The 56,564-nt window shown below is 55.8% G+C and carries 56 protein-coding genes, 1 tRNA gene and 1 pseudogene (1 of these 58 running past the window's edge); 42 read left to right on the forward strand and 16 right to left on the reverse strand.

What is annotated here, in order from left to right:
• Positions 1–124 precede the first annotated feature (124 nt).
• The 3 genes and pseudogenes from ACMWLG_RS03205 to ACMWLG_RS03215 all read right to left on the reverse strand — a co-directional run.
• Positions 125–217 (reverse strand): annotated as a pseudogene (locus ACMWLG_RS03205) (integrase); the annotation flags it as partial.
• Positions 218–392: 175 nt separating this feature from the next.
• Positions 393–467 (reverse strand) — tRNA-Arg (locus ACMWLG_RS03210).
• A 75-nt stretch (positions 468–542) separates the two neighbouring features.
• Positions 543–1,472: a formate/nitrite transporter family protein gene (locus tag ACMWLG_RS03215; protein ID WP_045402636.1), complete on the reverse strand. Its 930-nt coding sequence runs from the start codon at positions 1,470–1,472 to the stop codon at positions 543–545.
• Positions 1,473–1,787: 315 nt separating this feature from the next.
• Here ACMWLG_RS03215 and mlaA point away from each other — a divergent pair, with 315 nt between their 5' ends.
• Positions 1,788–2,540: a phospholipid-binding lipoprotein MlaA gene (gene mlaA, locus ACMWLG_RS03220; RefSeq protein WP_023312585.1), complete on the forward strand. Its 753-nt coding sequence runs from the start codon at positions 1,788–1,790 to the stop codon at positions 2,538–2,540.
• 44 nt (positions 2,541–2,584) lie between these two features.
• Here the strand turns inward: mlaA and fadL are convergent, their stop codons facing one another.
• Positions 2,585–3,907, reverse strand: coding sequence for a long-chain fatty acid transporter FadL (gene fadL / locus ACMWLG_RS03225; protein WP_023312584.1), 1,323 nt, complete (start codon positions 3,905–3,907; stop codon positions 2,585–2,587).
• Between the two features lie 372 nt (positions 3,908–4,279).
• Here fadL and ACMWLG_RS03230 point away from each other — a divergent pair, with 372 nt between their 5' ends.
• The 4 genes from ACMWLG_RS03230 (at position 4,280) to sixA (ending at position 8,953) form a co-directional block, all read left to right on the forward strand.
• On the forward strand, positions 4,280–4,564 hold the full coding sequence (locus ACMWLG_RS03230; RefSeq protein ID WP_023312583.1) for a YfcZ/YiiS family protein: 285 nt from the start codon (positions 4,280–4,282) through the stop codon (positions 4,562–4,564).
• A gap of 236 nt (positions 4,565–4,800) precedes the next feature.
• Positions 4,801–6,111 carry an acetyl-CoA C-acyltransferase FadI gene (gene fadI, locus ACMWLG_RS03235; protein ID WP_045402641.1) on the forward strand — a complete coding sequence of 437 codons (1,311 nt, stop codon included), beginning with the start codon at positions 4,801–4,803 and terminating at the stop codon, positions 6,109–6,111.
• Positions 6,111–8,258, forward strand: a complete 2,148-nt coding sequence (fadJ, locus tag ACMWLG_RS03240; protein WP_045402644.1) for a fatty acid oxidation complex subunit alpha FadJ — start codon at positions 6,111–6,113, stop codon at positions 8,256–8,258. The genes fadI and fadJ overlap by 1 nt, the downstream gene beginning before the upstream one ends.
• Before the next feature lie 209 nt (positions 8,259–8,467).
• Complete coding sequence (sixA, locus tag ACMWLG_RS03245) at positions 8,468–8,953, forward strand: phosphohistidine phosphatase SixA (RefSeq protein ID WP_023312580.1); 486 nt, start codon at positions 8,468–8,470, stop codon at positions 8,951–8,953.
• Positions 8,954–8,998: 45 nt separating this feature from the next.
• Here sixA and smrB read toward each other — a convergent pair whose 3' ends face one another.
• Positions 8,999–9,550 carry an endonuclease SmrB gene (smrB, locus tag ACMWLG_RS03250; RefSeq protein ID WP_023312579.1) on the reverse strand — a complete coding sequence of 184 codons (552 nt, stop codon included), beginning with the start codon at positions 9,548–9,550 and terminating at the stop codon, positions 8,999–9,001.
• 145 nt (positions 9,551–9,695) lie between these two features.
• On the opposite strand from smrB, the gene prmB reads away from it, so the two are divergent.
• The 6 genes from prmB to ACMWLG_RS03280 are packed head-to-tail and all read left to right on the forward strand — an operon-like array spanning position 9,696 to position 14,247.
• Positions 9,696–10,628 carry a 50S ribosomal protein L3 N(5)-glutamine methyltransferase gene (prmB, locus tag ACMWLG_RS03255; RefSeq protein WP_023312578.1) on the forward strand — a complete coding sequence of 311 codons (933 nt, stop codon included), beginning with the start codon at positions 9,696–9,698 and terminating at the stop codon, positions 10,626–10,628.
• A gap of 60 nt (positions 10,629–10,688) precedes the next feature.
• Positions 10,689–11,774, forward strand: coding sequence for a chorismate synthase (gene aroC, locus ACMWLG_RS03260; protein WP_045402646.1), 1,086 nt, complete (start codon positions 10,689–10,691; stop codon positions 11,772–11,774).
• A 2-nt stretch (positions 11,775–11,776) separates the two neighbouring features.
• A complete protein-coding gene (gene mepA / locus ACMWLG_RS03265; protein WP_045402648.1) occupies positions 11,777–12,601 on the forward strand; it encodes a penicillin-insensitive murein endopeptidase in 825 nt (274 codons plus the stop codon).
• Positions 12,601–13,410 (forward strand): sulfite exporter TauE/SafE family protein, encoded by an 810-nt coding sequence (locus ACMWLG_RS03270; RefSeq protein ID WP_045402650.1) that lies wholly within the window; start codon positions 12,601–12,603, stop codon positions 13,408–13,410. The genes mepA and ACMWLG_RS03270 overlap by 1 nt, the downstream gene beginning before the upstream one ends.
• Positions 13,410–13,955 carry an elongation factor P hydroxylase gene (locus ACMWLG_RS03275; RefSeq protein WP_045402651.1) on the forward strand — a complete coding sequence of 182 codons (546 nt, stop codon included), beginning with the start codon at positions 13,410–13,412 and terminating at the stop codon, positions 13,953–13,955. The genes ACMWLG_RS03270 and ACMWLG_RS03275 overlap by 1 nt, the downstream gene beginning before the upstream one ends.
• Positions 13,956–13,968: 13 nt before the next feature.
• Complete coding sequence (locus ACMWLG_RS03280) at positions 13,969–14,247, forward strand: YfcL family protein (protein WP_045402655.1); 279 nt, start codon at positions 13,969–13,971, stop codon at positions 14,245–14,247.
• Between the two features lie 56 nt (positions 14,248–14,303).
• Here the strand turns inward: ACMWLG_RS03280 and mnmC are convergent, their stop codons facing one another.
• Positions 14,304–16,301, reverse strand: coding sequence for a bifunctional tRNA (5-methylaminomethyl-2-thiouridine)(34)-methyltransferase MnmD/FAD-dependent 5-carboxymethylaminomethyl-2-thiouridine(34) oxidoreductase MnmC (mnmC, locus tag ACMWLG_RS03285; RefSeq protein WP_045402657.1), 1,998 nt, complete (start codon positions 16,299–16,301; stop codon positions 14,304–14,306).
• Between the two features lie 158 nt (positions 16,302–16,459).
• On the opposite strand from mnmC, the gene fabB reads away from it, so the two are divergent.
• Together fabB and ACMWLG_RS03295 are read left to right on the forward strand one after the other, a co-directional pair.
• Positions 16,460–17,677 carry a beta-ketoacyl-ACP synthase I gene (fabB, locus tag ACMWLG_RS03290; protein WP_045402666.1) on the forward strand — a complete coding sequence of 406 codons (1,218 nt, stop codon included), beginning with the start codon at positions 16,460–16,462 and terminating at the stop codon, positions 17,675–17,677.
• Between the two features lie 207 nt (positions 17,678–17,884).
• Complete coding sequence (locus ACMWLG_RS03295; protein WP_045402669.1) at positions 17,885–19,063, forward strand: MFS transporter; 1,179 nt, start codon at positions 17,885–17,887, stop codon at positions 19,061–19,063.
• 42 nt (positions 19,064–19,105) lie between these two features.
• Here the strand turns inward: ACMWLG_RS03295 and flk are convergent, their stop codons facing one another.
• A complete protein-coding gene (gene flk / locus ACMWLG_RS03300) occupies positions 19,106–20,110 on the reverse strand; it encodes a flagella biosynthesis regulator Flk (RefSeq protein WP_045402671.1) in 1,005 nt (334 codons plus the stop codon).
• A 113-nt stretch (positions 20,111–20,223) separates the two neighbouring features.
• Between flk and pdxB the strand changes: the two genes are divergently transcribed.
• From pdxB to hisP, 15 genes are all read left to right on the forward strand, one after another.
• A complete protein-coding gene (gene pdxB / locus ACMWLG_RS03305) occupies positions 20,224–21,360 on the forward strand; it encodes a 4-phosphoerythronate dehydrogenase PdxB (RefSeq protein WP_045402673.1) in 1,137 nt (378 codons plus the stop codon).
• A gap of 67 nt (positions 21,361–21,427) precedes the next feature.
• Positions 21,428–22,441: an aspartate-semialdehyde dehydrogenase gene (locus ACMWLG_RS03310; protein ID WP_039263237.1), complete on the forward strand. Its 1,014-nt coding sequence runs from the start codon at positions 21,428–21,430 to the stop codon at positions 22,439–22,441.
• A complete protein-coding gene (truA, locus tag ACMWLG_RS03315; RefSeq protein ID WP_023312566.1) occupies positions 22,441–23,253 on the forward strand; it encodes a tRNA pseudouridine(38-40) synthase TruA in 813 nt (270 codons plus the stop codon). The genes ACMWLG_RS03310 and truA overlap by 1 nt, the downstream gene beginning before the upstream one ends.
• Before the next feature lie 28 nt (positions 23,254–23,281).
• On the forward strand, positions 23,282–23,941 hold the full coding sequence (locus ACMWLG_RS03320; RefSeq protein WP_045402676.1) for a DedA family protein: 660 nt from the start codon (positions 23,282–23,284) through the stop codon (positions 23,939–23,941).
• Between the two features lie 154 nt (positions 23,942–24,095).
• The gene (accD, locus tag ACMWLG_RS03325) at positions 24,096–25,001 is read left to right on the forward strand and encodes an acetyl-CoA carboxylase, carboxyltransferase subunit beta (protein WP_023312564.1); all 906 of its coding nucleotides are present in this window, start codon (positions 24,096–24,098) and stop codon (positions 24,999–25,001) included.
• Positions 25,002–25,071: 70 nt separating this feature from the next.
• Positions 25,072–26,340, forward strand: a complete 1,269-nt coding sequence (folC, locus tag ACMWLG_RS03330) for a bifunctional tetrahydrofolate synthase/dihydrofolate synthase (protein WP_023312563.1) — start codon at positions 25,072–25,074, stop codon at positions 26,338–26,340.
• On the forward strand, positions 26,330–27,028 hold the full coding sequence (gene dedD, locus ACMWLG_RS03335; RefSeq protein ID WP_045402682.1) for a cell division protein DedD: 699 nt from the start codon (positions 26,330–26,332) through the stop codon (positions 27,026–27,028). Before folC ends, dedD begins: the two co-directional genes overlap by 11 nt.
• A gap of 165 nt (positions 27,029–27,193) precedes the next feature.
• On the forward strand, positions 27,194–27,682 hold the full coding sequence (gene cvpA, locus ACMWLG_RS03340; RefSeq protein ID WP_000262116.1) for a colicin V production protein: 489 nt from the start codon (positions 27,194–27,196) through the stop codon (positions 27,680–27,682).
• A 33-nt stretch (positions 27,683–27,715) separates the two neighbouring features.
• Positions 27,716–29,233, forward strand: coding sequence for an amidophosphoribosyltransferase (gene purF / locus ACMWLG_RS03345; RefSeq protein WP_021241570.1), 1,518 nt, complete (start codon positions 27,716–27,718; stop codon positions 29,231–29,233).
• A gap of 89 nt (positions 29,234–29,322) precedes the next feature.
• Complete coding sequence (locus tag ACMWLG_RS03350) at positions 29,323–29,892, forward strand: UbiX family flavin prenyltransferase (RefSeq protein ID WP_045402683.1); 570 nt, start codon at positions 29,323–29,325, stop codon at positions 29,890–29,892.
• A 291-nt stretch (positions 29,893–30,183) separates the two neighbouring features.
• A complete protein-coding gene (gene argT / locus ACMWLG_RS03355; protein ID WP_023616063.1) occupies positions 30,184–30,966 on the forward strand; it encodes a lysine/arginine/ornithine ABC transporter substrate-binding protein ArgT in 783 nt (260 codons plus the stop codon).
• A 226-nt stretch (positions 30,967–31,192) separates the two neighbouring features.
• The gene (gene hisJ, locus ACMWLG_RS03360) at positions 31,193–31,975 is read left to right on the forward strand and encodes a histidine ABC transporter substrate-binding protein HisJ (protein WP_008502592.1); all 783 of its coding nucleotides are present in this window, start codon (positions 31,193–31,195) and stop codon (positions 31,973–31,975) included.
• An 88-nt stretch (positions 31,976–32,063) separates the two neighbouring features.
• Positions 32,064–32,750 (forward strand): histidine ABC transporter permease HisQ, encoded by a 687-nt coding sequence (locus ACMWLG_RS03365; protein WP_014832782.1) that lies wholly within the window; start codon positions 32,064–32,066, stop codon positions 32,748–32,750.
• Positions 32,747–33,463 carry an ABC transporter permease gene (locus ACMWLG_RS03370; RefSeq protein ID WP_008502590.1) on the forward strand — a complete coding sequence of 239 codons (717 nt, stop codon included), beginning with the start codon at positions 32,747–32,749 and terminating at the stop codon, positions 33,461–33,463. Before ACMWLG_RS03365 ends, ACMWLG_RS03370 begins: the two co-directional genes overlap by 4 nt.
• Positions 33,464–33,471: 8 nt before the next feature.
• Positions 33,472–34,245 carry a histidine ABC transporter ATP-binding protein HisP gene (gene hisP, locus ACMWLG_RS03375; protein ID WP_045354320.1) on the forward strand — a complete coding sequence of 258 codons (774 nt, stop codon included), beginning with the start codon at positions 33,472–33,474 and terminating at the stop codon, positions 34,243–34,245.
• A gap of 162 nt (positions 34,246–34,407) precedes the next feature.
• On the opposite strand, the gene ACMWLG_RS03380 is transcribed toward hisP, so the two are convergent.
• From ACMWLG_RS03380 to yfcG, 4 genes are all read right to left on the reverse strand, one after another.
• Complete coding sequence (locus ACMWLG_RS03380) at positions 34,408–34,926, reverse strand: GNAT family N-acetyltransferase (protein WP_045402687.1); 519 nt, start codon at positions 34,924–34,926, stop codon at positions 34,408–34,410.
• 44 nt (positions 34,927–34,970) lie between these two features.
• Complete coding sequence (locus ACMWLG_RS03385) at positions 34,971–35,864, reverse strand: TIGR01777 family oxidoreductase (RefSeq protein WP_045402689.1); 894 nt, start codon at positions 35,862–35,864, stop codon at positions 34,971–34,973.
• Between the two features lie 13 nt (positions 35,865–35,877).
• Positions 35,878–36,246, reverse strand: a complete 369-nt coding sequence (gene folX / locus ACMWLG_RS03390; RefSeq protein ID WP_023312555.1) for a dihydroneopterin triphosphate 2'-epimerase — start codon at positions 36,244–36,246, stop codon at positions 35,878–35,880.
• A gap of 75 nt (positions 36,247–36,321) precedes the next feature.
• Positions 36,322–36,951 (reverse strand): GSH-dependent disulfide bond oxidoreductase, encoded by a 630-nt coding sequence (gene yfcG / locus ACMWLG_RS03395; protein WP_023312554.1) that lies wholly within the window; start codon positions 36,949–36,951, stop codon positions 36,322–36,324.
• A 141-nt stretch (positions 36,952–37,092) separates the two neighbouring features.
• On the opposite strand from yfcG, the gene yfcF reads away from it, so the two are divergent.
• Genes yfcF through yfcD form a run of 3 tightly spaced genes read left to right on the forward strand, consistent with a single transcriptional unit; the run spans position 37,093 to position 38,955 of the window.
• On the forward strand, positions 37,093–37,737 hold the full coding sequence (gene yfcF, locus ACMWLG_RS03400) for a glutathione transferase (RefSeq protein WP_045402694.1): 645 nt from the start codon (positions 37,093–37,095) through the stop codon (positions 37,735–37,737).
• 56 nt (positions 37,738–37,793) lie between these two features.
• A complete protein-coding gene (gene yfcE / locus ACMWLG_RS03405; protein WP_045402695.1) occupies positions 37,794–38,345 on the forward strand; it encodes a phosphodiesterase in 552 nt (183 codons plus the stop codon).
• Between the two features lie 55 nt (positions 38,346–38,400).
• Positions 38,401–38,955: an NUDIX hydrolase YfcD gene (gene yfcD / locus ACMWLG_RS03410; RefSeq protein ID WP_023312551.1), complete on the forward strand. Its 555-nt coding sequence runs from the start codon at positions 38,401–38,403 to the stop codon at positions 38,953–38,955.
• Positions 38,956–38,958: 3 nt separating this feature from the next.
• On the opposite strand, the gene ACMWLG_RS03415 is transcribed toward yfcD, so the two are convergent.
• Positions 38,959–39,978, reverse strand: a complete 1,020-nt coding sequence (locus ACMWLG_RS03415; RefSeq protein WP_023312550.1) for a LacI family DNA-binding transcriptional regulator — start codon at positions 39,976–39,978, stop codon at positions 38,959–38,961.
• A gap of 234 nt (positions 39,979–40,212) precedes the next feature.
• On the opposite strand from ACMWLG_RS03415, the gene ACMWLG_RS03420 reads away from it, so the two are divergent.
• From ACMWLG_RS03420 to ACMWLG_RS03440, 5 genes are all read left to right on the forward strand, one after another.
• A complete protein-coding gene (locus tag ACMWLG_RS03420; RefSeq protein WP_045402696.1) occupies positions 40,213–40,656 on the forward strand; it encodes a PTS sugar transporter subunit IIA in 444 nt (147 codons plus the stop codon).
• A gap of 80 nt (positions 40,657–40,736) precedes the next feature.
• Complete coding sequence (locus ACMWLG_RS03425; protein ID WP_003861447.1) at positions 40,737–41,009, forward strand: PTS sugar transporter subunit IIB; 273 nt, start codon at positions 40,737–40,739, stop codon at positions 41,007–41,009.
• 21 nt (positions 41,010–41,030) lie between these two features.
• On the forward strand, positions 41,031–42,422 hold the full coding sequence (locus ACMWLG_RS03430) for a PTS ascorbate transporter subunit IIC (protein WP_023312548.1): 1,392 nt from the start codon (positions 41,031–41,033) through the stop codon (positions 42,420–42,422).
• The gene (locus tag ACMWLG_RS03435) at positions 42,419–43,249 is read left to right on the forward strand and encodes a transketolase (protein ID WP_045354309.1); all 831 of its coding nucleotides are present in this window, start codon (positions 42,419–42,421) and stop codon (positions 43,247–43,249) included. Before ACMWLG_RS03430 ends, ACMWLG_RS03435 begins: the two co-directional genes overlap by 4 nt.
• The gene (locus tag ACMWLG_RS03440; RefSeq protein WP_045402697.1) at positions 43,242–44,195 is read left to right on the forward strand and encodes a transketolase family protein; all 954 of its coding nucleotides are present in this window, start codon (positions 43,242–43,244) and stop codon (positions 44,193–44,195) included. Before ACMWLG_RS03435 ends, ACMWLG_RS03440 begins: the two co-directional genes overlap by 8 nt.
• A 74-nt stretch (positions 44,196–44,269) precedes the next feature.
• Here ACMWLG_RS03440 and pta read toward each other — a convergent pair whose 3' ends face one another.
• Together pta and ackA are read right to left on the reverse strand one after the other, a co-directional pair.
• A complete protein-coding gene (pta, locus tag ACMWLG_RS03445) occupies positions 44,270–46,411 on the reverse strand; it encodes a phosphate acetyltransferase (protein WP_023312545.1) in 2,142 nt (713 codons plus the stop codon).
• A gap of 76 nt (positions 46,412–46,487) precedes the next feature.
• Positions 46,488–47,690: an acetate kinase gene (gene ackA, locus ACMWLG_RS03450; protein WP_023312544.1), complete on the reverse strand. Its 1,203-nt coding sequence runs from the start codon at positions 47,688–47,690 to the stop codon at positions 46,488–46,490.
• 337 nt (positions 47,691–48,027) lie between these two features.
• Between ackA and yfbV the strand changes: the two genes are divergently transcribed.
• The 4 genes from yfbV to ACMWLG_RS03470 all read left to right on the forward strand — a co-directional run bounded on the left by yfbV (position 48,028) and on the right by ACMWLG_RS03470 (position 51,649).
• Positions 48,028–48,483 (forward strand): terminus macrodomain insulation protein YfbV, encoded by a 456-nt coding sequence (gene yfbV, locus ACMWLG_RS03455; protein WP_045402698.1) that lies wholly within the window; start codon positions 48,028–48,030, stop codon positions 48,481–48,483.
• A 92-nt stretch (positions 48,484–48,575) separates the two neighbouring features.
• Positions 48,576–49,070, forward strand: a complete 495-nt coding sequence (locus tag ACMWLG_RS03460; protein WP_045402706.1) for a YfbU family protein — start codon at positions 48,576–48,578, stop codon at positions 49,068–49,070.
• An 11-nt stretch (positions 49,071–49,081) separates the two neighbouring features.
• Entirely contained in the window at positions 49,082–49,741 is a 660-nt protein-coding gene (locus ACMWLG_RS03465; protein WP_045402709.1) for a sugar phosphatase, read from the forward strand.
• A 75-nt stretch (positions 49,742–49,816) separates the two neighbouring features.
• On the forward strand, positions 49,817–51,649 hold the full coding sequence (locus ACMWLG_RS03470) for an SLC13 family permease (RefSeq protein WP_045402712.1): 1,833 nt from the start codon (positions 49,817–49,819) through the stop codon (positions 51,647–51,649).
• An 81-nt stretch (positions 51,650–51,730) separates the two neighbouring features.
• On the opposite strand, the gene yfbR is transcribed toward ACMWLG_RS03470, so the two are convergent.
• Positions 51,731–52,330, reverse strand: a complete 600-nt coding sequence (gene yfbR, locus ACMWLG_RS03475; protein ID WP_023312539.1) for a 5'-deoxynucleotidase — start codon at positions 52,328–52,330, stop codon at positions 51,731–51,733.
• 94 nt (positions 52,331–52,424) lie between these two features.
• Positions 52,425–53,639: an alanine transaminase AlaA gene (gene alaA, locus ACMWLG_RS03480; RefSeq protein WP_003861471.1), complete on the reverse strand. Its 1,215-nt coding sequence runs from the start codon at positions 53,637–53,639 to the stop codon at positions 52,425–52,427.
• A 937-nt stretch (positions 53,640–54,576) separates the two neighbouring features.
• On the opposite strand from alaA, the gene lrhA reads away from it, so the two are divergent.
• Together lrhA and nuoA are read left to right on the forward strand one after the other, a co-directional pair.
• Positions 54,577–55,515: a transcriptional regulator LrhA gene (gene lrhA, locus ACMWLG_RS03485; protein WP_045619310.1), complete on the forward strand. Its 939-nt coding sequence runs from the start codon at positions 54,577–54,579 to the stop codon at positions 55,513–55,515.
• A gap of 631 nt (positions 55,516–56,146) precedes the next feature.
• A protein-coding gene (gene nuoA / locus ACMWLG_RS03490; protein WP_014171000.1) for an NADH-quinone oxidoreductase subunit NuoA crosses the window boundary here: on the forward strand, positions 56,147–56,564 show its 5' portion. 23 nt of this gene lie beyond the right edge of the window; only the first 418 of its 441 coding nucleotides appear in the window; the start codon lies at positions 56,147–56,149; the stop codon falls past the right edge of the window.

A 56,564-nucleotide genomic window follows, 5' to 3' on the forward strand; every position in this document is an offset into this window, starting at 1 on the left:
ACCACCTTTTGCACAGAACGGTACTGTAGTCAATCTGCGAATGTCAACCAGATTTTGCACAAAAGGGGATGGATTTCAATTCCTAGCTAAATCTGCGATCCTACCTCAGAATGCAAATAGCCGTATTGACCATGAGATAGAGCCCTCCGCCATCAGCGAGTTTATAGGCTTTATCTCTGGGCTTTGCAGTCTCGACCTGACGAGCATTCAGTGGCATTTGGGGGCCTCATTTTCCGTTGAACAGGATAAGCCCCCACTTAGGCCCCCAAACGTTTATTGATTCACGTAGATATGGGTAGACTTCAGTTGACGTCGCATAGCCTGAGAAGAGGGGTTATGGCTGATTATAAAAGGTTTTTATTGAATTCGGTAGACATCAGGAGAGTTATATCTGGTGTCCCCTGCAGGAATCGAACCTGCAACTAGCCCTTAGGAGGGGCTCGTTATATCCATTTAACTAAGGGGACGAGGCGGCACGAGTATAGCCTTATTTACACTTTGCGTTAAGCGCATCGCCGCCTGACTGCTCAAAGAGTCACCATTCAGGTCGATTTTTTTGTCGAATTATCATCATTTTCCCGTGCCTTTAGCTCAGCTTTGCGTTTGTTCGACATGTCGTTACGAATTTGGGCATGGCTTAACAGCGCGAAGATAAACGTTCCGCCGCAAATGTTTCCCGCCAGCGTCGGAAGGGCAAACGGCCAGAAGAAATCGCTCCAGTGAAGCGTACCGTTAAAGACCAGATAGAGGATTTCAACGGTACCGACCACAATATGCGTGGTGTCAGCCAGCGCAATTAGCCAGGTCATCAATATGATCACCACAATTTTGGCGCTTCCCGCGGAAGGAAACATCCAGACCATCGTGGCGATAATCCAGCCAGAGATGATGGCGTTTGAGAACATCTCGACCGGCGTGTTTTTCATCACGTCCATGCCGATTTTCACAAACGCATCCCGGGTGGGTTCATCAAAGATCGGCATATATTCAAACGCCCATGCCGCGATGCCCGTGCCAATGATATTACCCAGCAGGACCACGCTCCAGAGCCGCATCAATAAACCGAAATTACCGAGTGTGGGGTTTTGCATCACCGGCAGAACGGCGGTCACCGTGTTTTCGGTAAACAGCTGCTGGCGGGCCATGATGACAATAATAAAGCCGAAGGTATAGCCGAGGTTTTCCAGTAAAAATCCACCGGGCACGCCTTCCAGCTGCACATGAAATATCCCTTTCGCAAGAAGAGATGCGCCCATTGATAGCCCGGCAGCGATGGCTGACCAGAAGAGGGCCATCGCGTCGCGCTCCATCTCTTTTTCACCATCCTGGCGTATATGCTCGTGGATGGCCATTGCGCGGGAGGGGAGGCGATCTTCATCAATTTCTATCTTCTCGCCGCGCGCTTTCTCCTCACTTTCAATTTCAAGATCCTCACTGCTCTCGCCAATTTTTTCTTCGCCTACATCTTTCATATCTGCTCCCGGAGGTTGATCTTTCTGTTAAGCGTAGCGGCTTTTGTCGGGATGCCTGTGGGGATGCTCTTAATTTGGCTGCAATGACAACAAAGGTGATACATCTCTCTCAAAGACATTATAAAATTGCCAGCGAAACGAATTCCAAAAGCCAGGCTATGCTGAGATCAGAGTCACGGTGGTTACTGCCCGTAATTGTGCTCATAGACATCGGTAAACGTGCTGTTACAATCACTTGCACGTTTACAGACGGAGCGTCAACGGCTCCGTTACGGATGGCAATCAACGATAGCCATACTGAACAGGGAGATATTTATGAAACTTCGGCTGTCGGCGCTTGCGCTTGGCGCGACGATGCTTGTGGGCTGCGCCAGCTCCGGGGAGCAAACGGGACGCTCCGATCCTCTCGAAGGATTTAACCGCTCAATGTATAGCTTCAACTACAACGTACTGGACCCGTATGTGGTTCGTCCGGTGGCAGTAGCATGGCGCGATTATGTTCCACAACCCGCGCGTAACGGGTTAAGTAACTTTACCAGCAACCTCGAAGAGCCTGCGGTCATGGTGAACTACTTCCTGCAGGGCGACCCGTATCAGGGGATGGTCCACTTTACTCGCTTCTTCCTGAACTCCATTCTGGGGATGGGTGGCTTTATTGATGTTGCAGGTATGGCTAACCAGAAGCTGCAGCGTGAACAGCCGCACCGTTTCGGCAGCACGATGGGACACTATGGCGTCGGGTATGGTCCGTACGTGCATTTACCGTTCTACGGTAGTTTCACCCTCCGTGATGATGGCGGCGATATGGTGGATACGCTGTATCCGGTCCTGTCGTGGCTGACCTGGCCGCTGTCGGTGGGTAAATGGACGGTGGAAGGGATTGAAACTCGCGCGCAACTGCTCGACTCTGATGGTCTGCTGCGCCAGTCTTCTGATCCGTACATTATGGTGCGCGAAGCGTACTTCCAGAATCATGACTTTATTGCCAACGGCGGCAAGCTGAAGCCGGAAGAGAATCCAAACGCGAAAGCGATCGAAAACGAACTAAAAGATATCGATTCGGAGTAAATAAAAAAGGTGAGCAATGCTCACCTTTTTTGATTCCAGCGCGATTAGAACGCGTAGTTGAAGTTCATGCCGTACAGCCAGGCTTTACCTTCGGAAGAGAACTCATACGGACCTTCCTTGAAGTTAACTTTTTGACCGTGCATATAAGATATGCCCGCATCAATAGAAGCATCCTTGTTGAATGCATAGGTCGCACCAGCGCTCAGCCAGAAGCGGTCCTGATCCGGAATCGAGATAGAGCGTTTGTCTGCTGGTACCGGACTATCATCGAAGGCAATACCGGTGCGGAATGTCCAGTTGTCATCCATATAGTAGGTTGTCCCCAGCGCGATGCGGTAAGCATCACGGAAGCTCTCATCTTTATAGAAGAGCGTGTCGCCGTTGCTATTGGTCGCCTTCAGCTCCTGGAACTGGCTCCAGCTGGTGTAGGTCAGGCTATAGTGAACTGCCCACTGTGGCGCCACTTTGTTATAACCTGACAATTCCCACATTTCTGGTAAGTGCAGGCTCAGAGAGCCGCCAGTGGTTTGTCCATTGGTTCCCATCGGAAGACCGAAGTTGCCGAGGATCTGGTTATAAGCAGAAGGGAGGCTGCTTTTATAATCTCCATCAAAATCGATTTTTACTTCGGAACGGTAGGTTAAGCCGTAACGGTTGTTTTTATCGAGTTCATAAAGGATACCGGCGTTCCAGCCAAAGCCCCACTCATCGCCCTTCAGATAAGCGATCTGAGTATCTGCTGGGATACCAGCCACACGCTGTGCCAGGGCTGGTGGAAGTGCGCCTGAGCCAGCGACGACTTTGCCCAGGTCGCCCGCGTAACGTTCGATCTTGGCTTTAGCATACACAGCGTCAAAGCCAACGCCGAAACTCCAGTGATTATCCAGACGGTAAGCACCGCTCAGGTTCAGGTTCAGGGTTTCCAGGTCGGTTTTACCGCCAAACGCCCCAGCTGCATAGTCATTATTGAACTCGGTTGCTAAACCGTAGTTAGAGGTCACGGATGCGCCCCAGCCGAACTGGTCGTTAATCGGCGCCACAAAGTGCATGTTTGGAACCCATGCCGTTGGGGCAATGTTATCCGATTTCAGATCGGCACCTGTCGGAGAACGGCCCGAGATATCAACACCTGGATCGACAAAAATTGCTCCGGCAGAGAAGGTCGGACGATCGAACATCATGATCAACGCGGGGTTACGACTCGCGTTACCCGCATCATCAGCAATGGCGCCTTCCCCTGAATACGCGCGGCCAAGGCCAGAGGAAGAAAATTCGTTTAACTGAAAGCCCGCTGACCAGGCGGAAGTGGAGACGAGTGCCACTGCGACTGCCAGCGCAGTCTTGTTGAACAGGGTTTTCTGGCTCATGACCATAACCTCATTGAGTTATTTTTATTCAATAATTGTTACATACCGTAACAGGAGCGCGAAGTGTAGGGTCTGAGGTATGACAGACAAATCAGACCAGTGGCCAGAGTATAGGTCCGACCAGCCTGAATGTTGCAAGTTTGTTTATTAATATTTTCAAACATGTTTCGTGAAACGAGATCTGGTTGGCAAAATTGTGACCATCGCGACTCACCCAAAAGGGTGGTTTTTGTTTTAGATCATTTTTTAGTGTGATATTGGTCACTTAACCGGTTTTGCGCCATTAACGGCTGGAGAGAGCCCGCGCCGGGGCGTAAAATATCAGCATCGTGTTTATCTCGCGCTCTGCGCGAATACAGAGGAAATTGAGCTATGAGTAAATGCAGTGCTGATGAAACCCCGGTTTGCTGCTGTATGGATGTTGGGACCATCATGGACAACTCCGATTGCACCGCGTCTTACAGCCGCGTGTTCACTACCCGCGCTGAAGCGGAAGAGACCCTGACCGCGCTGAGCAAGCGTGCGCGTGACGTTGAATCCGATCCGTGTGAAATCAAGTCAACCTTTACCGAAGTGGAAGGCGGCGTGAAGCTGGACATCGACTTTGTTTTCGCCTGCGAAGCGGAAACGCTGATTTTCCAGCTGGGCCTGCGTTAATTTCTGCGGTCGGATCCCTCTCCCTAACACTCTGCCACGGGAGAGGGCTCAAACATCAAAAACGGTAACCTCAGGGTTACCGTTTTGCTTTTATCACGCCGGCATTTTCTTTTTCTTCTCTGTGTTTTAGCTCGCACTTTTTCGTTTCCCCGATTGGCTGAATGTAAAAAAATGGTTAAGACTATTATCAGGTCAGACCACTTTATGTTGGCGAAAATTTTTTACAGGGGAGTGTTATGAGTCAGGCATTACCGCTTATTACCCGTCAGGGCGATCGCATTGCCATAGTCAGTGGATTACGCACGCCGTTTGCGCGTCAGGCAACGGCGTTTCATGGCATACCGGCCGTTGACCTGGGCAAAATGGTAGTGGGGGAGATGCTGGCTCGCAGCGAAATTCCGCCGGAGGTTATCGAACAGCTGGTCTTCGGCCAGGTCGTGCAGATGCCTGAAGCTCCCAACATTGCGCGTGAAATCGTCCTGGGTACCGGGATGAACGTCTATACCGATGCCTACAGCGTCAGTCGCGCCTGCGCGACCAGCTTCCAGGCCGTGGCTAACGTCGCTGAAAGCCTGATGGCGGGTACGATTCGCGCCGGGATCGCGGGTGGAGCGGATTCCTCTTCGGTGCTGCCGATTGGCGTGAGTAAAAAGCTGGCGCGCATCCTGGTGGATGTCAATAAAGCCCGCACGACGGGTCAGAAACTCAAGCTCTTCTCGCGTTTACGCCTGCGCGACCTCATGCCCGTGCCGCCTGCCGTAGCGGAATACTCCACCGGCCTGCGCATGGGCGATACCGCCGAGCAGATGGCAAAAACGTACGGCATTACCCGCGAGCAGCAGGATGCCCTGGCGCATCGCTCGCACCAGCTTGCGGCAAAAGCCTGGTCGGAAGGCAAGCTGACCGACGAGGTCATGACCGCCTATATCCCCCCTTACCGTGAACCGCTCGCGGAGGACAACAATATTCGCGGCACCTCAACGCTGGCGGATTACGCCAAACTGCGCCCGGCGTTTGACCGCAAGCATGGCACGGTGACGGCGGCGAACAGTACGCCGCTGACGGATGGCGCCGCCGCCGTGATCCTGATGACCGAATCCCGCGCGAAGGAGCTGGGCATCACTCCCCTGGGCTACTTACGCAGCTATGCCTTCACCGCCATTGATGTCTGGCAGGACATGCTGTTAGGTCCGGCGTGGTCCACGCCGCTGGCGCTGGAGCGCGCGGGGCTGACGCTGGCCGATTTAACCCTGATTGATATGCACGAAGCGTTTGCCGCGCAAACCCTGGCAAACGTACAGCTGTTGGCAAGCGAGCGTTTCGCGCGCGATGTGCTGGGCCGCGCCCATGCCACGGGCGAAGTGGATCAGAGTAAATTCAACGTGCTGGGCGGCTCTATCGCCTACGGTCATCCGTTTGCCGCCACAGGGGCGAGGATGATCACGCAAACATTACATGAACTTCGTCGCCGCGGCGGAGGGTTTGGCCTCGTTACCGCCTGTGCGGCGGGTGGCCTTGGCGCAGCAATGGTTCTGGAGGCTGAATAATGGATATGCCATCTGCATTTAATCTAACGGTTCGCCTCGATAACGTGGCCGTTATCACTATTGATGTGCCTGATGAAAAGATGAATACCCTGAAGGCCGAATTTGGTGTTCAGGTGCGCGCGATGCTAAAGCAGATCCGCGACAACAAAGCGATTCGTGGTCTGGTCTTTATCTCTGCCAAGCCGGATAACTTTATCGCCGGCGCGGATATCAACATGATCGCCCGGGCGCAAAGCGCTCTGGAAGCCGAAGAGCTGGCGCGTCAGGGCCAGCAGGTGATGGCGGAGATCGGCGGCCTGCCGATCCCGGTCATTGCCGCAATCCACGGCGCCTGTCTGGGCGGTGGGCTTGAGCTGGCGCTGGCCTGTCACAGCCGGATTTGCACCGACGATGCGAAAACGATTCTGGGCCTGCCGGAAGTGCAGCTGGGCCTGCTGCCTGGCTCCGGCGGAACGCAACGGTTGCCGCGTCTGGTGGGCGTTAGCACGGCACTGGAGATGATCTTAACCGGTAAACAGCTGCGTGCCCGTCAGGCGCTGAAAGCCGGTCTGGTCGATGACGTCGTGCCGCAGTCCATTTTGCTGGAGGCCGCCGTTGAGCTTGCGCTGAAAGGGCGTCAGGCAAAACGTCCTCTGCCGGTACGCGAGCGCGTGCTGGCCGGTCCGCTGGGAAGAACGCTCCTGTTCAACATGGTGGGCAAAAAGACCGAACAAAAAACCAAAGGCAATTACCCGGCGGCAAAGCGGATCCTGGAAGTGATCGAAACCGGGCTGTCGCAGGGCAGCAGCAGCGGCTATGCAGCGGAGGCCAAAGCCTTTGGCGAACTGGCGATGACGCCGCAGTCACAGGCGCTGCGCAGCATCTTCTTCGCCAGCACGGACGTGAAAAAAGATCCGGGCAGCGAGGCGCAGCCTGCGCCGCTGCGTGCCATTGGCGTACTGGGTGGGGGGCTCATGGGTGGCGGAATCTCTTTTGTTACCGCCAGCAAAGGCAAATTGCCTGTACGCATCAAAGACATTAATCCTAAGGGGATCAACCACGCGCTGCAGTATAGCTGGCAGAACCTTGATCAAAAGGTCAAGCGCCGCCATATCAAGGCGAGCGAGCGTGATAAAACCCTGGCGATGATCTCCGGTACGACGGATTACAGCGGTTTTGCGCACCGCGATCTGGTGATTGAAGCCGTGTTTGAAGATCTGGCGCTTAAGCAGCAGATGGTGGCAGACGTTGAGCAACATTGCGCCCCGCATACCATTTTTGCCTCCAATACGTCGTCATTGCCGATTGGCGATATCGCGGCGAAAGCCGCGCGTCCTGAGCAGGTGATTGGGCTGCACTTCTTTAGCCCGGTCGAAAAAATGCCGCTGGTGGAAGTTATTCCGCACGCGACTACCAGTCCGCAAACTGTTGCCACCGTGGTGAAGCTGGCGAAAAAACAGGGCAAAACCCCGATTGTGGTAGCGGACAAAGCTGGCTTCTACGTCAACCGCATTCTGGCGCCCTACATTAATGAAGCCATGCGGCTGCTGACGGAAGGGGAGAAGATTGAGCACGTCGACGAGGCGCTGGTAAAGTTTGGTTTCCCCGTTGGCCCAATCCAACTTTTGGATGAGGTGGGAATAGACACCGGCACTAAAATTATACCAGTGCTTGAAGCCGCATATGGCGATCGTTTTAGCCCACCTGCAAACATTGTTTCTGCGATTTTGAAGGACGATCGCAAAGGCAGAAAAAATGAACGCGGTTTCTATCTTTACGGCGCGAAAGGGCGTAAAAGCAGGAAACAGGTCGACCCTTCGGTATATGGACTCATTTCGACTACGGGTCAGGGAAAACTCTCCGCCGTTCAGTGCGCTGAGCGCTGCGTGATGATGATGCTCAATGAAGCGGCGCGCTGTTTTGATGAGCAGGTAATCAAGAGCGCGCGCGATGGCGACATTGGCGCGGTATTTGGCATTGGCTTCCCGCCGTTCCTTGGCGGCCCGTTCCGTTACATGGATACGCTCGGCGCGGGTGAAGTGGTTGCTATCCTGCAACGTCTGGCTTCGCAATATGGTCCACGGTTTACACCGTGTGACGAATTATTGCAGATGGCGGAACGCGGCCAGACATTTTGGCCTGCAAGGGAAACTGTCCTCGTAAGCTGAGGTCAAAGAAGGGTAAATCCTGAAGTGAATGGACCTGTTCTGGCGATTTTGTAAACAGAGATTGACTATACTTACGCCATTGAGGTAAAAAACAGCGTTTCATTCACCGAATGGATCAGGCACAATGCCCGGCCATCGGGTTTTCTACCTCTCAGCATTTATCGCGGGTAGTTAACGCCGGTGATTCTGGTTAACAAAAGCGGTGCAATATGCAAGTTTTTATCATGCGTCACGGCGACGCGGCACTCGATGCCGCCAGTGACTCAGTACGTCCTTTGACCGTCTGCGGCTGCGACGAATCTCGTCTGATGGCGACCTGGCTTAACGGTCAAAAAGTGGACATTGAACGCGTTCTGGTGAGTCCGTTCCTGCGTGCAGAACAGACGCTGGAGGTGGTAGGGGAGTGTATGAACCTGCCGACCAGTGTGGATGTTCTGCCTGAACTCACCCCGTGTGGCGATGTAGGCCTTGTCAGCGCTTATCTTCAGGCGCTGTGCAATGAAGGTGTCGCTTCCGCGCTGGTCATTTCCCACCTGCCACTGGTTGGCTATCTGGTATCTGAGCTGTGCCCGGGCGAGACCCCGCCGATGTTCACGACATCCGCCATTGCCAATGTTTCTCTCGACGAAACGGGCAAAGGCGTCTTCAACTGGCAAATGAGCCCGTGCAACCTGAAGATGGCAAAAGCGATCTGACGTGACGTGCGATATGGCGGGGGCAATGTGCTTCCCGCCATTCTGTCAGGGCAACTCTGGCGGCTGCCACTCTTCCACTTCAATCAACACCAGCAACGCGGCATCTCCGCCGTACTCTTTCGGTGCCTGATGAAAAGCCATCACGTGTGGGTGCTGAGCCAGCCACAGCGGCGTCTGTTGCTTCAGAATATGTTTACCGTGGCCGTGCATCACGCAGGCGCAAAAAACGTGTTCGCGGCGACAGGCCGCGATCAACGCTCCCAGCTCCTGTTTCGCCTGCATCTGCGTTAAGCCGTGGAGATCGAGAAACAGCTCCGGCGAGTAATCTCCGCGGCGTAACTTTTTCAGCTCAAAATGGCTGACGTCTTCGCGCACGTACTTCACGGCCCCCTGCGTATTGAGCAGCGGCTGAAATTCATCTGAAAAATAGTGGCTGTTATCCGCCTGCTCCTGCAGCAGACGCTTGACCGGGACTTCGCTGATTTTTTTGCGCTGCGGGCGATGGACAATCGTGTCCTGCATGATTTTCCGCGTCCCGGTCATTAGCTGGCGGAAGAGCGCCTGATCCTCCTCGCTGAGCGATGTTTTCTTTTTCATTCGTCATTCTCATCTCGTATTTCCGATAGTGTACCCGACTAAACGCATTTTTTAACCTCAAGCGGTACGCGTCATTGCTGATTTATCGCCGTCTTCATGGCAAACTAGCCGCCGAAAATTATGCGAGCATGCCCTGGAGGAAAGAGTGGATAAAATATTTGTCGATGAAGCAGTAAACGAGCTGCATACCATACAGGACATGTTGCGCTGGTCGGTTAGCCGCTTCAGCGCCGCCAATATCTGGTACGGACACGGTACCGATAACCCGTGGGATGAGGCCGTGCAGCTGGTGCTGCCGTCTCTCTATCTGCCGCTGGATATTCCTGAAGACATGCGCACCGCGCGCCTGACCTCCAGCGAAAAACACCGCATCGTTGAGCGTGTGATCCGCCGCGTGAACGAGCGCATTCCGGTCGCCTACCTGACCAACAAAGCCTGGTTCTGCGGTCACGAGTTCTATGTCGATGAACGCGTGCTGGTGCCGCGCTCGCCGATTGGCGAGCTGATCAACAACCATTTCGAAGGTCTGATTAACCATCAGCCGCAGCATATTCTGGATATGTGTACCGGCAGCGGCTGTATCGCCATCGCCTGTGCTTACGCCTTCCCGGAAGCGGAAGTTGACGCCGTCGATATCTCCACCGACGCGCTGGCCGTGACCGAGCACAACATTGAAGAGCACGGTCTGATTCATCACGTTACGCCGATTCGCTCTGACCTGTTCCGCGATCTGCCGACGCTGCAGTACGATCTGATCGTTACCAACCCGCCGTACGTCGATGCGGAAGACATGTCCGATCTGCCGAACGAATACCGTCACGAGCCGGAGCTCGGTCTGGCGTCAGGCTCTGACGGCCTGAAGCTGACGCGCCGCATTCTGGCCTGCGCGCCGGATTACCTGACCGACGACGGCGTTCTGATTTGTGAAGTGGGCAACAGCATGGTACATCTGATAGAGCAGTACCCGGATGTGCCGTTCACCTGGCTTGAGTTCGACAACGGCGGTGACGGCGTCTTTATGCTGACCAAAGCGCAGCTGCTCGACGCGCGCGAACACTTCAGCATCTATAAAGATTAATCCAGCGGGCTTCGGCCCGTTTCACAACGCTCAAACACAAACAACTACATCGGAGCCGTGATGGCAGGAAACAGTATTGGACAGTTATTCCGCGTGACCACCTTTGGCGAGTCGCACGGGCTGGCGCTGGGCTGTATCGTTGATGGCGTACCGCCAGGCATCGAACTGACCGAAGCCGATTTACAGCACGACCTCGACCGTCGTCGCCCGGGCACCTCTCGCTACACCACGCAGCGTCGCGAGCCGGACCAGGTCAAAATTCTCTCCGGCGTCTTTGAAGGTCGCACCACCGGGACCAGCATCGGTCTGCTGATCGAAAACACCGATCAGCGCTCCCAGGACTACGGCGCCATCAAAGACGTCTTCCGTCCGGGCCACGCCGACTACACCTACGAACAAAAGTATGGCTTCCGCGACTATCGCGGCGGCGGACGTTCTTCCGCGCGTGAAACCGCGATGCGCGTGGCGGCAGGGGTGATTGCTAAGAAATACCTGCAGCAGAAATTTGGCATCGTTATCCGCGGCTGCCTGACCCAGATGGGCGACATTCCGCTGGCGATCAAGGACTGGGATCAGGTCGAGCAAAACCCGTTCTTCTGCGCCGATGCCGACAAGCTTGAGGCGCTGGATGAACTGATGCGTGGCCTGAAAAAAGAGGGCGACTCCATTGGCGCGAAAGTGACCGTGGTGGCAGACGGCGTCCCGGCGGGCTGGGGCGAGCCGGTATTTGACCGTCTCGACGCCGACATTGCCCACGCGCTGATGAGCATCAACGCGGTGAAGGGCGTAGAGATTGGCGACGGCTTTGACGTGGTTCAGCTTCGCGGCAGCCAAAACCGCGATGAGATTACGAAAGCGGGCTTCCAGAGCAACCATGCGGGCGGCATCCTGGGCGGTATCAGCAGCGGGCAGCAGATTGTTGCCAATATCGCGCTGAAGCCAACTTCCAGCATTACCGTGCCGGGCCACACGATTAACCGCGATGGCGAAGAAGTTGAGATGATCACCAAAGGACGTCACGATCCGTGCGTGGGGATCCGCGCGGTGCCGATCGCGGAAGCGATGCTGGCGATCGTGCTGATGGATCACTTCCTGCGCCAGCGCGCGCAGAATGCGGATGTGACGACCACCATTCCACGCTGGTAAACATGAAAAAAACCGCAATTGCTCTGCTGGCGCTGCTTGCCAGTGGAGCCAGTCTGGCCGCGACGCCATGGCAAAAAATCACTCATCCGGTGGCGGGGAGCGCGCAGTCCATTGGCGCCTTTTCCAACGGCTGTATCGTCGGTGCCCAGGAGCTTCCTCTCCAGTCTGATACCTATCAGGTGATGCGCACCGATCAGCGACGTTATTTCGGCCACCCGGATCTGGTGCTGTTCATCCAGCGGCTGGGCAATCAGGTGCATAACCTGGGGCTGGGCACGATGCTGATTGGCGATATGGGGATGCCTGCCGGCGGCCGTTTTAACGGTGGACACGCCAGCCACCAGACCGGACTGGATGTCGATATCTTCCTGCAGCTGCCGAAAGCCCGCTGGACCTCCGCCCAACTGCTGAAACCGCAGGCGCTGGATCTGGTGGCGAGCGACGGTAAGCGCGTTGTGCCATCACTCTGGACGCGGGACGTATCCAGCATGATCAAGCTGGCGGCAGAAGATAATGACGTCACGCGGATTTTCGTCAACCCGGCCATCAAGCAGCAGCTCTGCCTGGATGCCGGAACCGATCGCGACTGGCTGCGTAAAGTGCGCCCGTGGTTCCAGCATCGTGCGCACATGCACGTTCGTCTGCGCTGCCCGGCGAACAGCCTGGAATGTGAGGATCAGCCGCTGCCACCGCCTGGCGATGGTTGCGGTTACGAACTGCAAAGCTGGTTTGAACCGGCAAAACCTGGAACCTCTAAGCCTGAGAAGAAGACACCGCCTCCGTTGCCGCCTTCCTGCCAGGCGCTACTGGATGAGCATGTACTTTAATGGATAATTTCGTCGATCTGTTTATGGTGTCACCGCTGCTGCTGGTGGTGCTGTTCTTTGTGGCCATGCTGGCCGGTTTTATCGACGCGCTCGCGGGCGGCGGCGGGTTGTTAACCGTGCCCGCGCTGCTGGCGGCGGGCATGAGCCCGGCGCAGGCGCTTGCCACCAACAAGCTGCAGGCCTGCGGCGGCTCGCTCTCGGCGTCGCTCTATTTTATCCGCCGTAAGGTGGTGAGCCTGGCCGATCAGAAGCTCAATATCCTGATGACCTTTATCGGCTCCACGTCGGGCGCGCTGCTGGTTCAGCACGTGCAGTCCGATATTTTGCGCCAGATCCTGCCGATTCTGGTCATCTGCATCGGGCTTTACTTCCTGCTGATGCCAAAGCTCGGTGAAGAAGACCGCCAGCGTCGCCTGTACGGCCTGCCGTTTGCCCTGGTTGCCGGGGGCAGCGTGGGTTTTTACGACGGTTTCTTCGGGCCGGGGGCGGGTTCATTTTATGCGCTGGCGTTCGTGACGCTGGCCGGGTTTAACCTCGCCAAATCCACCGCCCATGCCAAAGTGCTCAACGCGACCTCAAACGTCGGCGGCCTGCTGCTGTTTATCATTGGCGGCAAGGTTATCTGGGCAACCGGATTTGTGATGATGGCAGGGCAGTTCCTGGGCGCTCGCGCGGGCTCGCGTCTGGTATTAAGCAAAGGACAAAAGCTGATTCGCCCGATGATCGTCATCGTCTCGGCCGTAATGAGCGCCAAACTTCTTTATGACAGCCATGGACAGGAGATCCTCATCTGGTTGGGGATGCACTAATGAACAGTACGCATAAATACGAACAGCTGATTGAGATTTTCGACGGCTGTTTTGCTGACGATTTTAATACCCGTCTGATTAAAGGCGACGACGAACCGATCTATCTTCCTGCTGATGCAGATGTTCCGTATAACCGCATCGTCTTTGCCCACGGCTTTTATGCCAGCGGCTTGCACGAGATTTCGCACTGGTGCATCGCGGGGAAAGCGCGGCGCGAGCTGGTGGACTTCGGTTACTGGTACTGCCCGGACGGACGTGATGCCGCCACTCAGGGCCAGTTTGAAGATGTGGAAGTGAAACCGCAGGCGCTGGAATGGCTATTCTGCGTCGCGGCGGGTTTCCCGTTCAACGTCAGCTGTGACAACCTCGAAGGCGACTTCGAGCCAGACCGTATCGTCTTCCAGCGCCGCGTTCACGCGCAGGTGATGGAATACCTTGAGAAAGGCATCCCGGCACGTCCGGCACGCCTGATCGAGGCCTTACAGAATTATTACCACACGCCGGTTATCACGGCGGAATGCTTCCCTTGGCCGGAAGATCTTTAACAGAGGAAAGAAGATGATCGCAGAATTTGAATCACGCATTCTGGCGTTAATTGATGACATGGTGGAACACGCCAGCGATGATGAGCTGTTCGCCAGCGGTTATCTGCGTGGTCACCTGACGCTCGCGGTAGCCGAGCTGGAAGCAGGTGACGATCACTCTGCCGACGCTGTTCATGAGGAAGTGACCCGCAGTCTGGAGAAAGCCATTCAGGCCGGGGAGCTCTCTCCGCGCGATCAGTCTCTGGTGTTAGGCATGTGGGACACTTTGTTCCAGCAGGCGAAAGCGAAGTAAGTGTTTCACGTCCCTCTCCCTTGGGAGAGGGACGGGGGAGGGCACCAGACCGCACCCTACTTAACCTTCTTCCCCTTCAGCAGTTTCCGTACCCACAATCGATTCGGATTCAGCCCCGCAAGCGTAACCCTGTCCAGTGGGATCGGCTCGCCGCTCATTTGCGCGGCTAATACTTCTGCCAGCAGCGGCGCGGAACACAGCCCGCGAGATCCTAATCCACCCAGCATAAACAGCTCCGGATACACCGGCGAGGCCGCCGCCGTTTCCTTGCGTTCAGCAAGATCCTGATAGGCCTCAAGCGTCGCATCATAGTCCGGCACATTTCCCGCCATCGGCAGATGATCGCGGGTGGCGCAGCGCACGCCGCAGCGCGCGTCACCCTCGCTGACGTCAACCTCTTTCGCCCACGTCGCATCCGGGAAACAGTCAATCAGGCGCTGGCGGTTCTGGGCCTGATCCGCTTCGCTGTAGCGCATATCCGTTTCGCCACGATGATAGCTGGCCCCAATGCAGTGGTGGCCGTTAGACGGATTTTGCGGCGTCAGATAGCCGTCATAGCAAAGCACCTGGCGCAGTTTGCCGAGCGCAGGCGCGGTGGAAATATGGCTTACCTGGCCGCCGACCGGATAAACCGGCAATGACTCTGTCTGGATAAACTGGCTGATGTGATGCCCGTTTGCCAGCACAACGCTGGCATGACTCGCCTCTTTGCCATCGGCAAAACGCAGATTCCAGCGTTCTGTCCGGCTCAACGATTCAACCTTGCGAGCATAATGCGCCGTCAGCCCGCGCGACTGCGCCAGGGCAATGGCTGCCGCGGTCAGTTCAGCCGGGTACAGCCAGCCGCCGAGCGGATACTGAATGCCCCCACACCCGGTTTCCACGCCAGCGGTCTCTGCCACCTCTTGCGCACTTACCGCACGGGCAATCTCGTCAGGCAGACCCAGCGACAGCATCTGCGTGATTTTTTGCTGGCTCTTTTCATCCCAGCCGAGCTGCGTCACGCCGCACCAGTCATGGTCAAACGCCACCGGCAGGGCATCGTACAGGCGACGAGCGAAGGTAAATGCCGCCGGGAAAAAACGGAACAGGGCCGGGTCGTGCGCGCTTAAAAGCGGATAGAGCGCCCCCTGGCGGTTGCCGGACGCGCCGCTTGCTGGCGCGTCGTCAGCACAGTAGAGCGTGACCTGCCAGCCGCGGTGGAGAAGCGCGAGAGACAGCAGGGCGCTGGCGATCCCCCCGCCAACTATCGCCACCTCACGGGATGCGCTGGCGCGGCGCGCAAACCAGGGTGCACTGGCGGGGATATTCAGCGTCTGCTCCATTCTGCCGACCAGCATGTCGCGCTTGCGGCCAAAACCTTTGGTTTTCTGCATGGTAAAGCCCGCCTCCTGCAGTCCGCGGCGGACAAAGCCTGCCGAGGTGAAGGTGGCAAGCGTTGCGCCCGGGCGCGCCAGCCGCGCCATCGCGCTAAACAGATGCTGGCTCCACATGTCCGGGTTTTTGGCGGGGGCAAAGCCGTCAAGGAACCAGGCGTCCACCGTCTGATTCATCGAATCATCGAGCGTATCGGTCAGGTCATTGATGTCGCCAAGCCATAAATCCAGCGTCACGCGTCCGCCGTCCAGAATCAGACGGTGGCAGCCGCCGATGTGGGGCGGCCACTGCGTCTGAAGCTGCTCCGCCCAGGCTGCAAGCTCTGGCCAGCGCTGATGAGCGAGCCGCAGATCGTGCGCGGTGAGCGGGAATTTTTCGAAACTGATGAAATGTAATCTTTGTAGCGTAGCCTCAGGGTGGGCAGCGTGAAACTGGTCAAACGCCTGCCAGAGGGTCAGAAAATTGAGCCCGGTGCCGAATCCGCTTTCCGCGACCACAAACAGGCTCCGCGGATGCTCCGGGAAGCGGGTGCTGAGCTGGTTTCCGTCGAGGAAAACATAGCGAGTTTCTTCGAGTCCGTTATCATTAGAAAAATAGACATCATCAAAATCTCGGGAAACAGGTGTACCCTCAGCGTTGAATTCGAGGTTGGCGGGTTGTATAGCGTTTTGTTTCACGTAAGTTACTCGTCTGACAGGCAGTGGCACGATCTTAACGATGTGAGTCCATCGGTGCAAATTTCCGCAGAAAATGTCTGATCGGACTTGTTCGGCGTACAAGTGTACGCTATTGTGCGACTCGAAACTTACTATAGTGCGACTTACAGAGGTATTGAATGAAACGTGCAGTGATTACTGGCCTGGGCATTGTTTCCAGCATCGGTAATAACCAGCAGGAAGTCCTGGCATCTCTGCGTGAAGGACGCTCCGGGATCACTTTCTCTGAAGAGTTTAAAGATTCAGGTATGCGTAGCCACGTATGGGGTAACGTCAAACTGGACACCACCGGTTTGATTGACCGCAAAGTGGTTCGTTTCATGAACGATGCCTCTATTTATGCTTATCTCTCCATGCAGGAAGCGATCAAAGATTCCGGCCTGAGCGAAGAGGTTTATCAGAACAACCCGCGCGTGGGTCTGATCGCCGGTTCCGGCGGCTCATCAAAAGCGCAGGTATTCGGCGCTGACGCAATGCGTAGCCCGCGTGGTCTGAAAGCAGTAGGTCCGTACGTGGTAACAAAAGCCATGGGTTCTGCGGTTTCCGCGTGCCTGGCGACCCCATTCAAAATCCACGGTGTGAACTACTCCATCAGCTCCGCGTGTGCGACTTCCGCGCACTGCATCGGTAATGCTGTTGAGCAGATCCAGCTGGGTAAACAGGACATCGTATTTGCTGGCGGCGGCGAAGAGCTGGGCTGGGAAATGGCCTGTGAATTCGACGCGATGGGCGCACTGTCCACCAGGTACAATGAGACCCCGGACAAAGCTTCCCGTACCTATGATGCGCACCGTGACGGTTTCGTTATCGCGGGCGGCGGCGGTATGGTTGTGGTTGAAGAGCTGGAGCATGCCCTGGCACGTGGCGCGCATATCTACGCTGAAATCGTGGGCTACGGTGCGACGTCTGACGGCGCCGACATGGTTGCGCCATCCGGCGAAGGCGCGGTGCGCTGCATGAAGATGGCGATGCACGGCGTTGACACCCCAATCGACTACCTGAACTCCCACGGTACCTCTACTCCGGTAGGCGACGTGAAAGAACTGGGTGCGATCCGTGAAGTCTTCGGCGACAACAGCCCGGCGATCTCCGCGACCAAAGCCATGACCGGCCACTCGCTGGGTGCGGCTGGCGTGCAGGAAGCGATCTACTCTCTGCTGATGCTGGAAAACGGCTTTATCGCGCCAAGCATCAACATTGATGAGATGGACGAGCAGGCTGCTGGCCTGAACATCGTGACCAAACCAATGGACGCGACGCTGACCACCGTCATGTCAAACAGCTTCGGCTTTGGTGGCACCAACGCCACGCTGGTTATGCGTAAGCTGAAAGCATAAGTTTTACGTTTGATTCCGGAAGGGAGCCATAAGGCTCCCTTTTTTATGCATTGACAAGCGGCTGATCTCACAGGCAAACTTCACCCCTCAACATTATCCTCACGATAATGCGTAAGCGTTTAACGTCAACCAACGCACCTTAATCCTGATTATCAGGTAGAGGGGGCGTGGCATTTCCCCGCCTTACTCTTCATTTCGGAGTAAAGCATGACTGCAGTAACTCAAACAGAAACAACCCCTTCAGCGAACGTCTCGCTGTTCCGTATCGCTTTCGCGGTATTTCTGACCTATATGACCGTTGGCCTGCCGCTGCCGGTGATCCCGCTGTTCGTTCATCAGGAGCTGGGCTATGGCAACACCATGGTCGGCATTGCCGTTGGCATTCAGTTTTTAGCCACGGTATTGACCCGCGGCTACGCCGGACGGCTGGCGGATCAGCACGGTGCAAAACGCTCGGCGTTACAGGGAATGTTTGCCTGTGGGCTGGCGGGCGGCGCATGGCTGCTGGCTGCTCTCCTGCCGGTAGATGCCGCGTATAAGTTTGCGCTGCTGGTGCTGGGCCGTTTAATCCTTGGCTTTGGTGAAAGCCAGCTGCTGACCGGCACCTTGACCTGGGGAATGGGGCTGGTGGGGCCCGCACGCTCCGGCAAGGTGATGTCCTGGAACGGTATGGCCATCTATGGCGCGCTGGCCGCAGGCGCACCGCTTGGACTGCTGATCAATAGCCAGTTTGGGTTTGCGGCGCTGGCTGCCACCACGATGGCTTTACCCCTGCTGGCGTGGGCGTTTAACGGCTCGGTGCGTAAGGTGCCCGCGCACAAAGGCGAGCGACCTTCCCTGTGGAGCGTGGTAGGCCAGATCTGGCAGCCGGGTCTTGGCCTGGCGCTGCAGGGTGTGGGTTTTGCGGTGATCGGTACCTTCGTCTCGCTCTATTTTATGAGCCGCGGCTGGGCGATGGCCGGTTTTACGCTTACCGCGTTTGGCGGCGCGTTTGTGCTGATGCGTGTCTTCTTCGGCTGGATGCCGGATCGCTTCGGCGGCGTGAAGGTGGCGGTGGCGTCGCTGGTGATTGAGACTATCGGTCTGCTGCTGCTGTGGAATGCACCCGTGGCATCCGTTGCGCTGCTCGGCGCGGCGCTAACCGGCTGCGGCTGTTCACTGATCTTCCCGGCGCTGGGCGTTGAAGTGGTGAAGCGCGTGGCCCCGCAGGTGCGCGGTACGGCGCTGGGCGGCTATGCGGCGTTTCAGGATATCTCATACGGGGTAACCGGACCGCTGGCCGGGGTGTTAGCCACCTCGTTTGGCTATCCGTCCGTCTTCCTGGCAGGTGCGGTTTCCGCGGTGGTTGGGATTATTGTGACGCTGATGGCGTTTCGCAGGGCTTGAGCCGTTGTAGGCCCGGTAAGCGCAGCGCCACCGGGCCAAACCTCAGACAACCAGCCAGAAAATCGCCAGTGCAATCAGTAGCGCAATAAACATCAACCCCGGACGCGCGGAGAGCGTTCTGAAGGTTTCCACGACCGGCGCAAACAGCGGGCTGTAGATCGGCTGAATGTTTCTTACCTCCGGCACGCCGCCTTCACGCTCTGCGCGGCGAACGAAGATCTGGTTGAGCAGATCCTGCACCTGCGCGGTGGTCAGTACCGTCTGCGGCGTGGCCTGCCAGTTTTGCTGGGCGTAATCCCGAATCACCTCGAACTCGTGCGGCTCAAGCGGCTGTTTCAGCGCGGCCTGGACGGTATGCAGGGTAGGGGCGCTCTGGGTGCTGAGCGTCTGGCGCGCCTGAAGCCAGGTCACCAGATGAGTAAACTGTTTGGCCGGGATTAACTCACCCGCCTTCACGCCGGACAGCTCCAGCATGGATTGCCAGATAAGCTTCGTCGGCTCGCCGGTGGCCGCTGCCAGCTTCGTCACCATCTGCTTGAGCGTATTGTGCTCCGCGGGCAGCAGCGGACGCTCGGTCGCCGGGCGCACCTGTGGCTGCGGAATAGACAGCTCGTTATTCTGCAGCAGGGTCAGCACGGTTTTGAGCTGGTCGGGCGTCAGCTGGCCCAGCGCGGTCTGACCATACTGCTGGCGAATAAAATCACTTACCGCCTGGCGGTTATTTCCCTGACCCAGCAGCTCCGTCAGCTGAGAAACAATCTGGCGGGTGGTGTGGTTCTGCTGCGCGGTCGTAATACGCTGGTTCAGATTTTGTTCGGCCGCCGGGAAATGGCGCGACTGCAGCGGTGCGTCGTTTCTCACGCCTAAATCATGCTTTACCCCGGCCCAGACTTCCGCGTTCTGCTGCGAAGTCAGCGCAATCAGGCGCGTGATCAGTCGCTCCAGCACGGTGCGCTGTTGCGTGGATAGCGGTTGTTCACCGGCAACGTTTGGCGTGACCGGGCCTTCACCCGGAGGGCGTGGCGGCGTACCTGAAATGGGCTGCATCGTCAAAAATCCTTAAAGTCAAAACTCAGCGTAAACCTGGCAGACGTATATGCCTGGCGGCCAGATTATGGCACACTTGGCAGGTTTTCTTCCTCTCAAACAGGTACTCAGACGTGAAAATCCTCGTTGATGAAAATATGCCTTACGCCCGTGAGCTATTTAGCCGCCTGGGTAACGTAAAGGCTGTTCCTGGTCGCCCGATCCCGGTCAACGAACTGGACGATGCCGACGCCCTGATGGTGCGCTCGGTGACCAAAGTAAATGAGGCGTTGCTCGCCGGTAAGGCGATTAAGTTCGTTGGGACCGCAACGGCAGGGACCGATCATGTGGATGATAAATGGCTGAAGCAGGCCGGAATCGGTTTTTCCGCAGCGCCGGGCTGTAACGCCATCGCCGTTGTGGAATACGTTTTCTCCTCCCTGCTGATGCTGGCCGAGCGCGACGGTTTTGCGCTGAAGGACCGCACCGTGGGGATTGTCGGCGTGGGTAACGTCGGCGGGCGCCTGCAAAAGCGCCTGGAAGCGTTAGGGATCCGCACGCTGCTGTGCGATCCGCCGCGTAAAGACAACGGCGATGACGGGGATTTCCGCTCGCTGGATGAGCTGGTTGAACAGTGTGACGTGCTGACTTTCCACACGCCGCTGTTTAAAGAGGGGCCGTATAAGTCGCTGCATCTTGCTGACGAGGCGCTGATCCGTCGTCTGAAGGCTGGCACTATTCTGATAAATGCCTGCCGTGGCCCGGTCGTAGATAACGCTGCGCTGCTGACATGCCTGAACGAAGGACAAGACCTCAGCGTGGTGCTGGACGTTTGGGAGCCGGAGCCGGATCTCAACGTTGAGCTGCTTAGCAAGGTGGACGTGGGCACGGCGCATATCGCCGGTTATACCCTGGAAGGCAAAGCACGCGGCACGACGCAGGTCTTCGAAGCCTTCAGCGCTTTTATCGGCCATCCGCAGCAGGTGGCGCTGGATACCTTACTCCCCGCGCCTGAATTTGGCCGCATTACCCTGCACGGCCCGCTCGATCAGGCAACGCTGAAAAGGCTGGTGCATTTGGTGTATGATGTGCGCCGCGATGATGCGCTGCTGCGTAAAGTGGCGGGGATCCCGGGTGAGTTTGATAAGCTGCGCAAGAACTACGTTGAGCGCCGCGAGTGGTCTTCCCTGTATGTAATGTGCGACGACGCGTCGGCGGCGACGCTGCTGCATAAGCTGGGATTTAACGCCGTTCATCACCCGGCGCATTAATGTCTTCTTAATGCTCCCTGTCGGATACTCCGACAGGGACGCTTTTTTATTTCTGGAGTAAACCACCATGTCTGAAGGCTGGAACATTGCCATTTTAGGTGCCACGGGTGCCGTGGGCGAAGCCCTGCTCGAAACCCTTGCTGAGCGTCAGTTCCCGGTGGGCGATATCTATGCGCTGGCCCGTACCGACAGCGCAGGTGAGCATCTGCGTTTTAACGGTAAATCCGTCATGGTCCAGGACGCGGCCGCGTTCGACTGGACGCAGGCGCAGCTGGCGTTTTTCGCCGCGGGCGCTGAAGCGACGGCTGCGTACGTTGAAGAGGCGACCAACGCAGGCTGCCTGGTGATCGACCTGAGCGGTCTGTTCTCAATGGAGCCGGATGTGCCGCTGGTGGTGCCGGACGTGAACCCGTTTGTGCTGGCTGACTACCGCAACCGTAACGTCATTGCGGTGCCGAACAGCCTGACCAGCCAGCTGCTGACTGCACTGAAACCGCTGATCGACGACGGCGGCCTGTCGCGCATTACCGTCACCAGCCTGCTGTCGGCGTCCGCAAACGGCAAAAAGGCCGTTGACGCGCTGGCCGGGCAGAGCGCGAAGCTGCTGAACGGCATTCCGATTGATGAAGATGATTTCTTTGGCCGCCAGCTGGCGTTCAACATGCTGCCGCTATTGCCGGATCGCGAGGGCTCCGTGCGCGAAGAGCGTCGTATCGTCGATGAAGTGCGTAAAATTCTGCAGGACGATGGCCTGATGATCTCCGCGAACGTCGTGCAGTCCCCGGTCTTCTACGGCCACGCGCAGATGGTCGGCTTTGAAGCCCTTCGTCCGCTGGCGGCAGAAGAGGCGCGCGACGCGTTTGGCCGCGGTGAAGACATCGTGCTCTCTGAAGAGAGCGAGTTCCCGACCCAGGTTGGCGATGCCACCGGTAGCGCGCATCTTTCCGTTGGCTGCGTGCGTAACGACTACGGCATGCCGGAGCAGGTTCAGTTCTGGTCCGTTGCCGATAACGTTCGCTTCGGCGGCGCGCTGATGGCGGTCAAAATCGCTGAAAAGCTGGTGCAGGAGTACCTGTACTGATGTCAGACGTGGAACAAAAGCCGGTCCATAGAATTGCCCTCGGAATTGAGTACGATGGCAGTAAATATTATGGCTGGCAGCGTCAGAACGAGGTGCGCAGCGTCCAGGAGAAGCTGGAAAAAGCGCTCTCTCAGGTGGCAAACGAGCCGATCAACGTCCTGTGCGCGGGCCGTACGGACGCGGGTGTTCACGGTACGGGGCAGGTGGTTCACTTTGAAACCACCGCCGTGCGTAAGGATGCCGCCTGGACGCTGGGTGTAAATGCGAATTTGCCTGGTGACATTGCGGTGCGTTGGGTAAAAGCTGTGCCGGATGATTTTCACGCGCGCTTCAGCGCCACGGCGCGTCGCTACCGTTATGTCATCTATAACCAGCGCCTGCGTCCGGCGGTGTTAAGCCAGGGCGTGACGCATTTTTATGAACCGCTTGATGCGGAACGTATGCATCGCGCGGCGCAGTGTCTGATTGGTGAAAATGACTTTACGTCGTTTCGTGCGGTGCAGTGTCAGTCCCGCACGCCGTGGCGAAACGTCATGCACATAAACGTCAGCCGTTTTGGCGCGTATGTGGTGGTGGATATCAAAGCCAATGCCTTTGTACATCATATGGTTAGGAATATTGTGGGCAGCCTGATGGAAGTGGGTGCCGGACACCAGCCGGAGAGCTGGATTGCAGACCTGCTGGCAGCGAAGGACAGAACGCTTGCGGCAGCCACGGCGAAAGCGGAAGGATTGTATCTGGTCTCAGTAGACTATCCGGATCGATTTGACCTGCCGAAACCGCCAATGGGCCCGCTATTTTTAGCGGACTAAACAAAGGTGCAATTAGGGCTTAGACAATATGGACGTAATACGTTTTCTGATTGATTTCATCCTGCATATTGATGTTCACCTGGCGGAGCTGGTCGCGCAGTATGGCGTCTGGGTTTATGCCATTCTGTTCCTCATTCTGTTTTGTGAAACCGGACTGGTCGTTACCCCATTCCTGCCAGGGGATTCACTGCTGTTCGTTGCCGGGGCGTTATCGGCGCTGCCCACTAACGATCTGAACGTGCACCTTATGGTGATACTGATGGTGATTGCCGCCATTGTCGGTGATGCGGTCAACTACACGATTGGACGGGTATTCGGTGAGCGGCTGTTCAGCAATCCGGATTCGAAAATTTTCCGCCGCAGCTATTTAGACAAAACCCATGCGTTTTATGAACGCCATGGTGGAAAAACCATTATCCTTGCGCGTTTTGTGCCTATTGTGCGTACATTTGCACCGTTTGTGGCGGGAATGGGGCATATGTCCTATCGTCATTTTGCGGCATACAACGTGGTTGGCGCGCTGCTGTGGGTACTGCTGTTTACCTACGCAGGCTATCTGTTTGGCGATCTCCCGGTGGTGCAGGAAAACCTTAAGTTACTGATTGTAGCGATTATTGTGCTTTCCGTACTGCCGGGCGTTATCGAAATCATTCGTCACAAACGTGCGGCGGCAAAACAAGCGAAGTAAATGCACGCTGGCGGTTCGACCACTTTTTTATCCAAAGTTTCGGGCTGTTATGTTTTAATGTGCAACATTCATGGTCTGTTGGAGGCAAAAATGGCATTATTCGCCTCTTATAGCAAAACTGGCATACGACCAGGTTCAGGCAGAAAGGTTATCAATGAGCTGGATTGAACGAATTAAAAGCAACATTACCCCAACGCGCAAAGCGAGCATTCCTGAAGGGGTATGGACGAAGTGTGATAGCTGCGGTCAGGTTCTGTACCGCGCAGAGCTGGAGCGCAACCTTGAGGTGTGTCCGAAGTGTGACCACCATATGCGTATGTCGGCGCGCAACCGCCTGCATAGCCTGCTGGACGAAGGCTCTCTGGTAGAGCTGGGTAGCGAACTTGAGCCAAAAGACGTGCTGAAGTTCCGCGATTCCAAAAAATACAAAGATCGTCTGGCCTCTGCACAGAAAGAGACCGGCGAGAAAGATGCGCTGGTCGTTATGAAAGGCACCCTGCATGGGATGCCGGCTGTTGCCGCTGCGTTTGAGTTCTCCTTTATGGGCGGCTCAATGGGCTCCGTGGTCGGTGCGCGCTTCGTGCGTGCCGTTGAGCAGGCGCTGGAAGACAACTGTCCGCTGATCTGCTTCTCTGCCTCCGGCGGTGCGCGTATGCAGGAAGCGCTGATGTCGCTGATGCAGATGGCGAAAACCTCTGCTGCGCTGGCGAAGATGCAGGAGCGCGGTTTGCCGTACATCTCCGTGCTGACCGACCCAACCATGGGCGGCGTCTCCGCGAGCTTCGCGATGCTGGGCGATCTGAACATCGCTGAGCCAAAAGCGCTGATCGGCTTTGCCGGTCCTCGCGTTATCGAGCAAACCGTTCGTGAAAAACTGCCGCCGGGCTTCCAGCGCAGTGAGTTCCTCATTGAGAAAGGCGCTATCGATATGATCGTCCGCCGTCCGGAAATGCGCCTGAAGCTGGCGAGCATCCTGGCGAAGCTGATGAATCTGCCAGCGCCGAACCCGGATGAGCCGCGCGAAGGCGTGGTGGTACCGGATCAGGAACCCGAGGCCTGATAACTGAAAAGGGCAGGGCCGGTTGGCGCTGCCCTTTTGCTTTCTAATCTGTTAATGACAACCGGGCATTATGGAAAATAAAAGCATTCCCCAAGCCACGTCGCCCCTGGCCGCGTGGCTTTCTTATCTGGAAAACCTGCACAGTAAAACCATCGATATGGGGCTTGAGCGCGTAAGCCAGGTCGCCGCGCGTCTTGATGTGCTCAAACCGGCACCTTTCGTGTTCACCGTCGCGGGTACCAACGGTAAAGGCACGACCTGCCGCACGCTGGAATCTGTCCTGATGGCCGCGGGTTACAAAGTTGGCGTGTACAGCTCTCCACACCTGGTCCGCTACACCGAGCGCGTTCGCGTGCAGAACAGCGAGCTGCCGGAATCGGCGCATACGGCGTCGTTCGCGGAAATTGAAGCCGCACGCGGTGAGATCTCATTAACCTATTTTGAATACGGCACCCTGTCGGCGCTGTGGCTGTTCAAACAGGCGCAGCTGGATGTCGTGATCCTTGAGGTCGGCCTCGGCGGACGTCTTGATGCGACCAATATGGTGGATGCGGACGTGGCGGTGGTCACCAGCATCGCGCTGGACCATATCGACTGGCTGGGACCGGATCGTGAAAGCATTGGCCGCGAGAAGGCAGGTATTTTCCGGGCGAATAAACCCGCCGTGGTCGGCGAGCCGGACATGCCGTACACCATTGCTGACGTGGCAAACGAGAAGGGCGCGCGTCTGCTGCGCCGCGGCGTTGACTGGCAGTATGAGGTTCAGGATAACGGCTGGCGCTTCAGCGATGGGCAGGGTGCGCTGGACAACCTGCCGCTGCCGCAGGTGCCGCAGCCGAACGCGGCAACCGCGCTGGCGGCACTGCGCGCCAGCGGCCTCGTGGTCAGCGAGCGGGCGATCCGCGACGGTATTCAGAGCGCAATTCTGCCCGGGCGTTTCCAGATTGTCAGCGAGTCACCGCGCCTGATTCTGGACGTGGCGCATAACCCGCATGCGGCGGCGTATCTCGCGGGACGTCTCAAATCGTTACCAAAAACCGGGCGCGTGCTGGCGGTTATCGGTATGCTTCATGATAAAGATATCGGCGGGACGCTGGCCTGCATGGAGAGTGTGGTCGATAGCTGGTATTGTGCTCCTCTGGAGGGGCCGCGCGGCGCGACGGCTGAGCAGCTGATGGAACATCTCGGCAAAGGCGCAATCTATAGTAGCGTGGCTCAGGCCTGGCATGCCGCGATGGCGGATGCTAAACCAGAAGATACCGTGCTGGTGTGTGGTTCATTCCACACGGTGGCACATGTCATGGAAGTGATGGACGCGGGGAGAACCGGTGGCGAGTAAGTTTCAGAACCGTTTAACAGGAACCATTGTGCTGGTCGCGCTCGGGGTGATTATTCTTCCCGGGCTGCTCGACGGGCAGAAAAAGCATTATCAGGATGAGTTTGCCGCTATTCCGCTGGTGCCTAAACCGGGTGACCGCGATGAGCCGGATATGCTGCCCGCGGCGACGCAGGCGCTGCCTGCTCAGCCACCGGAAGGCGCGGCGGAAGAGGTGCGCGCGGGCGATGCCGCAGCACCGTCGCTCGATCCGTCTCGCCTGGCGGCAGCGAGCAGCAGCGATATCGATCCGGTGCCGGTAGAGCAGCCTAAACCGGTTGAAAAACCGAAGCCGGTTGAGAAGCCGCAGCCGAAACCGCAGCGCGATAAAACGGCAGAACAGCTCGCCGCGGCGTCAGAAACCCCACCGCCAGCAAAACCGGCGCAGCAGGAAGCTGCTGCCCCAACGGGTAAAGCCTACGTGGTGCAGCTCGGTGCGCTGAAAAACGCCGACAAAGTCAACGAGGTCGTGAGCAAACTGAGAAGTGCGGGATACCGTGTTTACACTTCACCTTCCACGCCGGTGCAGGGTAAAATTACCCGTATCCTCGTGGGGCCAGAAGCGTCTAAAGACAAACTGAAAGGGTCGCTGGGTGAGCTGAAGCAGATCTCCGGCCTGAGCGGTGTGGTGATGGGCTACAGCGCAAACTAAGTACGACCTGCTCCTTTAAGAGAGAGGCGATAAGCCACGGCGTTGAACATTTTTTCAGCGCCTTTTTTATTTACGCGCGGGAAGGAAATCCCTACGCAAACGTTTTCTTTTTCTGTTAGAATTCGCCCCGAACTGGATGACAGGGCGTTTAATCGTGGGACACATATGGTCTGGATTGATTACGCCATCATTGCGGTGATTGGTTTTTCCTGTCTGGTTAGCCTGATCCGTGGCTTTGTTCGTGAAGCGTTATCGCTGGTGACTTGGGGTTGTGCTTTCTTTGTCGCCAGTCATTACTACACTTACCTGTCTGTCTGGTTCACGGGCTTTGAAGATGAACTGGTCCGAAACGGAATTGCCATCGCGGTGCTGTTTATCGCAACGCTGATTGTCGGCGCTATCGTGAATTACGTGATAGGTCAGCTGGTCGAGAAAACCGGTCTGTCAGGAACGGACAGGGTGCTCGGGATCTGTTTCGGAGCGTTGCGAGGCGTGCTGATTGTGGCCGCGATCCTGTTCTTCCTGGATACCTTCACCGGGTTCTCCAAAAGCGAAGACTGGCAGAAATCGCAGCTCATTCCAGAGTTCAGCTTCATCATCAGATGGTTCTTTGACTATCTGCAAAGCTCGTCGAGTTTTTTGCCCAGGGCATAAACCCTGAGATGTGGCTTAACGAGGAAAAGACGAATGTGCGGTATTGTCGGTATCGCCGGTTTCATGCCGGTAAACCAGTCGATTTATGACGCGTTAACGGTGCTTCAGCACCGTGGGCAGGATGCTGCGGGTATCATCACCATTGATGCAAATAACTGCTTCCGTTTACGCAAGGCGAATGGCCTGGTAAACGATGTGTTTGAAGCCCGCCATATGCAGCGTCTGCAAGGTAATATGGGGATCGGTCACGTTCGTTATCCTACTGCTGGCAGTTCCAGCGCCTCTGAGGCACAGCCTTTCTACGTCAACTCACCGTATGGCATCACCCTTGCTCATAACGGCAACCTGACCAACGCGCATGAGCTGCGTAAAAAGCTGTTCGAAGAGAAACGTCGCCACATTAACACCACCTCTGATTCTGAAATCCTGCTCAATGTGTTCGCCAGCGAGCTGGATAACTTCCGTCACTACCCGCTGGAAGCAGACAACATCTTTGCTGCCATTGCCGCGACCAACCGCCAGATCCGCGGCGCGTACGCCTGCGTAGCGATGATTATCGGTCACGGAATGGTAGCCTTCCGCGATCCAAACGGCATTCGTCCCCTGGTGCTCGGCAAGCGCGACCTTGGCGATGGCCGTACCGAATACATGGTTGCCTCTGAGAGCGTGGCGCTGGATACCCTGGGCTTCGAGTTCCTGCGTGACGTTGCGCCGGGCGAAGCGGTGTATATCACCGAGAAGGGCCAGCTGTTTACCCGCCAGTGTGCCGATAATCCGGTCAGCAACCCGTGCCTGTTTGAATACGTTTACTTCGCCCGCCCGGATTCCTTCATCGACAAGATTTCCGTCTACAGCGCGCGCGTCAACATGGGCACGAAGCTGGGCGAGAAAATTGCCCGCGAGTGGGACGATCTCGACATCGACGTGGTTATTCCTATCCCGGAAACCTCCTGCGATATCGCGCTGGAGATCGCCCGCATTCTGGATAAGCCATACCGTCAGGGCTTCGTGAAGAACCGCTACGTTGGCCGCACCTTTATCATGCCGGGCCAGCACCTGCGCCGTAAGTCCGTGCGCCGCAAGCTGAATGCCAACCGCGCGGAATTCCGCGACAAGAACGTTCTGCTGGTGGATGACTCCATCGTTCGCGGCACCACCTCTGAGCAGATTATCGAGATGGCGCGCGAAGCGGGTGCGAAGAAAGTCTACCTGGCCTCTGCCGCGCCGGAGATTCGCTTCCCGAACGTGTACGGCATCGATATGCCAACCGCCAACGAGCTGATCGCTCACGGCCGTGAAGTGGATGAAATTCGCCAGATCATCGGTGCCGACGGCCTGATTTTCCAGGATCTGAACGATCTCATCGACGCGGTGCGTGCCGAGAACCCGGAAATTCAGCAGTTTGAATGCTCAGTGTTCAACGGTATTTACGTAACCAAAGACGTTGACCAGCAGTACCTCGACTATCTTGATTCGCTGCGCAACGACGATGCGAAAGCCGTCCAGCTGCAGAACGATCTCGAAAGCTTAGAGATGCACAACGAAGGTTGATGCTCCGGCAGGTGAGGGCGAATGCCCTCACTTGCAACTCCCCGCAAAATCCTGCACAGTCTGCCCTGAAATCAGTAAGGGCGAAAATCATGAAACGACTCATTGTTGGGCTCAGCGGCGCCAGCGGCGCGATCTACGGCGTACGTTTGTTACAGGTTCTGCGTAGCGTGGCGGAAGTCGAGACCCATCTGGTGATGAGCCAGGCGGCGCGGCAGACCCTCTCTCTGGAAACCGATCTTTCCCTGCGCGATGTTCAGGCGCTGGCGGATGTCGTTCACGATGCCCGTGATATCGCTGCCAGCATCTCCTCAGGCTCGTTTAAAACGGCCGGCATGGTTATCCTGCCCTGTTCAATTAAAACGCTCTCCGGCATTGTGAACAGCTATACGGACACCCTGGTGACGCGCGCGGCGGATGTGGTGCTGAAGGAGCGGCGTCCCCTGGTGCTGTGCGTGCGGGAAACGCCGCTGCACCTGGGCCATCTGCGCTTAATGACGCAGGCTGCGGAGCTGGGGGCTGTCATCATGCCGCCGGTACCCGCGTTCTATCATCGCCCGACCTCGCTGGATGACGTGATTAATCAGACCGTTAACCGCGTGCTGGATCAATTTGACATCAACCTGCCCGACGATCTCTTCACCCGCTGGCAGGGTGCCTGAATCTGTGCACAAAACAGGTGCATGAAAAGACACGTTGCCCTGTTTCAGGGCAATTATGCAACGGCGATCATATCCTCGACATTTAATTCGTTTTTTCCCTTTTTCTCTTTCCGGTTCGTTCGGCAGACCTGCTATCTTTCACCATTAAGGCAATATCGCAACGTTTTATTAACATATTTAACGTCGAAGTTTTGACCAGACGGCAATGTGGCATAAGACCTGCAAGATGAAGCCTGCAACACAACACACAACACAATACATAATAAAATCACGGTACTTGAGGGTAAATGTATGAAGAAGACGGTTCTGGCTCTGTCTTTGCTCGTGGGGTTAAGTGCGGCAGCAGGTAGCTACGCAGCGCTTCCACAGACGGTACGTATCGGTACAGACGCAACCTACGCGCCATTCTCTTCCAAGGATGCGAAAGGCGATTTCGTGGGGTTTGATATCGATCTGGGTAATGAAATGTGCAAGCGTATTGCGGTGAAATGCACATGGGTGGGCAGCGACTTTGACGCGTTAATTCCGTCGCTGAAAGCCAAGAAAATCGACGCCATTATCTCTTCTCTCTCCATCACCGAAAAACGCCAGCAGGAGATTGCCTTCTCTGACAAGCTCTACGCCGCGGATTCTCGCCTGATTGCCCCTAAAGGCTCCCCGATTAAGCCCACCATCGACTCGCTGAAGGGCAAGCACGTCGGCGTGCTTCAGGGCTCGACGCAGGAAGGCTATGCCAATGCTAACTGGCGTGAGAAGGGCGTAGACGTGGTGGCTTATCAGAACCAGGATCTGATTTACTCTGACCTGGCGGCAGGCCGTCTGGATGCGGCATTCCAGGATGAAGTCGCCGCGAGTGAAGGCTTCCTGAAGCAGCCTGCGGGCAAAGAATTCGCGTTTGCAGGCCCGTCAGTGAAAGACAAAAAGTACTTTGGTGACGGCACCGGGATTGGCCTGCGTAAGGATGATACCGAGCTGAAAGCCGCCTTCGACAAAGCCTTTGCGGAGCTGCGTAAAGACGGTACTTACGACAAACTGGCGAAGAAATACTTCGACTTCAACGTATACGGTGAATAACACCTGACGGTAACGCACCGGAGAGGTGCGTTGCGGGAGCGGTTGACCCAATACAGTGCATTAAATGCACTGTATTGGATCGCTTTGTGCATACTTACGCATTAATAATGCAAAAATTCCCGCTGGAAAGGCATTAATCTTTGCCTGACTGAGGGGATTAATGGCACATTAGCACCACCCCGTCGTCGTAAAAATCCCGTATGAAGACAGTTTGTTGAGGACAAATATGAAAAAACTCGTGTTGTCATTATCACTGGTACTGGCCTTTTCCAGCGCCACCGCGGCATTCGCAGCTATTCCGCAGAAAATTCGAATTGGTACCGATCCTACCTATGCGCCGTTCGAATCGAAGAATTCAAAGGGTGAACTGGTCGGTTTTGACATCGATCTGGCCAATGAGCTGTGCAAACGCATCAAAGCACAGTGTACCTACGTTGAGAACCCGCTGGATGCGCTGATCCCGTCCCTGAAAGCGAAAAAAATCGACGTAATCATGTCCTCCCTCTCCATTACCGAAAAACGCCAGCAGGAGATTGCCTTCACCGACAAACTCTACGCGGCCGATTCACGTCTGGTAGTGGCGAAATCGTCTGATATTCAGCCAACGCTGGAATCGCTGAAGGGCAAACGCGTGGGCGTGCTGCAGGGCACCACTCAGGAAACCTACGGCAACGAGCACTGGGCACCGAAGGGGATTGAAATTGTCTCCTATCAGGGCCAGGAAAATATCTACGCTGACCTGACGGCAGGCCGTATTGATGCCGCATTCCAGGATGAAGTCGCGGCTAGCGAAGGCTTCCTGAAAACGCCGGTAGGTAAAGATTACAAGTTTGGCGGCCCGTCTATTAAGGACGTGAAGTTGTTTGGTGTGGGCACCGGTATGGGCCTGCGCAAAGAAGACAACGAACTGCGTGAAGCGCTGAACAAGGCGTTCGCTGAAATGCGCGCAGACGGCACGTACGACAAGCTGGCGAAAAAGTACTTTGATTTTAATGTTTACGGCGGCTAATCGCCCCGTCAAATAACGTGCGGCCCCTCCCGATGTGGGAGGGGAAAAGACACGGTTCCACCACTCACGATACGACAGGGCTCGCGGTATGCTGTACGGATTTTCTGGCGTTATTTTACAGGGCGCGCTTGTCACCCTTGAGCTGGCTATAAGCTCCGTGGTGCTGGCGGTGCTGATAGGTCTGGCGGGCGCAGGGGCGAAGCTTTCGGCTAACAAACCGCTGGCGCTCATATTTGAAGGCTACACCACGCTTATTCGCGGCGTTCCCGATCTGGTGCTGATGCTGCTTATCTTTTACGGTCTGCAGATTGCGCTTAACAGCGTAACGGACGCGATGGGCATGGGACAAATTGATATCGACCCGATGGTGGCCGGTATTATTACCCTCGGTTTTATCTACGGTGCCTACTTCACCGAAACCTTCCGTGGTGCCTACATGGCCGTGCCGAAAGGCCATATTGAGGCGGCAACCGCATTTGGTTTTACCTCTTCACAAACGTTTCGTCGGATTATGTTCCCGGCCATGATGCGTTATGCGCTCCCGGGCATCGGCAACAACTGGCAGGTTATCCTCAAAGCGACAGCGCTGGTCTCGCTGCTCGGTCTGGAAGACGTCGTGAAAGCGACTCAGCTGGCGGGCAAGAGCACCTGGGAGCCGTTCTACTTTGCGGTGGTCTGCGGCGTGATTTATCTGGTCTTTACGACCGTCTCCAATGGTGTGCTGCTTCTGCTCGAGCGTCGCTACTCCGTGGGTGTGAAGAGGGCTGACCTGTGATTGAGATTATTCAGGAATACTGGAAGTCGCTGCTGTGGACGGATGGCTACCGCTTTACCGGCGTGGCGATTACGCTCTGGCTGCTGATCTCCTCCGTGGTGATGGGCGGCATTCTGGCGGTGTTTCTTGCCATTGGCCGCGTATCGAACAATAAATTTATCCAGTTCCCGATCTGGTTGTTCACCTACGTGTTTCGCGGTACGCCGCTGTACGTGCAGCTGCTGGTGTTCTATTCGGGGATGTATACGCTTGAGATCGTAAAAGGCACTGAGATGCTGAATGCGTTCTTCCGCAGCGGCCTGAACTGTACGGTGCTGGCGTTGACGCTCAACACCTGCGCCTACACCACCGAGATTTTCGCCGGAGCAATTCGCTCTGTCCCTTACGGTGAGATTGAAGCGGCGCGCGCGTACGGCTTTTCCTCAGTGAAGCTTTATCGCTGCATTATTCTGCCGTCGGCGCTGCGTATCGCACTACCGGCGTACAGTAACGAAGTGATTTTGATGCTGCACTCTACCGCGCTCGCCTTTACCGCGACGGTGCCGGATCTGCTCAAAATTGCGCGCGATATTAACTCCGCGACCTATCAGCCGTTTACCGCGTTTGGCATTGCGGCGGTGCTCTATTTAATTATCTCTTATGTTCTGATAAGCCTGTTCCGTAAGGCTGAAAAACGCTGGTTGCAGCATATAAAACCTTCTTCGACGCACTGAGAAAGATGATGGCTGAGAACAAATTAAACGTTATTGATTTGCACAAACGCTACGGCGAACATGAAGTGCTGAAAGGGGTGTCGCTGCAGGCGAATGCGGGCGACGTGATCAGTATCATCGGCTCATCCGGCTCGGGGAAAAGTACCTTCCTGCGCTGCATTAACTTCCTCGAAAAACCGAGTGAAGGCTCGATTGTGGTGAGCGGGCAGAATATCAATCTGGTACGTGATAAAGACGGTCAACTGAAGGTTGCAGATAAGAACCAGCTGCGACTGCTGCGTACGCGCCTGACGATGGTGTTCCAGCACTTCAACCTCTGGAGCCACATGACGGTGCTGGAGAACGTGATGGAAGCGCCGATTCAGGTGCTGGGCCTGAGCAAGCAGGAAGCCCGCGAGCGCGCGGTGAAATACCTTGCGAAAGTGGGTATCGACGAGCGCCAGCAGATGAAATACCCGGTGCATCTCTCCGGCGGTCAGCAGCAGCGTGTCTCTATCGCGCGCGCGCTGGCGATGGAGCCCGAAGTGCTGCTGTTTGACGAACCGACCTCCGCGCTCGATCCAGAACTCGTCGGCGAAGTGCTGCGCATCATGCAGAAGCTGGCCGAAGAGGGCAAAACGATGGTGGTGGTGACGCACGAGATGGGCTTCGCCCGAAACGTCTCGAACCACGTCATCTTCCTGCATCAGGGGAAAATTGAAGAGCAGGGGCACCCGGACGAAGTGCTGGCGAACCCGCAAAGCCCGCGTTTGCAGCAGTTCCTCAAAGGATCTCTGAAGTAAAGAGGGCATCAGCCCGCAGTGCAGCCCAATCGCCCGGTGGCGCTTCGCTTACCGAGCCTGCGGGCTGGATGTTCTCCCTCTCCCTGTGGGAGAGGGGCGGGGTGAGGGCATCAGGCCGCAGTGAAGCCTAATCGCCCGGTGGCGCTTCGCTTACCGGGTCTACTAATTCCGATGCCGGCCGGCATACTCCAGCCGATACACCCAGTCGTCATAGCGTACGCCGTCAATTTCATACGCCTTTTCCAGCACCTGCGTACGCACAAACCCTGCTTTCTCCAGCACGCGCACCGAACCGCCGTTGTCCGCCAGGACGTACGCGTTAATCGCCTTTAAGCCGGTCTGGTTGAACGCATAATCACACACCGCGCGCAGCGCCTCGCTGGCAATCCCTTTTCCCTGCGCGGCAGGCACAACCGTATAGCCGATATCGGCCTCTTCACTATTCTCAGGGCTGATTTGCAGGCCAATATCGCCCAGCGGCGTATCGTCCTCCAGAGAGCGGATCACGAAGACATGCTCCGCCATCAGCCGCGCGGCAAACACGCGGCGGGTCTCTTTTTCCGGCGCGATGGCGGCCATGTAGCGCATGATGCTGCGATCTTCACGCAGCGAGCGGAAGAAAGCCCAGTCAGTGGGTTCGAAAGGAGTGAGGTGAAGCCGGGGTGTGGTGATCGTTGCCATTGTTACGCCATATCTTCGGAACATGGCCTGTCACTGTAACATATTCACCGCACAACATCCCCCAGCGCCTCTTCTAATTCATACCAGCGGAACGCAAACCCGGCCGCTTCCAGCCGTTTTGGCAGCGCCCGCTGCCCGCCTAATACCAGCACGGACGCTTCACCCATCATCAGGCGAATCACCGTGGCAGGCACACGCAATATCGCCGGGCGGTGCAGGGCATGCCCCAGCGCGTGGGCAAACTGTTCGTTACGCACCGGATAAGGCGCAACCATGTTAAACGGCCCGCGCAGATCGTTATCCAGCAGCCAGAGAATCCCGTTGACCATATCGTCGATATGGATCCACGCCAGGTACTGACGACCATTGCCGATGGGGCCGCCGAGTCCGAGCCGGAAAGGGGGAAGCATCTTCGCCAGAATACCGCCTCTAGGCGCAAGCACGACGCCGGTCCGCAGCAGGCAGACGCGGGTGCGATCGCTCTGCGCCGCACAGGCGATACGCTCCCACTGGGCGCAAAGCTTGTGGGTAAACTCGTTATGCGGCGGCTCTTCCTCGGTCACCACCACCTCACCGAGATCGCCGTAATAGCCTACCGCTGAACCCGAAATCAGCACCGAAGGCGGGGTATGGCTATTGCGGATCAGCTCGACCAGCTTTTCGGTAATGTTCCACCGGCTGCTGCATAACAGCTGTTTTTGCTCTTCCGTCCAGCGCTTATCGGCGATGGGTTCACCCGCGAGGTTAATAACGGCGTCGAAGCCGTCCAGATTTTGCTGCTCGGCCAGATTTTTCCAGATGTCGATACCCGCCCCCAGCACCTGGCGCGCTTTCTCCGGGCTGCGCGTGACCACGGTAATGTCGTGATGCAAGGCCTGCAGACGCGCAATGAGGTGACGACCAATCAGGCCCGTGCCGCCGGTCAGCAAAATCTTCATACAACCTCCAGGGTTACGCCTGGCGTCGCCAGCTTAGCGTCATGGAGACGGAATCGGCGTAGCGCAGGGCGTGAAGTTTATCGATCTCAACTTCAGCATAAGTGACCCAGTGATGTTCGCGTGCGATATCGAGCACATCCTGAGTTAATTTTTCCAGCAGAGAGAAGCGGTTATTCTCCACGTACTGAATGATGTTTTTAGTAATTGTGCGGTAGTTCAGCGCGTCGTTGATGTCTTCGCTGGCCCGCGCTTTGTCTGCGGGATAGTGAATTACTACGTTAATGACAATATCCTGACGGTTGGCGATCTCTTCCTCTTTGATACCGATGAAGGTGCGCAAGCGTAAATTTTTTATGCGAATAATAGCGTCTGGCTGTGACATTGCAGGTCTTCTCCGTGTCAGTATTTCACGCTCATCATACATGAGAGGCTCGCGGGCACCCAGCCTCATAGGGGGTTAAATCTGCTGGATTTTTTGCATCGCCCGCTCGGTGGCCGGGCGGGTCCGAATGCGCTCAAACCAGTTATTCACCGCCGGGTAAGCGGCCAGGTCAATTCGGTGTTTTTCATGCGTATTCACCCACGGCCAGCAGGCGATATCGGCAATACTGTAATGATCGCCCCCGAGCCACGGCGTTTTCTTCAGCCGACGGTTCAGAACGTCATACAGCCGTTGAGTCTCAACCTGATAGCGTTCGATCGCGTAGGGAATGGGCTGCGGGGCGTAAGCGGTAAAATGATGATTTTGCCCCAGCATGGGCCCCAGCCCGCTCGCCTGCCAGAAGAGCCATTGCAGGGTATGGTGACGCTCGCGCAGTTCGCCGCTCAGCAGTTTGCCGGTTTTCTCCGCCAGGTAGAGCAAAATTTCACCGGATTCAAACAGGCTCAGCGGCCTGCCCCCGTCCGCCGGCTGGTTATCAATAATGGCCGGGATTTTATTATTCGGCGATATAGCCAGAAAGAGAGGGCTGAACTGTTCGCCTTTGCTGATATCCACGCGAATGATCCTGTAATCCAGCTCGGCTTCTTCAAGAAAGAGGGTGATCTTATGGCCGTTTGGGGTAGGGGCGTAATAAAGGTCGATCATTCTCAACTCCTGTCCATGCGAATAGTGGTGCCATGACAAATGAGTATAGGTGGTTGTTGTAAATCGTGAGTTTTCATCAAGTGACAGCGACGCAAAGAGATTATATGTTGAGTAAAAACCCGATCAGCCGATGAGGATGTTATGAACCAGCCCGTAATCACGTTGTGGTCCGATGCGAATTTCTTTTCTCCCTATGTTATGAGCGTATACGTTGCGCTGGCCGAAAAAGGACTCACTTTTACGCTGAAATCCGTTGATCTCGACGGCGGTGAGCATCTCAAGCCACAGTGGCAGGGTTACGACCTGACCCGACGCGTGCCGGTGCTGGAGATTGACGGTTTTGCCCTGAGCGAATCGTCGGCGATTGATGAATATCTGGAAGATCGGTTCGCGCCGCCCGAGTGGGAGCGCATCTATCCTCACGACCTGCAAAAACGCGCGCGGGCGCGGCAGATCCAGGCGTGGCTGCGAAGCGATCTGGTGCCAATTCGCGTGGAACGCTCAACGGACGTCGTGTTCGCCGGGGTGAAAAAGCCAGCGCTCAGCGCTGAAGGTCGTGAAAGCGCGCAAAAACTCATTGAAAGCGCCACCTCGCTCCTCGCACACGGCAACCCGAACCTGTTCGGCGAGTGGTGCATTGCCGACGCCGATCTTGCGTTGATGCTAAACCGCCTGATCCTCAACGGCGATGAGGTGCCGCAGCTGCTGGTGGATTATGCCGCGTTTCAGTGGCAGCGTGCCTCCGTGCAGCGCTATGTGGCACTATCTGCCAGGCGCGCGGGCTGATAAGCCCGGACGCTTCAGGTATGATGGGGGCAGTCTGTTTTCCCGAGGAGTTACTGATGAAACTGATGTTTGCGTCGGATATCCATGGATCGCTGCCCGCTACCGAGCGTGTCCTTTCCCTGTTTGCACAAAGCGGCGCGCAGTGGCTGATTATACTGGGGGATGTGCTCAACCACGGCCCGCGCAACGCGCTGCCGGACGGCTACGCTCCGGCGCAGGTCGCGGAAAAGCTCAACCCGTACGCCTCACGAATCATCGCCGTTCGCGGCAACTGCGACAGCGAAGTGGACCAGATGCTGCTGCATTTTCCCCTTACCGCGCCATGGCAGCAGGTGCTGCTGAAACAAAGCCGCCTGTTCCTGACGCACGGGCATCTTTTTAGCCCGGATAATCTCCCGGCGCTCGCGGCTGGCGATGTCCTGGTTTACGGTCATACTCATATTCCGGTTGCTGAAAAGCGCGGTGAGATTTATCACTTCAACCCGGGATCGGTCAGCATACCGAAAGGCGGTTATCCAGCGAGCTATGGCATGCTGGATGGAAATACCCTGCGCGTTATCGCACTTAATGATCAGCAAGTTATTGCGCAGGTAGCGATTAATCCGTAAGTTACACCTCAACTGCAAACGCGCCGAAAGAGCGCTTAGAAGAGAAGGTTTCCCGATGGTGGAGCAGAGTCATTTGGCAAGTACAGAGTGGGTTGACATTGTCAGCGAAGAGAATGAAGTGATCGCGCAGGCCAGCCGCGAACAAATGCGTGCGGAGCGTCTGCGCCACCGCGCAACGTACATCGTTGTGCATGACGGTATGGGCAAAATTCTGGTCCAGCGCCGCACGGACACCAAAGATTTTCTCCCGGGTATGCTGGATGCCACCGCAGGCGGTGTTGTCCAGGCAGATGAAGTGCTGCTGGATTCCGCGCGTCGAGAAGCAGAAGAAGAGTTAGGTATCGCCGGCGTGCCGTTTGCCGAGCACGGCCAGTTCTATTTCGAAGACGAAAACTGCCGCGTCTGGGGCGGGCTGTTTAGCTGCGTCTCCCACGGGCCGTTCGCTCTGCAGGAAGAAGAGGTGAGTGAAGTCAGCTGGATGACGCCGGAAGAGATCACCGCGCGCTGCGACGAGTTCACGCCGGATTCGTTAAAAGCGCTGGCGCTGTGGATGACCCGCAACGCCAAAAACGAATCGACCAAATCAGAGAAAGAGGAAGAGGCTGAGTAATATTCAGCAACTTTCTCTCAGACACAGACTGGACGCGATGGGCTTTTGATCGCGCCAGTCACCGTCATTCAGACGCTCCAGCAACGCTTTCCCGGCTTCAATTCCAATCTTACGATGCGGCACCGCCATCGTCGTCAGCGGCGGCTGACAGACGCGGCTCACGTCGCTATCGCCAAAACCTACCACCGCCAGGTCGTCCGGCACCTTGATTCGCCTGCGCTGGCACTCGTACAGCGCCCCGCAGGCCAGCTCATCTGAGACGCATACCAGCGCATCCAGCTCCGGCCACGCCAGCAGGAATTCAGGCAGCTGTGCCGCGCCTGTCGAGAAGCTTGGCGGCATCGCCGCGTTAATTACACGGGTCGGCGACATATGGTGGCGAAGCATGGCTTTGTACCAGCCCTGCAAATGCTGCTGGAAAATCCACTGCTCCTGGTTGGCGCACAGCAGGCCAATATTTTGGTAGCCGCGCTTAATCACCATTTCCGTGAGTTCATACATGGCCGCTACGTTATCAATCCCGATATTCATATCAATCGGGTCGGCGCGCATGGCGCCCATCTCCATCACCGGAATAGAGGCGTTTTTCAGCCAGTGGCGAACGGTGTCGGTATGTTCAACGCTGAGCAGGATAGCGGCGGCAATATTCGACGCCAGCAGCGTCTCCAGCAACTTCTCCTCCTGCTCAAGACGATGCTGGGACTCTGCCAGCATGATCTGATACCCGGCAGGCTGTAGCACCTGCTGTAGCCCGGCGAACATCTCCGAGCAGCCGGCTTCGGAGAGGTTAGGCACCACCATGGCTATCGTCCACGATGACGCCGAGGCAAGCGCGCTGGCGGCAAGATTCGGCATATAACCCAGCTCCTGCACGGCAGCTTCAATTTTTTCTCGTAGTTTATCGGAAACCTGTTCGGGCGTGCGGAGTGCACGGGACACGGTCATCGTGCCCACACCGGCAAGCTGTGCGACATCGGCGAGTGTCACTTTACCAGTACTGCGCCGTTTTCGGGTTAGAGACATACACCTTCCTGCTGACCAGACGCGTTCTTCATTTCCTTCGCTTCACGTGACAGGCAGTATACGCCTTAAATCCCTTTTTTTGCTGTGATTTAGCGCCGTGATTGCAATTTGATAGCGCTATCACATTTCTGCATGTTAAGTATTGGTAGCGCTATCTTTGTGATCGCGATCGCAGTCATCCAGCGATGTGTTGAATAAAGTTTGCTCATCTTTAGCGTGTAGCGGGAGTGAAAAGTGCTCAAAAAATGGATATATGATACAACCATCGCGCTGCAGGATAGCGTGGAAAACTGGCCGCAGGCGCTGGAGCTGTGCGCGAAGCCGCTTCTGGATTTGCAGGTGATTGAGCCTGAATACGTCACGGCCATCATCCAGCAGCACCACACGTTAGGACCCTATTATGTGCTGGCACCAGGGCTGGCGATGCCGCATGCGCGGCCGGAGGAAGGCGCCAAAGGACTGGGGTTGTCTTTATTAAAACTAAAACAGGGCGTCTCGTTTGGTGCCGGTGAGTTTAACCCTGTCGATGTGATTATTATGCTCGCAGCACCGGATAAACATAGCCATATCGAAATGATATCCGCACTCGCAGAATTATTTTCCAGCGACGAGGATATGGAGAAACTGCATCAGGCGAATACCCTGGAGGAAATTAAAACGATTATTGACCGCTTCTGATTTAATTCTTTAATCCGATTATTCACAACATTACGCGACAGCGTGATGGGGCGTGCTCTACTCAAAATAAGGGGACAACAATGAAAATCATGGCTATTTGCGGCTCCGGCCTGGGCAGCAGTTTTATGGTCGAAATGAATATTAAAAAGGTGCTTAAAAAACTGGAGATTGAGGCTGAGGTTGAACATTCCGATCTCTCCTCGGCCACGCCGGGCGCGGCCGATCTGTTCGTGATGGCAAAAGACATTGCGGCCAGCGCCAGCGTGCCGGAAAGCCAGCTGGTGGTGATTAACAACATCATCGACATCAACGAACTTGAAGCGCAGCTGCGCGCCTGGTTCGAAAGACAATAACCCTGATAAGGCGAGGTGGATATGTTTATCCTTGAAACGCTGAATTTCGTTGTTGATATTTTAAAAGTCCCTTCGGTGCTGGTCGGCTTAATTGCGCTTATTGGTCTGGTTGCGCAGAAAAAAGCGTTTTCGGACGTGGTGAAAGGGACGATTAAAACCATTCTCGGCTTTATTGTGCTGGGCGGCGGCGCTACGGTGCTGGTGGGGTCATTAAATCCTTTGGGCGGTATGTTTGAGCACGCCTTTACGATTCAGGGCATTATTCCAAACAATGAAGCGATTGTGTCAATTGCGCTGGAGAAATACGGTGCAGCGACCGCGCTGATTATGGCCTTCGGCATGGTGGCGAATATTATCGTCGCGCGCTTTACTCGCCTGAAGTACATCTTCCTGACCGGGCACCACACGTTTTACATGGCGTGCATGATTGGCGTGATCCTGACGGTAGCGGGCTTTGAGGGCGTGGGTCTGGTCTTTACCGGCTCGCTAATCCTCGGCCTGATCATGGCCTTCTTCCCGGCGATTGCGCAGCGCTACATGAAGCGCATTACCGGCAATGATGAAATTGCCTTCGGCCATTTCGGCACGCTGGGCTACGTGCTGTCCGGCTGGATTGGTAGCAAGGTCGGCAAAGGCTCCCGCTCAACCGAAGAGATGAACCTGCCGAAGAACCTGAGCTTCCTGCGTGACAGCTCGATCTCGATCTCCCTGACCATGATGATTATCTACCTGATCATGGCGGTGAGCGCCGGACGTGAGTACGTGGAGGCCACCTTCAGCGGCGGTCAGAATTACCTGGTCTACGCCATCATCATGGCGATCACCTTTGCGGCGGGCGTGTTCATCATTCTGCAGGGCGTGCGCCTGATTCTGGCGGAAATCGTTCCGGCCTTTACCGGCTTCTCGGAGAAACTGGTGCCGAACGCGCGTCCTGCGCTGGACTGCCCGGTGGTGTATCCGTATGCGCCAAACGCGGTGCTGATTGGCTTCCTGTTCAGCTTCCTCGGCGGGATTGTAGGGTTGTTCATCTGCGGTCAGTTTAGCTGGGTGCTGATCCTCCCGGGCGTCGTGCCGCACTTCTTCACCGGCGCAACGGCTGGCGTGTTCGGTAACGCCACCGGCGGACGCCGCGGGGCAATGATTGGCGCCTTTGCTAACGGTCTGTTGATCACCTTCCTGCCGGTCCTGCTGCTGCCGGTGCTGGGCGCCATTGGCTTTGCCAACACCACCTTCTCGGACGCCGACTTCGGCGCGGTCGGGATTGTCCTCGGCAACCTGGCGCGCTTCCTGTCGCCGCTTGCCATCACCGGACTGGTTGTGGCGTTGTTCGCGCTGCTGGTGGCGTACAACGTCTTCGCGAAAAACAAACCTGCGGGCGGTAACGCGCAGGAAAACACCGGAGCCAAATCATGAATGAGAAAGAGATAACCGAACTCGCGCGTCAGATCCGTCTTGAGACGCTGAAATCCCTGACGCAGCTGGGCTTTGGGCACTATGGCGGCAGTATGTCGGTGGTCGAAACCCTGGCCGTGCTGTACGGCGCGGTGATGAAAATCGACCCGGCGGATCCGGACTGGCCGGAGCGAGACTATTTTGTCCTGTCGAAAGGCCATGCGGGACCGGCGCTCTACAGCACGCTGGCGATCAAGGGCTACTTCCCGGTGGAAGAGCTGAGCACCCTGAACCAGAACGGCACGCGCCTGCCAAGCCACCCGGACCGTCTGAAAACGCGCGGCGTGGACGCCACCACCGGTTCGCTGGGGCAGGGGATCTCCATTGCCGGCGGTATGGCGCTTTCGCACAGGCTGGCGGGGCGACCGAACCGCGTCTTCTGCATCGTCGGTGACGGCGAGCTGAACGAGGGGCAGTGCTGGGAAGCCTTCCAGTTTATTGCCCACCATCGCCTGAACAACCTGACGGTGTTCGTGGACTGGAACAAACAGCAGCTCGACGGCGAGCTGGACGAGATCATCAGCGCGTTCGACCTGGAGGGGAAATTCCGCGCCTTTGGCTTTGACGTGGCGACGGTGAAGGGCGACGACATCCCAGGCCTGCTGGCGGTGACGTCGCGGGTCCCGGCTGCCGACGCGCGTCCGTTAGTCGTCATCCTCGACAGCATCAAAGGGCAGGGGGTGCCGTACCTGGAACAGCTCAGCAACTCGCACCACCTGCGGTTGACCGCGGAGAGCAAAGCGGCCCTCAACGAGACGATTCGCCAACTGGAGGCTTCACATGATTAAGGTTGCACCGGCAGGAGAGAAAGACGCCGTTGAGATGCGTAAGGCCTACGCGGGCTTTGTGGCAAAGCAGATTGAGGCGGGAAGCGAGATTATCGCCCTGGAAGCGGATCTGATGAGCTCGATGGCGATGGACGGCGTGGCGCGCGATTATCCGCAGCACGTGATTAACTGCGGCATTATGGAGGCCAACGTCATCGGCACGGCGGCGGGGCTGTCGCTTACCGGGCGTAAACCGTTCGTTCATACCTTCACCGCGTTTGCCAGCCGTCGCTGCTTCGACCAGCTGTTTATGTCCCTGGACTATCAGCGCAACAACGTGAAGGTGATTGCCTCGGATGCGGGCGTGACGGCCTGCCATAACGGCGGAACACATATGTCGTTTGAGGATATGGGCATCGTACGCGGTCTGGCGCATTCGGTGGTGCTGGAGGTGACCGACGCGGTGATGTTTGAGGACGTGCTGCGCCAGCTTATCGACCTCGAAGGCTTTTACTGGGTACGCACCATCCGCAAGCAGGCGCCGAGCGTGTACGCCCCGGGCTCAACCTTCACCATCGGCAAAGGTAACGTGCTGCGCGAAGGAACCGATATTACCCTGATTGCCAACGGCATCATGGTGGCGGAAGCGCTGGAGGCGGCGCGCCAGCTTGAGCAGGAGGGGGTAAGCGCGGCGGTCATCGACATGTTTACCCTGAAGCCCATCGACCGGATGCTGGTGAAAAACTACGCCGAGAAAACCGGGCGCATCGTCACCTGTGAAAACCACAGTATTCACAACGGGCTGGGATCGGCGGTGGCGGAAGTCCTGGTGGAAACCTGCCCGGTACCGATGCGGCGGGTGGGCGTCAAGGAGCGTTACGGACAGGTGGGGACGCAGGATTTCCTGCAGAAGGAGTATGGCCTGACGGCACATGACATTGTATCGGCGGCGCGAGAGCTGCTGTAAATAAAAAAGGCGACCCGTTAAGTGGTCGCCTTTTTGTTGCCCGGTAAGCGCTAGCGCCACCGGGCTTTTTAACATTACTGCTGCTGCGAAGACTGGATCGCGGTCAGAGCGATGGTATAGACGATATCGTCTACCAGCGCGCCACGAGACAGGTCGTTCACAGGTTTGCGCATGCCCTGCAGCATTGGCCCGATGGAGATCAGGTCTGCTGAACGCTGCACCGCTTTATAGGTGGTGTTACCGGTGTTCAGATCCGGGAAGATGAACACAGTAGCGCGACCTGCAACCGGCGAGTTCGGCGCTTTGGATTTCGCAACGTCGGCCATCACGGCAGCGTCGTACTGCAGCGGACCGTCGATCATCAGGTCAGGACGTTTTTCCTGCGCCAGACGGGTCGCTTCACGCACTTTCTCTACGTCGCTACCAGCACCAGAGGTACCGGTGGAGTAGGAGAGCATCGCTACGCGCGGTTCGATACCGAAGGCAATCGCGGAGTCCGCGGACTGGATAGCGATTTCTGCCAGCTGCTCTGCGGTTGGATCCGGGTTGATCGCGCAGTCACCATAAACGTAAACCTGTTCAGGCAGCAGCATGAAGAACACGGAAGAAACCAGAGAGCTGCCCGGTGCAGTTTTGATCAGCTGCAGCGGTGGGCGGATGGTGTTCGCCGTGGTGTGAACCGCACCGGAAACCAGACCGTCAACTTCGTCCTGCTCCAGCATCAGCGTGCCCAGCACCACGTTGTCTTCCAGCTGTTCGCGTGCAACGGCTTCGGTCATGCCCTTGCTCTTACGCAGCTCAACCAGACGGGCAACGTAGCTCTCGCGAACCACTTCAGGGTCAACGATTTCGATGCCAGCGCCCAGCTCAACGCCCTGAGACGCCGCAACGCGGGTGATCTCATCCGGGTTACCCAGCAGCACGCAGGTCGCGATGCCGCGCTCTGCACAGATAGCAGCTGCTTTAACGGTACGTGGTTCGTCGCCTTCTGGCAGAACAACGCGTTTGCCCGCTTTACGCGCCAGCTCGGTCAACTGATAACGGAATGCTGGAGGAGACAGGCGGCGGCTGCGCTCGGAGGTTGCAGTCAGGGACTCGATCCAGTCTGCGTTGATGTAGCCCGCTACGTATTCCTGAACTTTCTCGATACGCTCGTGGTCATCAACCGGCACTTCAAGGTTGAAGCTCTGCAGGCTCAGAGAGGTCTGCCAGGTGTTGGTGTTCACCATGAAGACCGGCAGGCCGGTAGCGAACGCGCGTTCGCACAGCTTGCTGACGCGTGGGTCCATCTCGTAGGCACCGGTCAGCAGGATCGCACCGATTTCCACGCCGTTCATCGCTGCCAGGCAGGCGGCAACCAGCACGTCAGGACGATCTGCGGAGGTCACCAGCAGGGAACCAGCGCGGAAGTGTTCCAGCATGTGCGGAATGCTGCGTGCACAGAAGGTTACGGACTTCACGCGGCGGGTGTTGATGTCGCCTTCGTTAACGATAGTGGCGTTCAGGTGACGCGCCATATCGATTGCACGGGTGGCAATCAGATCGAAGCTCCATGGCACCGCGCCCAGAACCGGAAGCGGGCTGGATTCCTGCAGCTTAGCCGGGTCAACTTTGATGACTTTCGCTTTGGAAGAGTCGTCGAAGATCTCGGACAGGTCAGGGCGAGTACGGCCCTGCTCATCCACCGGTGCGTTCAGTTTGTTCACGATCACGCCGGTGATGTTGGTGTTTTTCGCGCCGCCGAAGCTGCTGCGCGTCAGTTCGATACGCTCGTTCAGCTGCTCTGGGGTGTCGGTGCCCTGAGACATCACGAAAACGATCTCTGCGTTCAGGGTTTTCGCGATTTCAAAGTTCAGAGACTGGGCAAACTGGTGTTTGCGCGTCGGGACCAGACCTTCAACCAGCACCACTTCCGCGTCTTGCGCGTTAGCATGGTAGTTGGCGATGATCTCTTCCATCAGCACGTCTTTCTGGTTGCTGGACAGCAGTGATTCAACGTGGCTCATCTTCAGCGGTTCAGCCGCTGGCAGATTGGAGTTCTTGCGAACGATGGTGGTGGTCTGGTCTGGCGCATCGCCACCGGCACGTGGCTGGGCAATTGGCTTAAAGACGCTCAGACGAACGCCTTTGCGTTCCATAGCACGGATAACGCCAAGGCTGACGCTGGTCAGGCCGACGCTGGTTCCGGTAGGGATCAGCATAATAGTACGGGACACGGTTTATCCTCTTTCGTTACCGCCGCAATTGGGCGGGTTACAAAACAGCACCGCCAGCATTGCTGGCGGTGTGGAATCAGGCAGTCAGGCGGTGCGCGTCTTGCGCAATGACCAGTTCTTCGTTAGTTGGGATAACGAGAGCAGGGCGGGTGCCTTCTTTGTTGATGAAGCCAGACTTGCCGAAGCGGGCAGCCAGGTTACGCTCGTGATCAACGTCGAAGCCCAGAACGCCCAGTTTGCCCAGGGACAGTTCACGAACCATTGCCGCGTTCTCACCGATACCACCGGTGAAGATAACCGCGTCCAGACGGCCTTCCATCAGCGCAGTGTAAGAGCCGATGTACTTCGCCAGACGGTGGCAGTAAACGTCCATTGCACGTTTAGCGTCTTCTTTCTCTGCGTAGTTGTCTTCAACGTAACGGCAGTCGCTGGTGACTTCGGTCAGACCCAGCAGGCCAGACTCTTTAGTCAGCATTTTGTTGATCTGGTCAACGCTCATGCCCAGGGTGTCGTGCAGGTGGAAGATGATCGCCGGGTCGATGTCACCGGAACGGGTACCCATCACCAGACCTTCCAGCGGGGTCAGACCCATGGAGGTATCAACACATTTACCGTTGCGGATAGCGGAAACAGAACCACCGTTGCCCAGGTGGCAGGTGATGATGTTCAGTTCTTCAACCGGCTTGTTCAGAACTTTTGCGGCTTCCTGAGTCACATAGAAGTGGCTGGTGCCGTGCGCGCCGTAGCGACGTACGCCGTGTTCTTTGTACAGGCTGTATGGCAGGGCATAGAGGTAAGACTCTTCCGGCATGGTCTGATGGAACGCGGTGTCGAATACGGCCACGTTTTTGTCTTTCAGATTCGGGAAGGATTTCAGCGCTTCAGCGATACCGATCAGGTGAGCCGGGTTGTGCAGCGGTGCGAAGGACGCAGAGTCCTTGATGCCCTGGATCACAGATTCGTCGATGACGACGGAGCTGGTGTATTTTTCGCCGCCGTGGACGATACGGTGACCAATCGCAGTCAGCTGAGCAGACAGTTCTGGTTTTTGTGCCAGAATAGTGTTAACGATAAAGTTCAGCGCTTCACTGTGAGCGGCGCCTGCACCTAAAGCCGCTTCTTGTTTGCTGCCGTCCATCTTCCACTTGATACGTGCTTCAGGCAGATGGAAACATTCGGCCAAACCAGAGAGGTATTCGTCACCGTTGAGCGCATCGATGATGGCGAATTTCAGTGAGGAGCTACCGCAGTTCAGAACCAGTACTAACTTACTCGACATGGAAGTACCTATTATTGATACGTGGCTAAAAAAACGTCAGTGAGTCTAACAGCGTAACGCATGATGACTCAGACATTTATGATTAACATCATGCCAAACGAACATTGTGGCATGATGGAAGAAATAACTATGATTTTATGCCATTTTGCACAATTTTCAGCCAATGGCATAATATGCAATAATTTGACGAGTTAATGATTCTCGTCTAAGGCCCTATCAGGCTGGCACAGGATACCCGATACGGGGTAGAGATGACAAAATATTTTGAACGTTGTCATAGCTTGTTGTGGTTTTGCACGAAAATTTTAATTTTTATATGTGAAGTTGAGGTACAGCCATGTCGACACCAGAGAACCCGTCCGTAAATTTCTTTAGTCTGTTTCGTCGGGGACAGCATTACGCAAAGACGTGGCCGATGGAAAAGCGCCTTGCGCCGATGTTCATTGAGAATCGCACCATTCGCGCCACGCGCTATGCGATTCGCTTTATGCCGCCAGTCGCTGTCTTTACGCTGTGCTGGCAGATTGCGTTGGGCGGCCAGCTTGGCCCTGCCGTCGCGACGGCGCTCTTCGCATTAAGCCTGCCGATGCAGGGCCTGTGGTGGTTAGGTAAACGCTCCATCACGCCACTTCCCCCATCTATTTTACACTGGTTTTATGAAGTGCGCGGAAAACTGAAGGAGGCCGGGCAGGCACTCGCCCCGGTTGAAGGCAAGCCGGACTACCAGGCGCTGGCGGACACGTTAAAGCGCGCTTTTAAGCAACTGGATAAAACATTCCTCGATGACTTGTGATTGATCATCGAAACGACGACGAAAAGAAGGCACAGTAACAATCAGTTACCGTGTCTTTTTTTTAAAGTGCAATGCGCTACAGGAGTCGAAAGATGGAAATGACCCATGCTCAACGTCTGATTTTGTCTAACCAGTACAAGATGATGACTATGCTTGATCCCGATAACGCTGCGCGCTACGGCCGCCTGCAAACCATCGTCGAACGCGGTTTTGGTTTGCAAATGCGCGAACTGGACCGCGAGTTTGGCGAGCTGAAAGAAGAAACCTGTCGCATCGTGATCGACATTATGGAGATGTATCACGCTCTGCACGTCTCCTGGACGAATCTCAAAGATCAGCAGTCCATTGACGAGCGCCGCGTGACTTTCTTAGGCTTTGATGCCGCAACGGAAGCGCGTTATCTGAGCTATGTTCGCTTTATGGTGAATACAGAAGGGCGTTATACCCACTTTGACGCGGGCACCCACGGCTTCAACGCGCAGACCCCAATGTGGGAAAAATATCAGCGTATGCTAAGCGCGTGGCACGCCTGCCCGCGCCAGTACCATTTAAGCAGCAACGAAATTCAACAAATCATTAATGCCTGACGGAGGTGCGTGTGCAGTGTAGAGGTTTTCTGTTTGATCTGGACGGTACGCTGGTGGATTCGCTGCCGGTTGTGGAGCGTTCGTGGTGTCATTGGGCTGACCGACATGGCATCGACCATCAGGACGTGCTGAATTTTATCCATGGCAAACAGGCCATCACCTCGCTACGGCACTTCCTGGCCGGACGCTCTGAGGACGAAATTCAGGCGGAGTTCAAATACCTGGAACATATTGAAGCCACGGATACGGACGGCATTACTGCGTTACCGGGCGCGCGCGAATTGCTTGAGCATCTGAACGAGGCGCAGATCCCGTGGGCTATCGTCACCTCAGGCTCCATTCCCGTCGCCCACGCCCGTCATAAGGCGGCAGGTTTACCGAAGCCGGAAGTGTTTATCACTGCGGAGCGCGTAAAGCGCGGTAAACCGGAGCCCGACGCGTTTTTACTGGGCGCTGAACTGCTGGGCCTCGCGCCCGCAGAGTGCGTGGTGGTGGAAGATGCGGCCGCTGGTGTACTGGCTGGGCTGAACGCCGGAAGCCACGTTATCGCCGTTAACGTTCCGGCGGGATCTCCCCGTCTGGAGGAGGCAGACTTTGTGCTGGATTCACTGACGGCGCTGGCTGTTTCGAAAGCCTCTGACGGGGTTGTAACCGTCTCGCTAAAAATGTAATCACATGATATAGCCCCACATTGCTGGGGCTTTTTTATGGCAAAATTCCTCATCCCCCACTGACAAGGACATGTTGTGAACGGTGAACTGATTTGGGTCCTGAGCCTGCTTTTAATCGCCATCCTTCTTTTTGCAACGGGCAAGGTGCGCATGGACGCCGTCGCCTTGTTTGTCATCGTCGCGTTTGTGCTGAGCGGTACGCTCACGCTGCCGGAAGCCTTCTCCGGGTTTAGCGATCCCAACGTTATCCTGATTGCCGCCCTGTTTATTATCGGTGATGGGCTGGTGCGTACCGGCGTGGCAACCATCATGGGGTCGTGGCTGGTGAGGGTGGCGGGCAGCAGCGAAACCAAAATGCTGATCTACCTGATGGTGACCGTCGCCGGGCTGGGGGCGTTTATGAGCTCAACGGGCGTGGTCGCCATCTTTATCCCGGTGGTGCTGAGCGTCTCCATGCGGATGCAGATCTCGCCGTCGCGCCTGATGATGCCCCTGAGTTTTGCCGGTTTGATCAGCGGAATGATGACGCTGGTGGCAACGCCGCCGAACCTGGTCGTCAACAGCGAGCTTATCCGGGAAGGATTTCAGGGCTTCAGTTTTTTCAGCGTCACCCCGCTTGGGCTGGTCATTCTGGTGTTGGGCGTGGTCTACATGCTGCTGACCCGGTTTGCCCTGAAAGGTGAAAAACAGGACAAAAATAAAGAAGGGTGGAAGCGACGCACCTTCCGCGATCTGATTAAAGAGTACCGTCTCACCGGGCGCGCGCGCCGTCTGGCTATTCGCCCCGGCTCGCCGATGGTGGGACAGCGTCTTGACGACCTGAAGCTGCGTGAGCGCTATGGCGCGAACGTGATCGGCGTGGAGCGCTGGCGTCGTTTTCGCCGGGTGATCGTCAACGTCAACGGGGTGTCGGAATTCCGCGCGCGGGACGTCCTGCTGATTGATATGTCCACCGCGGACGTGGATCTGCGCGAGTTTTGCAGCGAACAGCTGCTGGAACCGATGGTGCTGCGCGGGGAGTATTTCTCCGATCAGGCGCTGGATGTCGGCATGGCCGAAGTATCGCTGATCCCGGAATCGGAACTGCTGGGCAAAACCGTGCGGGAAATGGGATTCCGAACCCGCTATGGCCTGAATGTCGTGGGGCTGAAGCGCGATGGCGTGGCGATGGAAGGGGCGGTGGTGGATGAGCCGATCCTGCTGGGCGATATCTTCCTCGTTGTCGGTAACTGGAAGCTGATAAGCCAGCTCGGGCAAAAAGGGCGCGATTTTGTGGTACTCAACATGCCTGTCGAGGAGAGCGACGCCTCCCCGGCGCACAGCCAGGCGCCCCACGCGATTTTTTGTCTGGTGCTGATGGTGGCGCTGATGCTGACCGATGAAATCCCCAATCCGGTCGCGGCAATCATCGCCTGCCTGTTGATGGGGAAATTCCGCTGCATTGACGCCGAAAGCGCCTATAAAGCCATTCACTGGCCGAGCATTATCCTCATTGTCGGGATGATGCCTTTTGCCCTGGCGCTGCAAAAAACTGGCGGGGTGGATCTGATCGTTAAAGGCTTAATGGACGTTGGCGGAGGATATGGGCCGTACATGATGCTGGTCTGTCTGTTTATCATGTGCGCCACCATCGGTCTGTTTATCTCCAACACCGCGACGGCGGTACTGATGGCGCCGATTGCGCTGGCGATGGCCAAATCCATGGGCGTGTCGCCGTATCCCTTTGCGATGATGGTCGCAATGGCGGCCTCCGCGGCGTTTATGACGCCAGTTTCTTCACCGGTGAATACGCTGGTGCTGGGGCCCGGGAATTATAGGTTCAGTGATTTCGTGAAGCTGGGCGTGCCGTTCACCGTGCTGGTGATGGTGGTGTGCGTGGTATTAATACCGGTTCTGTTCCCGTTCTGATAATTTTGCCGGGTGGCGGCTGCGCCTTACCCGGCCAACAACCCGTAGGCCCTGCAAGCGCAGCGCTGCGGGGCAAACAGATTACAACGGTGAATCCTGGCTGATCTCATCCAGAGACAGATGGAAGCTCGGCACAAACACCTGCATAAAATAGTCCATCTCTTCGCTGCGGCGGGATTCCAGCGTTTTTTCCAGACGCGTTTTCGCCAGTAAAAATTCGTTATTTCCTGCAGACAGCTCTTCCAGGCACTTCAGGTAGGCGCAGAGCGCGTCGGCCTGTTTGACCAGCGATTTTTCATCTTCCGTGTACTGATGCTCATCGATGAGCGGCTCAAAGATGTCGCGCAACTCGTCCGGCACCATGTCAATCAGCTTCTGCTGGGCAATCTTTTCGATGGCCTTGTATTCCTGCGCAATTTGCGAGTTGAAATATTTCACCGGCGTAGGCAGGTCGCCGGTCAGCACTTCTGACGCATCGTGGTACATCGCCAGCAGGGCAATGCGCTCTGGATTGACCTGACCGTTGAATTTGCGGTTTTTAATGGCGGCCAGCGCGTGAGCGACCATCGCAACCTGCAGACTGTGTTCTGAGACATTTTCCGTGCGGACATTGCGCATCAGCGGCCAGCGGTTGATGAGTTTCAGGCGAGAGAGGTGGGCGAAGAAATGACTCTGACTCATAGGTTACCTTTTGTCTTCACTGCGACAGGCGTTCATTGTGCGGGGAGGGGAGGGAAGATGCAAATCGGGCTACCGAAGTAGCCTGATTTTAAGATTACTGATGGTATCCGGAGAGGAAGCGCCCGAAGCGGCTGATGGCCATTTCGAGATCATCTTCGCGCGGCAGCGTCACGATGCGCACGTGATCCGGCCACGGCCAGTTAAACGCCGTACCCTGAACCAGCAGCACTTTTTCCTGCAGCAGGAAATCGAGCACCATTTTCTGGTCGTCGTGAATATTAAAGCGTTTCGCGTCAATTTTCGGGAACATATAGAGCGCGCCATTCGGCTTCACGCAGGAGACGCCCGGAATATCGTTGATCAGCTCCCACGCGCGGTTGCGCTGTTCATACAGGCGACCACCGGGAACGATGAACTCGCTAATGCTCTGATAGCCGCCGAGCGCCGTCTGGATCGCGTGCTGCGCCGGAACGTTGGCACATAAACGCATGGAGGCCAGCATCTCCAGCCCTTCAATATAGCCTTTGGCGTGCTTTTTCGGACCGTTCAGTACCATCCAGCCCTGGCGGAAACCGGCCACGCGGTAGGTTTTAGACAGGCCGTTAAAGGTGACGGTCAGCAGGTCCGGAGCCAGCGCAGCGATTGAGTGGTGCTGTGCCGCGTCGTACAGGATCTTGTCGTAGATTTCGTCGGCAAAGATGATCAGGTTGTGCTGGCGGGCGATCTCGACGATCTCCATCAGCAGCTCTTTTGAGTATACTGCGCCCGTTGGGTTGTTCGGGTTAATGATCACGATGCCGCGCGTGCGGGGCGTAATTTTCGCGCGAATATCATCGAGGTCCGGGAACCAGTCGGAGGACTCGTCGCACAGATAGTGCACGGCTTTACCGCTCGACAGTGATACGGCAGCCGTCCACAGCGGATAGTCCGGCGCGGGCACCAGCATTTCGTCCCCGCTGTTCAGCAGCGCCTGCATCGCCTGCACGATCAGTTCGGAAACGCCGTTGCCGATATAGATATCTTCAACGGTTACATCACGCATACCGCGTGCCTGGTAGTGCTGCATGATGGCTTTACGTGCGGAGTAAAGTCCTTTTGAATCGCAATAGCCTTGTGCAGTAGGAAGGTTGCGGATCACATCAACCAGAATTTCATCCGGCGCTTCAAAACCAAATGGCGCAGGGTTACCAATGTTGAGTTTCAGAACCTTGTTGCCTTCCTCTTCAAGGCGTTTTGCCTCTTTCAGAACCGGGCCGCGGATGTCATAACAGACGTTATCTAGCTTGCTGGATTTTTCGATAGGGGACATGAACCTTTAACCTTTTCGCTATTATTGCCACTCCCTGCCGTGGAAGTCAGCACGGAATAATGTACTCCCCCATCGCTTCGTTTTGAAGGGTGTGCAGTAGAAGATTTTGTGCCTGGAGCAAAATTTTGATAAATCTTTTTCGCTGTGCGTTAGCTTTTTTACTGTCTTAAAGTTGTGCGCATAGCACGATGATAGGTTAAACGTGCTATTCATTTGTCAAAATTCTGTATATTGTGCTGGGAAAAATAAGTGGTGAACCTGACAAGGGTAGCAATCACCCTGCGTGACTTTTCGTAAAACCTGAATGCTTGATACATGTTCCTGTAAAAGCATAATGTGGCTAAAAGTTACTCATGTGAAATTAATGTTAAGTGCCATTAATGAATGGTCTTAATCTAAATTAAAATTTATTTATTATTAACCTATAAAATGCAACTTTAGTTAATTTTAATAAAATTAGTTTAGAAGCTTAACATTCTTCTTTAATCCTCAATATTGCAATAAGACTTATAAATAAAGTGGATTTGGGTTAAGATGTCCTTCAGGAAAGCAGAGGACAGATGCAAGAATTTTGTATATCTGGCACTGGCTTTTCGAATTAATTGATTGTTATTGTTGGAGTTATCTCTGGCTGGAATGTGTCGCACATCTCCTGCTACGTTGACAGCGCTGCGATAAAGATGGCAGAAAAGGTGTTATACCTTTAATGTAATTTACATAAACCTGCGAACATCTAAATATCCTGAACGTTTAAGAGAATAAAAATAACGTCATGAAACGTGCTTTCTGACTGTTGATATAAAGCAGCACAATAACTATCTGTCAGGCAGTCTGCCGGGCCGGGATGCGAGGGAAAACCTTCAGAGGGAATTGCTTAACTGTTACACACAGCTTCAACCCGGGCAGCTCCGCACGAGCAACCTGAAAGTGAATAGATATGATAAATGCAAATCGTCCGATAATGAATCTCGACCTCGATCTGCTGAGAACGTTTGTTGCGGTCGCCGATCTCAACACTTTTGCAGCAGCTGCTGCCGCCGTTTGCCGAACTCAGTCCGCCGTTAGCCAGCAAATGCAGCGGCTGGAGCAGCTGGTCGGTAAAGAGCTTTTTGCACGTCACGGACGTAATAAGCTCTTAACGGAACACGGTATTCAGCTACTGGGTTATGCCAGGAAAATTCTTCGCTTTAATGATGAAGCATGTATGTCATTAATGTTTAGCAACCTTCAAGGAGTGCTAACGTTAGGCGCATCTGATGAGTCAGCGGATACTATATTGCCGTTTCTTCTCAATCGTATTAGTTCGGTTTATCCGAAGCTTGCGCTTGACGTTAGCGTAAAACGTAATGCCTTTATGGTTGAGATGTTAAATGAGCATAAAGTCGACCTGGTGGTGACGACGCATCGTCCCGGGCAGTTTGATTGCCTGACGCTGCGCACATCGCCTACGCACTGGTATTGTGCAGCCGAGTATGTGCTGCAAAAAGGGGAGCCGGTTCCGCTGGTATTACTGGATGACCCGAGCCCGTTCCGCGATATGGTGCTCACGGCGCTGAATGAGGCCAACATTCCGTGGCGTCTGGCGTATGTGGCTTCCACGCTGCCAGCGGTTCGTGCCGCCGTGAAGGCCGGTCTGGGCGTATCGGCCCGTCCGGTAGAGATGATGAGCCCCGATCTGCGCGTCCTGGGGAAATCCGATGGTCTTCCTGCGCTGCCGGATACGGAGTATCTGCTCTGCCACAATTCGTCCAGCCATAACGAGTTGGCAAAAGTGGTGTTCGAGGCGATGGAAAATTACCATAACCCGTGGCAGTTCGAGCGCGTTACCTCCGAAGGGGGGGATGACTCCCTGATCGTCGAAGGGGATTTTGAGTGATCGATAGCTCAATATTCTGGTAACAAAATGTAAGTGTAAAAAACAGCCACTCGTGTGATTTTCACATGCAGTGGCTTTTTTTACGCAATAATACCCGCTTATGGCGCAAGGGTTTTCAGGATACTCTCTTATTTATCAATAAGCTGAATACTTTTGCTTAAAACTTGTCCGTTTTCCGTTCTAACTTCGCCCATATCCCTCTCATGTTAAAAAAACAGGAAATATGTTGCCGTTTTCCATGTTGAATTAACAAAAGCGTGTCGCAGATCAAGAAAATACTCCTATTTGGGGGGAGGAATCGTTGGCAAATCCTGTCAAAATAGGAGGGTTATTTTTTTTACTTCCGAAACGGACACGATTCAACAACATACATTTGACGGAAAGTCATGCACCCACCAGGGTTAAAGGGCACCAAATGTTAATGAGAATCGCTCGATGTAATTTAATGTGAAGAAACCTTTGTTAAAGTTGACAATAGGTTATAGAAAGGAGTAAAAAACCCCATCATTTTGCTGTCTACGTCTCATTTCTGACAGTTAGTGTAAGGTTATTTGTTCCTCCCCATGAATCGATGTGATGCCCATCTGCCAGCAAGAGCAGTGTCGTTGGTATCACTTTTGATGAGTAAGCAATGAGTATGTCAACATCCACAGAAGTCATCGCTCATCACTGGGCATTCGCAATCTTTCTTATTGTAGCCATTGGCCTGTGCTGCCTGATGTTAGTCGGCGGCTGGTTCCTGGGCGGTCGCGCCCGTGCAAGGCACAAAAACACACCTTTCGAATCAGGTATTGATTCAGTAGGTTCCGCTCGCTTACGCCTGTCTGCCAAGTTCTATCTGGTAGCCATGTTCTTCGTCATCTTCGACGTGGAAGCGCTTTACCTTTTCGCATGGTCAACGTCCATCCGCGAAAGTGGTTGGGTGGGCTTTGTCGAGGCCGCAATTTTCATTTTAGTGCTACTGGCCGGGCTGGTTTATCTGGTGCGTATTGGCGCGCTTGACTGGACGCCTGCGCGTTCACGTCGTGAACACATCAACCCGGAAAACA

This window comes from Enterobacter sp. 01-M-02-SI-ECC, from assembly GCF_047530595.1.
In the GTDB taxonomy this organism is placed as follows: domain Bacteria; phylum Pseudomonadota; class Gammaproteobacteria; order Enterobacterales; family Enterobacteriaceae; genus Enterobacter; species Enterobacter cloacae_M.

Coding starts and splice junctions, on each gene's coding strand:
- ACMWLG_RS03215 (WP_045402636.1), bottom strand. CDS start 1,472: ATGAAAGATGTAGGCGAAGAAAAAATTGGCGAGAGCAGTGAGGATCTT.
- mlaA (WP_023312585.1), top strand. CDS start 1,788: ATGAAACTTCGGCTGTCGGCGCTTGCGCTTGGCGCGACGATGCTTGTG.
- fadL (WP_023312584.1), bottom strand. CDS start 3,907: ATGAGCCAGAAAACCCTGTTCAACAAGACTGCGCTGGCAGTCGCAGTG.
- ACMWLG_RS03230 (WP_023312583.1), top strand. CDS start 4,280: ATGAGTAAATGCAGTGCTGATGAAACCCCGGTTTGCTGCTGTATGGAT.
- fadI (WP_045402641.1), top strand. CDS start 4,801: ATGAGTCAGGCATTACCGCTTATTACCCGTCAGGGCGATCGCATTGCC.
- fadJ (WP_045402644.1), top strand. CDS start 6,111: ATGGATATGCCATCTGCATTTAATCTAACGGTTCGCCTCGATAACGTG.
- sixA (WP_023312580.1), top strand. CDS start 8,468: ATGCAAGTTTTTATCATGCGTCACGGCGACGCGGCACTCGATGCCGCC.
- smrB (WP_023312579.1), bottom strand. CDS start 9,550: ATGAAAAAGAAAACATCGCTCAGCGAGGAGGATCAGGCGCTCTTCCGC.
- aroC (WP_045402646.1), top strand. CDS start 10,689: ATGGCAGGAAACAGTATTGGACAGTTATTCCGCGTGACCACCTTTGGC.
- mepA (WP_045402648.1), top strand. CDS start 11,777: ATGAAAAAAACCGCAATTGCTCTGCTGGCGCTGCTTGCCAGTGGAGCC.
- ACMWLG_RS03270 (WP_045402650.1), top strand. CDS start 12,601: ATGGATAATTTCGTCGATCTGTTTATGGTGTCACCGCTGCTGCTGGTG.
- ACMWLG_RS03275 (WP_045402651.1), top strand. CDS start 13,410: ATGAACAGTACGCATAAATACGAACAGCTGATTGAGATTTTCGACGGC.
- ACMWLG_RS03280 (WP_045402655.1), top strand. CDS start 13,969: ATGATCGCAGAATTTGAATCACGCATTCTGGCGTTAATTGATGACATG.
- fabB (WP_045402666.1), top strand. CDS start 16,460: ATGAAACGTGCAGTGATTACTGGCCTGGGCATTGTTTCCAGCATCGGT.
- ACMWLG_RS03295 (WP_045402669.1), top strand. CDS start 17,885: ATGACTGCAGTAACTCAAACAGAAACAACCCCTTCAGCGAACGTCTCG.
- flk (WP_045402671.1), bottom strand. CDS start 20,110: ATGCAGCCCATTTCAGGTACGCCGCCACGCCCTCCGGGTGAAGGCCCG.
- ACMWLG_RS03310 (WP_039263237.1), top strand. CDS start 21,428: ATGTCTGAAGGCTGGAACATTGCCATTTTAGGTGCCACGGGTGCCGTG.
- truA (WP_023312566.1), top strand. CDS start 22,441: ATGTCAGACGTGGAACAAAAGCCGGTCCATAGAATTGCCCTCGGAATT.
- ACMWLG_RS03320 (WP_045402676.1), top strand. CDS start 23,282: ATGGACGTAATACGTTTTCTGATTGATTTCATCCTGCATATTGATGTT.
- accD (WP_023312564.1), top strand. CDS start 24,096: ATGAGCTGGATTGAACGAATTAAAAGCAACATTACCCCAACGCGCAAA.
- folC (WP_023312563.1), top strand. CDS start 25,072: ATGGAAAATAAAAGCATTCCCCAAGCCACGTCGCCCCTGGCCGCGTGG.
- cvpA (WP_000262116.1), top strand. CDS start 27,194: ATGGTCTGGATTGATTACGCCATCATTGCGGTGATTGGTTTTTCCTGT.
- purF (WP_021241570.1), top strand. CDS start 27,716: ATGTGCGGTATTGTCGGTATCGCCGGTTTCATGCCGGTAAACCAGTCG.
- ACMWLG_RS03350 (WP_045402683.1), top strand. CDS start 29,323: ATGAAACGACTCATTGTTGGGCTCAGCGGCGCCAGCGGCGCGATCTAC.
- argT (WP_023616063.1), top strand. CDS start 30,184: ATGAAGAAGACGGTTCTGGCTCTGTCTTTGCTCGTGGGGTTAAGTGCG.
- hisJ (WP_008502592.1), top strand. CDS start 31,193: ATGAAAAAACTCGTGTTGTCATTATCACTGGTACTGGCCTTTTCCAGC.
- ACMWLG_RS03365 (WP_014832782.1), top strand. CDS start 32,064: ATGCTGTACGGATTTTCTGGCGTTATTTTACAGGGCGCGCTTGTCACC.
- hisP (WP_045354320.1), top strand. CDS start 33,472: ATGGCTGAGAACAAATTAAACGTTATTGATTTGCACAAACGCTACGGC.
- ACMWLG_RS03380 (WP_045402687.1), bottom strand. CDS start 34,926: ATGGCAACGATCACCACACCCCGGCTTCACCTCACTCCTTTCGAACCC.
- ACMWLG_RS03385 (WP_045402689.1), bottom strand. CDS start 35,864: ATGAAGATTTTGCTGACCGGCGGCACGGGCCTGATTGGTCGTCACCTC.
- folX (WP_023312555.1), bottom strand. CDS start 36,246: ATGTCACAGCCAGACGCTATTATTCGCATAAAAAATTTACGCTTGCGC.
- yfcG (WP_023312554.1), bottom strand. CDS start 36,951: ATGATCGACCTTTATTACGCCCCTACCCCAAACGGCCATAAGATCACC.
- yfcF (WP_045402694.1), top strand. CDS start 37,093: ATGAACCAGCCCGTAATCACGTTGTGGTCCGATGCGAATTTCTTTTCT.
- yfcE (WP_045402695.1), top strand. CDS start 37,794: ATGAAACTGATGTTTGCGTCGGATATCCATGGATCGCTGCCCGCTACC.
- yfcD (WP_023312551.1), top strand. CDS start 38,401: ATGGTGGAGCAGAGTCATTTGGCAAGTACAGAGTGGGTTGACATTGTC.
- ACMWLG_RS03415 (WP_023312550.1), bottom strand. CDS start 39,978: ATGTCTCTAACCCGAAAACGGCGCAGTACTGGTAAAGTGACACTCGCC.
- ACMWLG_RS03425 (WP_003861447.1), top strand. CDS start 40,737: ATGAAAATCATGGCTATTTGCGGCTCCGGCCTGGGCAGCAGTTTTATG.
- ACMWLG_RS03430 (WP_023312548.1), top strand. CDS start 41,031: ATGTTTATCCTTGAAACGCTGAATTTCGTTGTTGATATTTTAAAAGTC.
- ACMWLG_RS03435 (WP_045354309.1), top strand. CDS start 42,419: ATGAATGAGAAAGAGATAACCGAACTCGCGCGTCAGATCCGTCTTGAG.
- ACMWLG_RS03440 (WP_045402697.1), top strand. CDS start 43,242: ATGATTAAGGTTGCACCGGCAGGAGAGAAAGACGCCGTTGAGATGCGT.
- ackA (WP_023312544.1), bottom strand. CDS start 47,690: ATGTCGAGTAAGTTAGTACTGGTTCTGAACTGCGGTAGCTCCTCACTG.
- yfbV (WP_045402698.1), top strand. CDS start 48,028: ATGTCGACACCAGAGAACCCGTCCGTAAATTTCTTTAGTCTGTTTCGT.
- ACMWLG_RS03460 (WP_045402706.1), top strand. CDS start 48,576: ATGGAAATGACCCATGCTCAACGTCTGATTTTGTCTAACCAGTACAAG.
- yfbR (WP_023312539.1), bottom strand. CDS start 52,330: ATGAGTCAGAGTCATTTCTTCGCCCACCTCTCTCGCCTGAAACTCATC.
- alaA (WP_003861471.1), bottom strand. CDS start 53,639: ATGTCCCCTATCGAAAAATCCAGCAAGCTAGATAACGTCTGTTATGAC.
- lrhA (WP_045619310.1), top strand. CDS start 54,577: ATGATAAATGCAAATCGTCCGATAATGAATCTCGACCTCGATCTGCTG.